General features: G+C 41.0%; 41 protein-coding genes and 1 pseudogene. 16 read left to right on the plus strand and 26 right to left on the minus strand.

All coding sequences use genetic code 11. From position 1 onward, the window contains the following. Positions 1 to 83: 83 nt before the first annotated feature. The 3 genes and pseudogenes from V7K41_RS17125 to V7K41_RS17135 form a co-directional block, all read right to left on the minus strand. Positions 84 to 215 (minus strand): annotated as a pseudogene (locus V7K41_RS17125) (ChaB family protein); the annotation flags it as partial. Between the two features lie 162 nt (positions 216 to 377). Next, positions 378 to 1,046, minus strand: a complete 669-nt coding sequence (locus tag V7K41_RS17130) for a DUF1345 domain-containing protein (RefSeq protein WP_334849987.1) — start codon at positions 1,044 to 1,046, stop codon at positions 378 to 380. A gap of 301 nt (positions 1,047 to 1,347) precedes the next feature. After that, a complete protein-coding gene (locus V7K41_RS17135) occupies positions 1,348 to 1,737 on the minus strand; it encodes a DUF1499 domain-containing protein (protein ID WP_334849988.1) in 390 nt (129 codons plus the stop codon). A gap of 188 nt (positions 1,738 to 1,925) precedes the next feature. On the opposite strand from V7K41_RS17135, the gene V7K41_RS17140 reads away from it, so the two are divergent. Both V7K41_RS17140 and V7K41_RS17145 read left to right on the plus strand, forming a co-directional pair. Further along, positions 1,926 to 3,074, plus strand: a complete 1,149-nt coding sequence (locus V7K41_RS17140) for an alanine--glyoxylate aminotransferase family protein (RefSeq protein WP_334849990.1) — start codon at positions 1,926 to 1,928, stop codon at positions 3,072 to 3,074. Between the two features lie 451 nt (positions 3,075 to 3,525). After that, positions 3,526 to 4,314, plus strand: a complete 789-nt coding sequence (locus tag V7K41_RS17145) for a DUF4198 domain-containing protein (protein ID WP_334849991.1) — start codon at positions 3,526 to 3,528, stop codon at positions 4,312 to 4,314. Positions 4,315 to 4,640: 326 nt separating this feature from the next. Here V7K41_RS17145 and V7K41_RS32920 read toward each other — a convergent pair whose 3' ends face one another. From V7K41_RS32920 to V7K41_RS17155, 3 genes are all read right to left on the minus strand, one after another. Further along, positions 4,641 to 4,793, minus strand: coding sequence for a PEP-CTERM sorting domain-containing protein (locus V7K41_RS32920; RefSeq protein ID WP_442943212.1), 153 nt, complete (start codon positions 4,791 to 4,793; stop codon positions 4,641 to 4,643). Positions 4,794 to 4,872: 79 nt separating this feature from the next. Beyond that, entirely contained in the window at positions 4,873 to 5,046 is a 174-nt protein-coding gene (locus tag V7K41_RS17150) for a hypothetical protein (RefSeq protein WP_334849993.1), read from the minus strand. Between the two features lie 398 nt (positions 5,047 to 5,444). Next, positions 5,445 to 6,872 carry a hypothetical protein gene (locus V7K41_RS17155; RefSeq protein ID WP_334849995.1) on the minus strand — a complete coding sequence of 476 codons (1,428 nt, stop codon included), beginning with the start codon at positions 6,870 to 6,872 and terminating at the stop codon, positions 5,445 to 5,447. 690 nt (positions 6,873 to 7,562) lie between these two features. Between V7K41_RS17155 and V7K41_RS17160 the strand changes: the two genes are divergently transcribed. Together V7K41_RS17160 and V7K41_RS17165 are read left to right on the plus strand one after the other, a co-directional pair. Further along, positions 7,563 to 7,736 (plus strand): hypothetical protein, encoded by a 174-nt coding sequence (locus V7K41_RS17160; protein WP_334849997.1) that lies wholly within the window; start codon positions 7,563 to 7,565, stop codon positions 7,734 to 7,736. A 90-nt stretch (positions 7,737 to 7,826) separates the two neighbouring features. Further along, positions 7,827 to 8,354: a hypothetical protein gene (locus V7K41_RS17165; RefSeq protein ID WP_334849999.1), complete on the plus strand. Its 528-nt coding sequence runs from the start codon at positions 7,827 to 7,829 to the stop codon at positions 8,352 to 8,354. Between the two features lie 153 nt (positions 8,355 to 8,507). On the opposite strand, the gene V7K41_RS17170 is transcribed toward V7K41_RS17165, so the two are convergent. Continuing rightward, entirely contained in the window at positions 8,508 to 8,831 is a 324-nt protein-coding gene (locus V7K41_RS17170; RefSeq protein ID WP_334850001.1) for a hypothetical protein, read from the minus strand. A gap of 532 nt (positions 8,832 to 9,363) precedes the next feature. Between V7K41_RS17170 and V7K41_RS17175 the strand changes: the two genes are divergently transcribed. After that, positions 9,364 to 10,137, plus strand: a complete 774-nt coding sequence (locus V7K41_RS17175) for an MlaE family lipid ABC transporter permease subunit (protein WP_334850003.1) — start codon at positions 9,364 to 9,366, stop codon at positions 10,135 to 10,137. A 145-nt stretch (positions 10,138 to 10,282) separates the two neighbouring features. On the opposite strand, the gene V7K41_RS17180 is transcribed toward V7K41_RS17175, so the two are convergent. Next, positions 10,283 to 10,729 carry a hypothetical protein gene (locus tag V7K41_RS17180; protein ID WP_334850005.1) on the minus strand — a complete coding sequence of 149 codons (447 nt, stop codon included), beginning with the start codon at positions 10,727 to 10,729 and terminating at the stop codon, positions 10,283 to 10,285. Between the two features lie 385 nt (positions 10,730 to 11,114). Here V7K41_RS17180 and cruF point away from each other — a divergent pair, with 385 nt between their 5' ends. Together cruF and cruG are read left to right on the plus strand one after the other, a co-directional pair. Further along, a complete protein-coding gene (gene cruF, locus V7K41_RS17185; protein ID WP_334850007.1) occupies positions 11,115 to 12,023 on the plus strand; it encodes a gamma-carotene 1'-hydroxylase CruF in 909 nt (302 codons plus the stop codon). A gap of 175 nt (positions 12,024 to 12,198) precedes the next feature. After that, positions 12,199 to 13,404, plus strand: coding sequence for a 2'-O-glycosyltransferase CruG (gene cruG / locus V7K41_RS17190; protein ID WP_334850008.1), 1,206 nt, complete (start codon positions 12,199 to 12,201; stop codon positions 13,402 to 13,404). Between the two features lie 180 nt (positions 13,405 to 13,584). Here cruG and rnhA read toward each other — a convergent pair whose 3' ends face one another. The 7 genes from rnhA to V7K41_RS17225 form a co-directional block, all read right to left on the minus strand. Beyond that, positions 13,585 to 14,493, minus strand: a complete 909-nt coding sequence (rnhA, locus tag V7K41_RS17195) for a ribonuclease HI (protein WP_334850010.1) — start codon at positions 14,491 to 14,493, stop codon at positions 13,585 to 13,587. A gap of 143 nt (positions 14,494 to 14,636) precedes the next feature. Further along, entirely contained in the window at positions 14,637 to 14,891 is a 255-nt protein-coding gene (locus V7K41_RS17200) for a hypothetical protein (protein ID WP_334850011.1), read from the minus strand. Positions 14,892 to 15,078: 187 nt separating this feature from the next. Next, positions 15,079 to 15,822 carry a M50 family metallopeptidase gene (locus V7K41_RS17205; RefSeq protein ID WP_334850013.1) on the minus strand — a complete coding sequence of 248 codons (744 nt, stop codon included), beginning with the start codon at positions 15,820 to 15,822 and terminating at the stop codon, positions 15,079 to 15,081. A 237-nt stretch (positions 15,823 to 16,059) separates the two neighbouring features. Next, the gene (locus V7K41_RS17210) at positions 16,060 to 16,899 is read right to left on the minus strand and encodes an FHA domain-containing protein (protein ID WP_334850015.1); all 840 of its coding nucleotides are present in this window, start codon (positions 16,897 to 16,899) and stop codon (positions 16,060 to 16,062) included. 322 nt (positions 16,900 to 17,221) lie between these two features. Next, entirely contained in the window at positions 17,222 to 17,944 is a 723-nt protein-coding gene (pgl, locus tag V7K41_RS17215; RefSeq protein ID WP_334850017.1) for a 6-phosphogluconolactonase, read from the minus strand. A 275-nt stretch (positions 17,945 to 18,219) separates the two neighbouring features. Beyond that, positions 18,220 to 18,963, minus strand: coding sequence for a ribonuclease PH (rph, locus tag V7K41_RS17220; protein WP_334850019.1), 744 nt, complete (start codon positions 18,961 to 18,963; stop codon positions 18,220 to 18,222). A 150-nt stretch (positions 18,964 to 19,113) separates the two neighbouring features. After that, positions 19,114 to 19,737, minus strand: a complete 624-nt coding sequence (locus tag V7K41_RS17225; protein WP_334850020.1) for an adenylate kinase family protein — start codon at positions 19,735 to 19,737, stop codon at positions 19,114 to 19,116. Positions 19,738 to 20,186: 449 nt separating this feature from the next. On the opposite strand from V7K41_RS17225, the gene V7K41_RS17230 reads away from it, so the two are divergent. Continuing rightward, entirely contained in the window at positions 20,187 to 20,723 is a 537-nt protein-coding gene (locus tag V7K41_RS17230; protein ID WP_334850022.1) for a P-loop NTPase family protein, read from the plus strand. A gap of 52 nt (positions 20,724 to 20,775) precedes the next feature. Here the strand turns inward: V7K41_RS17230 and V7K41_RS17235 are convergent, their stop codons facing one another. The 4 genes from V7K41_RS17235 to V7K41_RS17250 form a co-directional block, all read right to left on the minus strand. Further along, positions 20,776 to 21,348: a deoxycytidylate deaminase gene (locus V7K41_RS17235; RefSeq protein WP_334850024.1), complete on the minus strand. Its 573-nt coding sequence runs from the start codon at positions 21,346 to 21,348 to the stop codon at positions 20,776 to 20,778. A 48-nt stretch (positions 21,349 to 21,396) separates the two neighbouring features. Continuing rightward, positions 21,397 to 21,831 carry a nucleoside 2-deoxyribosyltransferase gene (locus tag V7K41_RS17240; RefSeq protein WP_334850026.1) on the minus strand — a complete coding sequence of 145 codons (435 nt, stop codon included), beginning with the start codon at positions 21,829 to 21,831 and terminating at the stop codon, positions 21,397 to 21,399. A 235-nt stretch (positions 21,832 to 22,066) separates the two neighbouring features. Then, positions 22,067 to 22,891: a hypothetical protein gene (locus V7K41_RS17245; protein ID WP_334850028.1), complete on the minus strand. Its 825-nt coding sequence runs from the start codon at positions 22,889 to 22,891 to the stop codon at positions 22,067 to 22,069. A gap of 243 nt (positions 22,892 to 23,134) precedes the next feature. Continuing rightward, positions 23,135 to 24,628, minus strand: a complete 1,494-nt coding sequence (locus tag V7K41_RS17250; protein WP_334850030.1) for a thymidylate synthase — start codon at positions 24,626 to 24,628, stop codon at positions 23,135 to 23,137. Positions 24,629 to 24,808: 180 nt separating this feature from the next. On the opposite strand from V7K41_RS17250, the gene V7K41_RS17255 reads away from it, so the two are divergent. Together V7K41_RS17255 and V7K41_RS17260 are read left to right on the plus strand one after the other, a co-directional pair. Then, positions 24,809 to 25,024, plus strand: coding sequence for a chlorophyll a/b-binding protein (locus V7K41_RS17255; protein ID WP_094348273.1), 216 nt, complete (start codon positions 24,809 to 24,811; stop codon positions 25,022 to 25,024). A gap of 146 nt (positions 25,025 to 25,170) precedes the next feature. Continuing rightward, positions 25,171 to 25,752 (plus strand): thioredoxin family protein, encoded by a 582-nt coding sequence (locus V7K41_RS17260; RefSeq protein WP_334850032.1) that lies wholly within the window; start codon positions 25,171 to 25,173, stop codon positions 25,750 to 25,752. A 73-nt stretch (positions 25,753 to 25,825) separates the two neighbouring features. Here V7K41_RS17260 and V7K41_RS17265 read toward each other — a convergent pair whose 3' ends face one another. Both V7K41_RS17265 and acsF read right to left on the minus strand, forming a co-directional pair. After that, positions 25,826 to 26,338 carry a hypothetical protein gene (locus V7K41_RS17265; RefSeq protein ID WP_094348271.1) on the minus strand — a complete coding sequence of 171 codons (513 nt, stop codon included), beginning with the start codon at positions 26,336 to 26,338 and terminating at the stop codon, positions 25,826 to 25,828. An 880-nt stretch (positions 26,339 to 27,218) separates the two neighbouring features. Further along, a complete protein-coding gene (acsF, locus tag V7K41_RS17270) occupies positions 27,219 to 28,295 on the minus strand; it encodes a magnesium-protoporphyrin IX monomethyl ester (oxidative) cyclase (protein WP_334850034.1) in 1,077 nt (358 codons plus the stop codon). Positions 28,296 to 29,049: 754 nt separating this feature from the next. Here acsF and V7K41_RS17275 point away from each other — a divergent pair. After that, the gene (locus V7K41_RS17275) at positions 29,050 to 29,547 is read left to right on the plus strand and encodes a TM2 domain-containing protein (protein ID WP_334850036.1); all 498 of its coding nucleotides are present in this window, start codon (positions 29,050 to 29,052) and stop codon (positions 29,545 to 29,547) included. Between the two features lie 73 nt (positions 29,548 to 29,620). On the opposite strand, the gene V7K41_RS17280 is transcribed toward V7K41_RS17275, so the two are convergent. Both V7K41_RS17280 and V7K41_RS17285 read right to left on the minus strand, forming a co-directional pair. Then, positions 29,621 to 30,313, minus strand: a complete 693-nt coding sequence (locus V7K41_RS17280) for a DUF2996 domain-containing protein (protein WP_334850038.1) — start codon at positions 30,311 to 30,313, stop codon at positions 29,621 to 29,623. Positions 30,314 to 30,702: 389 nt separating this feature from the next. Beyond that, positions 30,703 to 31,758: a DMT family transporter gene (locus V7K41_RS17285; protein WP_334850040.1), complete on the minus strand. Its 1,056-nt coding sequence runs from the start codon at positions 31,756 to 31,758 to the stop codon at positions 30,703 to 30,705. 256 nt (positions 31,759 to 32,014) lie between these two features. On the opposite strand from V7K41_RS17285, the gene V7K41_RS17290 reads away from it, so the two are divergent. Beyond that, the gene (locus tag V7K41_RS17290) at positions 32,015 to 32,377 is read left to right on the plus strand and encodes a hypothetical protein (protein WP_334850041.1); all 363 of its coding nucleotides are present in this window, start codon (positions 32,015 to 32,017) and stop codon (positions 32,375 to 32,377) included. Positions 32,378 to 33,480: 1,103 nt separating this feature from the next. Further along, entirely contained in the window at positions 33,481 to 34,449 is a 969-nt protein-coding gene (locus tag V7K41_RS17295) for a water stress protein WSP1 (RefSeq protein WP_334850043.1), read from the plus strand. Positions 34,450 to 34,652: 203 nt separating this feature from the next. Here the strand turns inward: V7K41_RS17295 and V7K41_RS17300 are convergent, their stop codons facing one another. Further along, a complete protein-coding gene (locus V7K41_RS17300) occupies positions 34,653 to 34,877 on the minus strand; it encodes a hypothetical protein (protein WP_334850045.1) in 225 nt (74 codons plus the stop codon). 63 nt (positions 34,878 to 34,940) lie between these two features. Next, complete coding sequence (locus tag V7K41_RS17305) at positions 34,941 to 35,813, minus strand: D-alanyl-D-alanine carboxypeptidase family protein (protein ID WP_334850047.1); 873 nt, start codon at positions 35,811 to 35,813, stop codon at positions 34,941 to 34,943. 387 nt (positions 35,814 to 36,200) lie between these two features. Here V7K41_RS17305 and mnmG point away from each other — a divergent pair, with 387 nt between their 5' ends. The 3 genes from mnmG (at position 36,201) to V7K41_RS17320 (ending at position 41,661) form a co-directional block, all read left to right on the plus strand. Continuing rightward, on the plus strand, positions 36,201 to 38,123 hold the full coding sequence (gene mnmG / locus V7K41_RS17310) for a tRNA uridine-5-carboxymethylaminomethyl(34) synthesis enzyme MnmG (protein ID WP_334850054.1): 1,923 nt from the start codon (positions 36,201 to 36,203) through the stop codon (positions 38,121 to 38,123). Between the two features lie 438 nt (positions 38,124 to 38,561). Beyond that, positions 38,562 to 39,920 (plus strand): hypothetical protein, encoded by a 1,359-nt coding sequence (locus V7K41_RS17315; protein WP_334850049.1) that lies wholly within the window; start codon positions 38,562 to 38,564, stop codon positions 39,918 to 39,920. Between the two features lie 763 nt (positions 39,921 to 40,683). Further along, the gene (locus tag V7K41_RS17320; RefSeq protein WP_334850051.1) at positions 40,684 to 41,661 is read left to right on the plus strand and encodes a bestrophin family protein; all 978 of its coding nucleotides are present in this window, start codon (positions 40,684 to 40,686) and stop codon (positions 41,659 to 41,661) included. A 372-nt stretch (positions 41,662 to 42,033) separates the two neighbouring features. Here V7K41_RS17320 and V7K41_RS17325 read toward each other — a convergent pair whose 3' ends face one another. Next, entirely contained in the window at positions 42,034 to 42,654 is a 621-nt protein-coding gene (locus V7K41_RS17325) for a hypothetical protein (protein ID WP_334850053.1), read from the minus strand. Positions 42,655 to 42,976 lie beyond the last annotated feature (322 nt).

Below are 42,976 nucleotides of genomic sequence, written 5' to 3' on the forward strand. Positions count from 1 at the left end.
TTACCTTTTGGGTAGGTTTACCTTGCGGCTAATCCTCCAAAACCCTTACTGGTCTTGGTTTCTAGCCAACGAATCGCACACAGCCCATCATTGCCTGGTTCGTATTCATTTTTTACACTATTCCAAGCAATATCACGCGCACCCTCTTCACTCAAACCATCACTTTGAGCAGCATTAAGTGCCGCAACGAAAATCTGTTGTGCGTGTTCAGGCAGTTGTCATTTGATTTCTTCAGATAATTGATCTGTTTTGTTATCAGACATAAACTCACTCCAATTATCTCAACTTAAGCTCATACTAAAAAACTGGTAATCTAATTTCCTCTTTCTCTAAGTAGAGAAACAAATAATCATACTTTTGGCTGAGTCAAGCAATTTTTAAATCAGCGATGCAATGATATTAATACTCATAGCTAAAATGGTGGTATTGAAAAAGAAGGATAATATGCCATGTAACAGAGTCAAGCGCCTCATGTCGGCTGATGTCGTCTGCACATCTGAAACTTGACTAGTCATGCCAACTACAAATGAATAATATAAAAATTCCCAGTAGTCTGGATAGTCGTTATGAGGAAAATCTAAACCTTTGGTGATTTCTTCACTATTACTATGATTAATATATTTGTAATAGCTGTGTGCATATTGCACTGCAAACATCGTATGCACTAGTAACCAAGAACCGACAATGGTCATAATTGAAAGTATGACATGTAGGGTAAGCAGAATTCTTGATAACTCTTTTTTATCACTTAATAAAAACCCAATGGCTAAAACACTGGCACAAGCCGCAGCAATCACCAGCATGAATATAGCCAAATGTCCTTCATATTCATTCTCAGCATAACGGCGAATTTTTTCTGGGTTAGCTTTAATCATTTTCCACCACGTTATCGCTAAGAAAAAGTCAATACCAGAGTTCCAAGCGCAGAGAATACGAGTTGGGAAGTGCAGCCAAGGCGGAAGGATTACTAAAACTAATACAGCAAGTCCGACAGCAATCATCAGTCGGGGTCGGGAGTCAAAGTTTTTAAATAAATTAAGTCTCACAAATTTTGCGATCGCAGAGTTTAACTAATTCGTAATTCATAGTTTTCGGTGAAACACCACATCACATTACCCAATCGTCATTCCAGATTTTACTGGGGTCTGAATCCACACAAGTAGATGGACAAAAATATTTACAACCATTGCAAACCAAAGTAAGCAATCCAATACTCTGAAATTGTTTCTCTGTTCTATAATAGGCTACACGAATGTCTCACTCGTAATGACATTGTGTAATTAATTTTGTCCAACGACTTCTTTATCTTCCCAGTCTTTAATCTCTAGTTCTTAGTTAAATTACAAATTACTTGAACTTGGCTCTAATCGTCTCTATTCGTTGACGATTAACACCCAAATCGCTCTGACCTAAACGTGAAGCTGAACGTACGTGGATAATATTGGCATTCCGGTCTAGGTAGAATTCTACATCATCCACAAATTTTAGTAAAGCACTTTTAAATTCTGCATATAAATAATCTTTACTTTCGGTAATTATTTTGGTTCTTGGTAAAGACTCAATAATCTGTTTAAGATTAGCGATCGCTTCTTCTGGAGTAGATGTAAAAGTCAGTGGTGCAATTTGGTGAGATGCATCTGTACTCTGACTAGAAACGCAATTGGGGGAATTAGGGCAAGATGCTAATTTACCGTTGCTAATACCTAAATTATTTGGCCGTTTGCCAGCAAAAATCATAATTATGTCTCCAGGTAAGTGAATAATATACTCTCACACATTTGTTTGAATCACTGTAATACTTTGCCGTAATCGCATCTTCTGGCAAATGACAGATTCACTAAAACATTGGTGATGCGTTCGCCTCTGGCGTTGGCGAAGCCATCGCTCTATGATCCGGTAAGTATCGTCTAAGCGAAGACAGATTTATGACGCAAACAATTTCAATCAACGACTCTGGCCGCTTGCAACTCACACCGCTAGAAATTCCACCCCGTTTGCTGTTGGGGCCAGGGCCATCTAATGCCCATCCCACAGTTCTGCAAGCGATGAATACTTCACCCGTTGGGCATCTTGACCCAGCTTTTCTCGCACTCATGGATGAAATTCAGTCGTTGCTACGCTACGTATGGCAAACAGAAAACTCACTTACCATTGCAGTCAGCGGTACGGGAACAGCTGCAATGGAAGCAACCATCGCCAATGCTGTAGAACCCGGTGATGTAGTTTTAATTGGTGTAGCTGGTTACTTTGGTAATCGCCTCGTGGATATGGCTGGACGTTATGGCGCTGATGTGCGAAGTATCACCAAACCTTGGGGACAAGTCTTTAACTTGGATGAACTCCAAACTGCCTTAAAAACTCATCGTCCAGCAATATTCGCTCTAGTTCATGCCGAAACTTCCACCGGCGCACGTCAACCGTTGGAAGGGGTCGCTGATTTGTGTCGTGAATTTGGCACTTTACTACTAGTGGATACGGTGACAAGTTTGGGCGGCGTCCCGTTATTTTTGGATGCTTGGGGAGTTGACTTAGCCTATAGTTGTAGCCAAAAAGGGTTAGGTTGCCCGCCTGGTGCTTCTCCCTTTACTATGAGTGCGCGTGCAGTTGAAAAATTGCAACAGCGGCAAACGAAAGTTGCAAACTGGTATTTAGATATGTTGTTGCTAGGCAAGTATTGGGGTGCTGAACGCACCTATCACCACACCGCACCGATTAATTTATACTATGCATTGCGGGAAGCACTGCGTTTGCTTGCAGAAGAGGGATTAGCAAATTCCTGGCAGCGGCATCAAAAAAACGTAGAATATCTCTGGGAAGGTTTAGAGAATTTAGGACTGAGTATGCACGTTGAGCAAGAGTATAGACTGCCAACGCTTACCACTGTCCGCATTCCAAGCGGGGTAGATGGGAAAGCGATCGCTCGGCAGTTACTCAACGAACATAATATTGAAATTGGCGGTGGTCTTGGCGAACTCGCTGGTAAAGTTTGGCGCGTGGGATTAATGGGCTTTAATAGTCGAAAGGAAAGTGTTGACCAACTTTTAGCAGCACTACGGCAGGTTTTGCCTAAGTAGTTTTGACGTAATTTGGTGCGTTACACTGCTGTTAACGCACCTGATACAAAAGGCGTAGGCGTAGCTCGCTGTAGGCATCGCGCTAACATTGTTTGATAATTAAAGCAAAGCTGATACTCCACACTTGTATTATGTCCGGTTAATCAACCTGAGTAAAATCGTAGTCAGGACTTCAGCCCTGATTTTGTTCGCCTCTGGTGTCGTAGAGATGACTAGAGTCCTCACTAAAAACCAATTCCAAGTAAGCAATATATAAAAAATATGTCTAAAAATCAGATATAAAACTTATTTTACTTTTCAGTGCTGAACTCTGCTTTCTGTTATTTAAATAATATTAAGAAAATCTAAATATTAAAAAACTATCCCTGTGAGGGGGATTGTTAAAAAGAAAAAAATGTGGTTTTCTAAACATATTAGTAATCAATTAAACTAAGTAATCAAGAGAGTTAAAATGCTTCTGCAAAAAATTAAAACACTGCTTATAGCAGCAGCTATTTTGCCATGCTTTATCCAACCAGCATCAGCACATGTTGTCTGGTTTGATTACAAAAGCGGTGAATATAATATTTTGTTTGGACATCCAGAAGAGGGGCCAGAATCTTATGAACCCTCTAGATTTAAAGAGGCAATAGTTTATGATAGTGACAAACAAATACTTCCTTTTAATCTCAATGGAAAACAAGATGCTTTATCTCTGACTGCTGGTAAAAATGTAGCAGCCATTCAAGGTTTTTTTGATAATGGCTATTTTGCCAGACTATCGAATGATGAATATATCCGCATCGCAGAATCAGAAATTAATAACTATGATAATGTTGGTCATTACCTGAAATACACTAAAGCTTTTTATGATTGGTCTGATGCTTTAGCCAAACCATTCAATTTGCCATTAGAAATTCTACCTTTAGAAAACCCTTTAGCTCTCACTCCAGGCGAAAGCTTACTAGTTCAGGTATTATCTGAAGGGCAACAAATTACTGATAATGTTACAGTAGAATATCTTGGTCAAGTAGTAGCAAAAAACCCAAATGGCACTTTTTCCATACCCATTGGTCGAAAAGGACTAGAGCAACCTATTGAAGCTAGCTACTCACTTCCATCTAACAGTAATCTGACTATTTCTTACGAAACTAGCTTGACAGCACAAAGCATCTCTGTCCCAGAACCTTCAGATTTATTAGGATTAGGTTTTCTTGGATTACTAATTTTATACAAAAAGAAGTTACTGCTGAATAAATAGCACAGTAATTCTATTATCATAAAAAGCAGGTATCTACAGCCTCTTTGTAAAGGCAGCACTATCCCAATAAAGTCCTGGCCCCGATATCATATCATGTCCGGGTAAAGACTTATCATTTAGACCGCAGTTCTTGCTGGGAGCAGGGGGCAGGGGGAAAGAGGCTTTTGGGATTTTTGCACAGATGCGGTAATCATAAGTGATTAACCGGACTTGATATCACCTACCAGCATGAAGTCATCGATAACTGGTGAGTTCCTTACAGGCAATAGGAAGGAAGAAGGTAGTCAGCCAGGGCATAATTTTAGCCATAGCTATTGACAACCTTTTTAATTATTACCAATCCTTTTAAAGGAAAATCTTTTCTTGAGTAACATACCACATAAGACAACCAAACTTCCCACAACCGTGCTAGGTTCTGGAACAGGCTCTACACTTACAGCAGTTTGCAACAAGCGTGAGGTACAAAACCGAGGACTCAAAAATTAAATTATTCTTCTCCCTCCTGCCTCCAGCATAGCTGCCTCCTGCCTCCTGCCTCAAAACTAGTGACTTTGTACTTCATCCAAACGAAAACTGCTGTACAAGCTTAAACACTGGCGATGACTGTGTTGTATCGCCCATTGTACCTGCAAAAGCACCAATGCCAATAAAACCTTGACTACCATCATAAGACCACAAAACGAATATATCTGTTGAGTATTTCTCACGAGTTTCACTGCGACAAAAAGCCAACAAACAGCAGAGGTAAGAGTATTAGGAGAGACACAATTAAAACTAGGGTTGCCGGCTCGATTTTAATGTGGTTATTCTGTGGATCGCGCATTTGGCACTCTCTCGAACAATAAATATATTAACTCAGCCTAAAGGATATTTACTTCTTTTTCCAAGCCCAATGAGGTTTAGAAGTGTAAACTTTTTAACTATTCCAGCCCATTCAATTTGCAGATTTTTGATTTTAGTAACTTTATCTCCCCATCAGGTTATTTCTTCCAAGGTAGTTTAGTCCCCATTTCAGTCAATGCAGAAAAGATGAGATAGAGTACGAGTAACCCAGCACCTGCAAAGAAAGCCAGTAAATCGTTATCCATAAATACTATTTGCTAAAACTTTGCTAATCATAACGGAATCACCTAATCTTTAGCATTTTTCTGAGTCTGCAATCTTTGATCTTCTCGGTGCAAACTGTACCAGCCATACCAGTGACGAACTGCAAGCCAAACTGCTGAAAGCAAACCCGCTAAACTAAGAGTTAGTCCGCTAAACGGTACCAATAATCCAAAAATCGGTAGCACTGCTCCAGCAATAGTAGCAACGATCGCAGCTAGGGAAGCACTGCGGCTAGCTCCCAATCCCCATGTTAAAATTAGTAAAACGATAGAAATTAAAGTCCAAGCCAACTGAGCATTAATAATGCGAGCTAGATAGGTCAAAGTCAACAGACAAGCAAAGAAAATACTACCAGCGATCGCAATATTTCTGAAACTCATTGGCAGTGACAAATATAACAACAATATCCACCACAAAAATATTGCCGGTGCTAGTAACAAAAGCCGGGGAATGATGCCAGTATGACGAATGGGGTCGGTGTTCGTAAACACTCCAAATGGATTTTTGACTGAAACATTATCGTCAAACTTCCAAGTAAACCGAGTACTACGTCCATCAACTTTAATCTCATTCGGTACAACACCACTGGCAAAATCAGCCGGAGCAAAGTTGGCAATTGCTGTGAGGCGAAAATTAGAAAGCAACTGTCCTGCGGCGCTATAAACCCAGCGAGGCCCGCCTTGAGCCTGATAGGTGACTCGAAAGGTAGTTTCTTCTCCTGGTTGCAGCTGGAAGGGAAAGCCATAGTCTCCGGGATTGGTTTGTTGTAACCTAGTACCATTACGCTCTACTTTGTAGCCAGCAAGCAGTGTGTAGCCGTTAGGTGGCGGTGCTTCAAAAAAGAAATTATTAATATCCTTGAGTTGGTTAACTACTTTATAATCAGCAGTGTATTCCACGCGATAAATTGAACTGCGACCTGGAACATCTACGTTTTGGTCTAGCTTGACTTGAATTTGCGAACCACCCAGCGTTAAGAAGCGGTTAATCTCTCGCGTATCATTGACTTTGACTATTTTGCCATTGGCTTGCGTAGTATAGGAATATGGCTCCTGGGTAGTGTAGCGCACTTGCGGGGCAGATTGTTCGAGCTTTTCACCTGCGACACTTTGGGCCACTTGAGCCACCCTTGTTTGTTCCCAGTGGTGATAACGATTGCTCAAAGTTGAACAGAGAAAAAATCCCGGTACTAACAGAATTAATATTAGAGTTAAATGCTGTAATCCCCGCAATAGTTGGGAATAACGGACAGCCCATTCGCCAATGAATATAAATTGTTCCGGGTGGCTGCGACGGAGAGAAAAACTTATCAGTGCGATCGCAACTCCCAAAGCTACGACCAAAAATATTAATAACAGTGAAGCTTTGAGCGCCTGGGTTCCAAATTGAACAAGCTCAATTGGATGCGTCAAATCGGGTAATCCGGGAATACCTTGAGCAGAAGATGACATTGGTTGATTTTTGCAGAATTTGGAGAACCAGACCAATAAAATCTCTTAAAAGTTTCTGGACAATAGTTTTATTTGATACGTAGACAGTTTAAAGAAGTGCTGCGTTGGCGTAGCCAGCCGTAGGTAAGCTGGTAAGCTGTTACGCAAAGAAAATTGCACATTAACTATAGCGGTTTGCAGTTGAGTCCAATACAGACCTAACCCCCAACCCCTTCCCTACTAGCGTTGGGGAGTAAGATTCAAAGCCTCTCTCTTCTTAGGAGAGAGGAATGGAAGTGAGGTCAAAACTGTACTGCACTTAAACGATAACCGCCATAGTGTTCGCGCAGCGTCTCCTTCAGGAGAGGGTTGTCCTTTATCCTTAGAAACACAAGTGACTAATGAGTAATGACCGTCTATACGGAAAATAGGGCAATATATAGGCGCATTAGCTTATCGCTCTGTCCCTGATTTGCTCGACTGTAACTTGGTATAAACACCAAAAACCCGGTCTTTATGACCGGGTTTTTGAGGGAAAACAATGGGGATATATTCCCCGAAGGTTAGTTATAGAGGTTCAGTATAATATCGATGCTCTGATATTTACTACTACGCCATTGTTACTCATTCCGGAAAATTAGCTAAGAATTTTTGACTAGTCTTCTTTGATATCCTAAAATACAGCAACCTACATCAATCTGCCAAGGGCTTGTGCTGTGTTTGCCTGGTTCATCCTCAGAGCAATTGCATCATGCTAAATATGGGTGCGATCGCACTCGTGACTTACTCGTAGTTCCTAAGTCTGCGGATAAGCTAAAAAACAAGCCACGACCGAATAATACACTCTCCTTAAAAACTCCAGGTTTCAAAATGGACGCGATTTAAGAGTTCCTTTTTTTTGTAACTTTCTGCACTGCTGCTTATTTCACCCCTAGTAGAAATATAATAAATGCTACAAATATTAAGGTTATCAGAATGAAAACTCGTAGAATTTCCATTTTGTTAGGGGCTTGCCTATTTGGGGTATTCCTCATTACGGTTTTTCCATACTTTGCTTCAGCCCATTCTCAAGAACAGTTATCCTCTTCAAGAAGATGTAGAAATTTCTTCGCGGGTAGCTATCTGACGACCATCGTTGGCGCAAAAGGTAAATTAGCATCTCGGGGAGTTATTACCTTCTCAGAAGACGGTAATCTTTTTGTTACTGACTCGAATCAAGGTGGTGTGCAAGGAGTCTTCAATCCTTTTGGTGATAATCAAGGCTCATATACTTGTACTAGTAACCGAGAAATTCGCGCTGTAGGCATAAACTTTGGTTTCTCAGGCCCCAACGGTGTCAATGATATAGCTCGCTCCGATATCCAAGCTACTTTGAATCAGCAGTCTATGGAATTACAAGGAATAATTACTGTTAGTTCCTTTGCCTTAGATGCCAATCCACTAAAAGGAGCAGGCTCAGTAGTAGGATCGTTCCAATTTACAGGACAGCGTATAACCCCCTAGCCGTTAATTCCCAGGGTAAGCGCATCTAAGTATAGGATTGATAAATATTAATTTCCCGGCTTTTGCTGATGAACAATGCATTTGGTAGCTGGCAAGAATGGCTAACAGTATTCATCTATCTAGGTTTTACCGTCTTCATTATCTGGCGCGTGTTTACCGTCGAGAAGAATTAAAAAAGCTGCATATCATCTCACCAGGGTCTTTTTGCTCAAAGGGCAAAATAGTTCCAGCTTGTTGAACCTTGACTCGTTCGCGACAATTGTAAACCTCTGTAGGTCTTTTTATGCCATCTACGCTAATAATTGCTTTGTATTCCCAATAATTTTTAGCACTTCGGCTGATACTGAGAATGCAAATCTGATGGCGTAGACCGTCGTAGACAGCGTAATTGCGGCATACAGATGCAAAAGCCGGATGTACCACGGAGAAAGATAGTATTAATAACAGCAAAAATATTACGTATTTAATCTTGCTCATAAAAAATTGTTTAACATTATTTGGAAATATGATTAAATTTTTCAACCCTTTGAGTTGATTCAATTACTTTTTCTAGTTTGACAGACTAGAGATTGCAATTCCATAGCACGCAAAGCATGAGAGCAGCAGCAAAAAAGCTCACAATGCTTTATGTGCTATTTTCCGCTAAAGTTTACTAAGCTAAATTGAACCATGCCCAAACACCTTCTCTACTTTGAGGGTAAACATCTAGTAGAACACGGCTGAAATAAACCCCCATTCCAAATCAATGAAACGCTTACACTGTATACCTGTTTGAATTTTGAATTTTGAATTTTGAATTTTGCCTTGCGGTACTGGTGCGTCTGTTCATGTACCATACCCTAATACCAATTCGCAATATCCTGCAATAAGCCGCACTTAGTGCGTCTATTTAATTAAGAAAGTCAGATTACATTTGGCTGGGTTTCCACCAATTGTATCTCTAGTCTTATTTTGGAGAATTGATATAACAACAAATGTGCAAAAAAAGTCAGTCGTAAGGACGATAAAATTGCAACCAAAAACAAATTTTGAGCAATCTGGGATTACACGCTGTTTTGCAGCAATACTGCTCTTTGGTCAAGTGTGGCTACATTTACTCCAAGGGAAAACGTACTATCGCAAGATTTTGCAACATCTTGTTACCGCTGGACCAAGTTCTATTTCTCCAGTTCTCCTTGTCAGCGGTTTTGCAGGAATGATTTTTACTATTCAGATAACGAGGGAATTAGCCCGATTTGGGGCTGTCGATGCAGTGGGAGGTGCTTTTGCCTTAGCTTTTTGTAGAGAATTAGCTCCAATTTTGACCGCTAGTATTATGGCGGGACAAGTAGGTTCTGCTTTTGCAGCAGAAATAGGTGCAATGCGAGTCACCGAGCAAATTGATGCACTTTATATGCTCAAAACCGATCCCATTGATTACCTAGTACTTCCTAGAGTAATTGCTTGTTGTTTGATGGTGCCTTTGATGACCATTTTGGCTTTAGTTACAGGCATCATTGGCGGAGTTTTTGCCGCATCAAAGTTCTACCAAATTATTCCCGAAACATTTTTAGAATCAGTCAGAAATTTTTTAGAACCGTCAGATTTGTTTATTATTTTGCTAAAAGGGTTTATTTTTGGAGTGGTGGTTGCTGTCATTGGCTGTAGTTGGGGTTTAACTACTAGAGGGGGAGCAAAGGAAGTAGGAGAATCGGCAACAAAAGCAGTTGTTACTAGTTGGGTATCCATTTTTATTATGGATTTTTTCTTATCTCTACTGCTGTTTGAACAGCCTGCATTTTAAACCCAAGTAAGTATTAAACAAAATTCCCGATTTTTTAAGAAGTTGGGAATTTGAGCTACAAAGGAAGTTGTAGGTAAATAATAGTGCTTCTAAAGCATTGGCGCAACCCAACCCAGGCATCGCTTGTTTTTTCGGATATACCTCATCACGTTAGCGGAATTTGGGAATATATGAACTTGTAGATTAGCGCACCCAAAGCTAAACCTCCCAATGAAAAGATAGAGGCAGTTGAAAAAGCTAGTCCTTCCCTAAGACCTGCTCTTTGAAAGTCTATCCTGACTAATATAGTCGCTGAAATTATAAGTAAAGTATCAAGAAATATCTGAAACCAGGCAATCATGATAAAGAATAAAAAAGCTGCTAAGACGGCAACGCCGAAAGCCCTGGTATTTGATTGAAGAAAAATACTGTAGTAAGATGTCATCTTCGACCAAGGAGCGGTCAACGTTATGATTAAAAGCAAAATAGCAACTACAGTTGCCACCCACACAAATATAGGAGCACGTGTTTCTGATATTACCCAGCCCAAAGTACTGTAACTCAGCAGTACTAGTGCTAGGGATACCCAAGGAACTCTTTTCAAAATTGACATGGGTTTATATTTCTAGTACAGGGTTAAGGTCTTATCGCATAAATAAGTGTAGTAACTCAAGACTTTATTTTGCTTGAGGATTTGCTCAGTTTATGATGATTGTCCTTCTTTAAGGATATCCCAGTATCAAAGGAGTTTTTTATGATACGGGTATCAGTGAGACAAGAAACCAGAAGTTCTTACAGATAAAATTATATAGATTTTGAATATATGGCTTAAACTAGTAATTTTAGCATCATATTTTTATAGCTTCAATCAATAGACTTTTATGCTATTCACAAGAAAGCCAAACAAGTTTGTCGAAAATTGCGGTACAAAGTAGTTAAAGATTTGTAAACTGTTAGCAGCCGAGTAGCCGCGTGTCACATCTTGTTAAGGAATTATCATGAGACAACTTATTATTGCTGAACGCGTATGCCTCATTGGTCATATCGCGTCAAAAGCCTTTGGACTAGTAGGGATGCTACTGGTAGTACCTAATGCCGAAATAATTTTCAACTTATCGCAGGTAGGAGAAACTGCCGTACAGTTAAGTATGGCTGGCGGCGGTGTAGTTGATATCATCTTAGGGACAGTAGCTGTCTCTATTTATGCCTACCGAGCGTTGGGATTAGGACTTTGGCTAGCATTTATGCTACCTGCTATGTTTATCTCTTTGGGAAGTGAACTACTGGGAACTAGTACAGGGTTTCCATTTGGTGATTATAGCTACTTGAGTGGCTTAGGTTATAAGATTGGAGGGCTAGTTCCTTTCACAATTCCTTTATCTTGGTTTTATGTTGGGCTGTCGTGTTACTTAATTGCGAGAGCTGGTTTGAAAGTGCCTCAAAAACCCAGTTGGGGACGCCATATTGCTGCGATAGCCGTTGGTGCTTTGCTCTTCACTTGCTGGGACTTTGCCCTTGAACCGGCTATGAGTCAAACTTCTCTGCCCTTTTGGTATTGGGAACAACCAGGAGCTTTCTTTGGAACACCTTACCAGAACTATATAGGTTGGTTTGGTACTAGCGCCCTGTTTATGAGTGTGGCAGGGTTATTGTGGAGAAATACCTCGATTAAATTAGAGCGATCGCAACTCAATCTGCCCTTAGTCGTTTATTTAACTAACTTTGCCTTCGCCGCCGGACTCAGCTTGGCCGCTGGATTCTCCATTCCTGTATTACTCGGCTTATTGCTAGGTGTGATTCCGGCTGTGGTGCTGTGGTCAAGGAGTTCAACCACACCTGCTCAAGTTACTGTTGAGCCAGTAACCAAAGAAGTATCAGTAGCAAAGGTTGAAGTTGCCTTGAAATAAGCGTTTTGGGGAATGGGGACTCACAGACAAGGAGAATAACCCATGCCCCATGACCAATCACCAATGACCAATGACAAATGACCAATGACCAATGACTAATGACCAATGACTAATGACAAATGACCAATGACTAATGACCAATGACTAATGACCAATGACTAATGACCAATGACTAATGACCAATGACAACACTTTGATAGTAGAAAGCGCCATTTCTCTTTTATTGCTACTTATCCAAGCACCAGCAACGGTGATTCTGTTTTCACGTTTGTTAAAGGGGCCAAGACGCCATCCTCCAATAGAACCCCAACAACCGATACCTGAGCTTTTAGGTAAGGTTAGCATCATTGTTCCCACACTGAACGAAGCGCTTCGCATTAGCCCTCTGTTGACTGGTTTAAGTCAGCAAAGCTATGAAGTTCGAGAAATTATGGTTGTAGACAGCAAGTCCAGTGATGGTACGCTAGATTTGGTAAAAGCTTCACAACAAAAAGATCCGCGCTTTCGCCTGATGACAGATGATCCCTTACCCTCTGGTTGGGTGGGGCGTCCTTGGGCATTGCATAACGGTTTTCTATATAGCTCAGAGGCTAGTCAGTGGTTCCTGGGGCTGGATGCTGATATCCAACCACATCCTGGTTTAGTTGCCGGTTTGGTAAAAACGGCCGAAGCACAAGGCTACGATTTGGTTTCTCTTTCACCCCAGTTCATCCTCAAATATCCTGGAGAGTGTTGGCTACAACCGGCTTTGTTGATGACTTTGCTTTACCGATTTGACCCAGCGGGGATCAATACAGAGCAACCAGAACGGGTAATGGCAAATGGGCAGTGTTTTTTGTGTCGTCGCTCCGTTTTAGCTGCTGTAGGTGGTTATAGTAGTGCAAGGAGTTCTTTTTGTGATGATGTCACCTTGGCACGCAATATTGCTATCCAAGGTTATAAGGTCGGCTTTTTAGATGGCGCAAAGGTATTAAAGGTACGAATGTATGAAGGGGCAATGGAGACGTGGAAAGAATGGGGGCGGAGTCTCGATCTCAAAGATGCAACTTCTCGCTCTCAGTTGTGGGGAGATTTATGGTTACTCGCATCTGTTCAAGGTCTACCCTTTTTAATTGTCTTGACTTTTTTGTTGATTTCTCCCACACTCTCATATTCACGCATTCCCCCACTTCTACTGCTGGGACTGAATTTATTTCTATTGGTGATTCGCTTTGCGATGCTAATAGCGATCGCACCTTCTTACGATCGCACAAACGCTAAAGGCAGCTGGTTATTCTGGCTTTCCCCTTTGGCCGATCCCTTAGCTGTGCTACGAATTTTCTTATCTGCATTCCGCACTCCGCGCGAGTGGCGAGGACGCAAGTATAGTGCTGAGTTGTGAGTGCTGACTGCTGAGTAAGGAGTTTAGAGTGAAGAGTAAGGAGTTTGGAGTGAAGAGTGAGGAGTTAAAAATTCACTACTCAGCACTCGGCACTCAGTAGTTCATACATTATTTCGTGTAATTATACCTGTGAGTTAAAAATTCACTACTCAGCACTCAGCACTCAGCACTCAGCACTCCTTACTCCTCTTCACCTCCTACTCGATCCCCGCGTTCCAATTCCCAAAGAATTTGATTTCCTTCACGGCGTACTCGTGACACTATCCAGTTTCGCCAGCGCCATTGATCTCCACGACTGGTGACAGCGCTAGCGTGGACATCCATCAAGTCTGCTAACTCAGAACTGGTGATTAAGTAGCCTTTTTCAGAAATTTCGTCAGCTATACGCAGAGTTTCGACCAAGCTGCGAAGTTGCGAAACCCTCATTTCTGGCGGTTTTTCATCGGTCACGGCCGCAGTTGGCCCAATTGATGGTTCCATAACGGTTATTTCTGGTGCAGAAGTACTGATTTCTTGCGGACTTTGGTTAGTTATTCGAGAGTTTTTTTCATAATCAGCTACTTTTGCTACATTTAATTCATTTTGGGAAGGTAAAGATTTATAAAAATCTGTGGAAGATAATTGTTGTAGCGAAGGGATTTTGCCACTAGCATAAGTGCGAGCGATCGCATCACAACGTTCGTTACCTATGTTACCAGAATGTCCCCGGACGTATTGCCATTTTACTTGTTGGGTATTGAGTTCATCTAAGATTTCTAAAAGGTCTTGGTTTTGGACGGGTTTACCATCTGACTTTTTCCAGCCTTTATTTTTCCAGCCTTTCACCCATTTAGTAACGCAGTTAATCAGGTATTCGCTATCGGTATGAAGGGTGATGGGTTGGGCTTGTTGAGATGTTTGCAGAAATTGCAGGGCAGCGATCGCAGCTTGCATCTCCATTTTATTATTAGTGGTATGAGGGGATGCATCGCCCATTTCGTGGATTGAGCCGTCGCTGAAGTAGACGACAACACCCCAACCGCCAGGGCCAGGATTACCGGTGCAAGCACCATCGGTGTATATGCTTTGAATTGTGGGTTGGGTGGACATGGTTAGAGTATCGAACCGCGAAGGACGCTAAGGATTCTAAGGAAAGAGTTATTAGCGGCGAATTTTTTTAACAAATATCCAGGCTATTATACTGATAAAATCTCTTGATTCTGACTCTTGAATTCTGACTTCTGAATTCTTCTCTAATCCTCATTATCTGGCAACTTTTCGATTTCTTCACTAATTAGCGTCTGAAAATCTTCGTCACAATGATTATGCAGATGAACTACACCAGCTAGGAGTTCTGCTAGAATTTCAGCTTGTTGGTTCGCAGTTAAATTAGTTAACTGTAACTGGTTAACTAATGCTTGTACTTTCAGGCATTCTATACCTAATTCAGCAATCAAGGTACTGAGGGTTGAATTGGTTATTGCAAGAGGGCGGTCGCTAATCTGCATATTTATTGTCCCAATCTTTTACGTGCTTGTTGGATTGCCTTATCAAAAGCACGAATCTCTTTTTGCCAATGCTTAATTAGACCTTCGTCAGCAAAACTCTTTTCTGATTCCAGTCTAATCTTTTCTTGATGTTCAGTAATTCATTGAGCTAAAGATTCAATTGCCTTTTGATGGTGCTTTTTACCCATTACTTAGAACGATAGGCAACGCGGAGACTTTGGATTAAAATCACCAGAGATGCGATCGCCATTAACCCGCCCCAAAACCAGTAAGGTAAAAGCAAATATCGCTGCATTTGCGCTGTATCAGAAATTCCAAGGGGCCCAGCAGAACTACTAAATAGATAATCAAGTTGATGGTACGTACTTATACAAGCTTGTACACCCAAAAATTGAATGACAAACCCTTGCAGCCAGCGAGGTGCTCTTAAGGCAATACCTAAGATTATTAACCCTAGTAAGGGAATTGCCACCAATCCAAACCAGGAACGCACCCAAATTAATGTGGACAACAGCAAAAAACTTCCTAAAATTTTCAAACAGAGGGTTGCTGCTGTAAAACTGCGGGAAGCCAGAATCAAAGCTGCACCAGCAAGAGGCGGCCCCATTGGCCCGGCTGCGGCGATTATTGCCGGGACAATTGGCCCCAACGACGACTGGATGCCATAAGTTGCGACACCAGAACCATTGCTAAAAATCTGCAACTTCTGAAACTGTCCCCCTAATAGCAGTGCCATTAAACCGTGACCCATTTCATGAAACCAAGTTGCCAAAATTGTAAATGGGTATAAGATATAATTCCCTCCTGGTACTTGCCACAATAAAGCAGTTGCGATCGCTGCTGCAACTAGCCAGGTTAGCCCCATACGTTCAACAACTGGCGGGGCTTCTTTGGCGAGCAAGGGTTCATAATTTTTACTTGGTTCCCTCATAGGTCACTCATTGGCAGTGTATTTCCATCCATCCTAGTGTAATTATTAAAGTAATGGAGTTGCCAGACAGTGCAACAATTCGCACCTTGAAGCGACGGCTGTCAACTATGGCGCTATCAAGAACAACATAGTTATCCGTCGCTTATCTGATGCAGTTCATTTGTTTCTCCTCCAAAATGGATGCCGGAGGATGGGCAGAAAATACTTAGACTGATGTCACAATCGATCGAGAATCAGTTAAGCAAGTTGAAAGAGGAATGTCATCAAGTCTCCTTTACCCAAGCTGATGCGATCGCCTGGTCGCAAGCGATGACGGTTCCCTGGTAAAAGTGGCAAATTATTGATGTAAGTGCCATTAGAACTTCCCACATCCTCTACATAATGAGCATCTCCCTCGACGCGAATATCTGCATGAATCCGCGAGACAATTTCGGAATTGGGAAATCCTGAAACATCTATATCTGGAGGAATCCGGTCATTGGGCTTGCCGATATGAATCACAGAGAAATTTTGCGGCAATTCAATTAAGCGATCGCTTTGAACGTGGATTAACCGTGCTGTAACCTGCTGCAATTGCGTTCTGGCAGCAGTTCCAGTTGGTGTTGGTTCCACAGGTGGTGGAGTTGGAATACTACTTTGTCCAGAGACTACGGGTTGAGCTACAACATTTGGCACTGGCTCTGGGGGGCTGCTTACTGTAACAGGTACCTGTGGCGCTGGTTCTGGGGGAACTGCCACCTCTGTTGGTGGTAAAGATGATTCGGGAGGACGGGAGTTAGTAGAACCGCTTATTCCCAAGGCATCTGGTTGTAAAAGTTCTAACAGTGGATCGGGTGGAACTAACGCTGGCACTTCCACAGGAATATCGGGAGTTACTGTTGCAGCTACTGCGGTATGAACGTGTGGAACACCTGCGGAGTGAAGGTTATAGCCACACTGACCGCAGAATGCAGCATCTGCCTGCACAGTTGCCCCACAACTGGGGCAATTAGTAGTCGCAGGTAACGGTGTATAACAAGCTTCACATTGGACAGCGCCGTCAGGGTTGGGATGATTGCAATTAGGGCAGACGATCATCGATATTTAGCCTTTGTTCAAGATCATCATAAATATAGTTAGGACTGGCAAGCGGAGGGCGGCCCTAGATTTAGATTCTAGCAATTACTGCTAATGGAACGATGAATTGGATACTCTTACACGGGGAAGGGGAGCAGGGGAGGCAGGGGAGGCAGGGGAGGCAGGGGAGGCAGGGGAGGCAGGGGAGGCAGGGGAGCAGGGAGCAGGGAGCAGGGAGCAGGGGGGAATTATTGAACAAGTCTCTCCCTTATCTCCCCCCTCTTCCTTGTCTACCTTGTCTCTTCTTAATGCCCTGTTTGGCCAATGCCCAATGCCCGATTGTTCAATGTTGAAGTTCCAAACCTGCTGCCGCATCCAGCAGCCACCAAAGTTCTCCTTGAGGCTGAATTAAGCGAGATGGGTAAGTAAAGTCATCAGCTACAGGTGCAAAGACTTGCGCTAAAGCTGGTCGTTTATTAGCACCAGCAACCAGAAAAATCACGCTACGAGCAGAGTTGATGAAGGGATATGTGAAACTTATCCTGGGGTTTCCGTCTTTGTTACCTACAGTGACGAGGCGATCGCGTACTTTAAGAGCCTCTGTGTGGGGAAACAAAGATGCGGTATGTGCATCATCACCCATTCCTAGTAATACTACATCCAAAGGGGGAAACTCGACACCAAAAGAATTAAAAAACTCTTTAAGATGTTGTTCGTACTTGGCAGCAGCCAGTTCTGGATTGGCTTCTAAAGTTGGTACGGTGTGAATGTTAGCCGCTGGGATATCAACGCGATCTAACCACGCACGACGCGTCATCAGTTCATTGCTATCGGGGTGATCTGGTGGTACGTAACGCTCATCCCCCCAGAATATATGAATTTTATCCCAAGGCAGTTTTTGAGTAGCGATTGCTTCGTATAACGGTTTAGGTGTACTGCCACCAGACAAGGCGATGGTAAACCGCCCCCGCTGCTCAATGGCAGTTTCTAACTTAGACAAGATTAATTCTAGCGCTCGTGCAACCAGCGCTGGCTGATCTGGTAGAACTTCAACGGTTTTGTTCATGGTTTCATCTTCATATTGCTGGCTTCTGGCAATACAATACCGAACTTATTACAATCCCCCTTTTTAACTTTTGAAACATTTAACATCGTGGATTAGGTCAGCTGGAAAAACGTAGACGCACCTCCGATCGCCTTTAACGGTAAATTGTCAGTAGTGAGTCGTACTAACTACTAGATACTTTCATGATTATTTTTATTTACATCCAGTTACTTGATACTTGGTTGATTAACGCCACAGAGGATACATTTATTAATTCTTATTAAAAGTTAATAAAACTAATTAATTACAAATAACGCTTCCCAGTCAGCGATCGCTTCACGTTGGGCAATTAACAATTCTTGAATTCCTTTTTGGGCGACATCTAGCAGTTGATCTAACTGGGTGCGGCTAAAGCTGCCTTCTTCGGCTGTTCCTTGGACTTCAATGATTCCCAGGTGTTGATTCATCACCACATTAAAATCTACTGTTGCAGCCACATCTTCAATATAATTTAGATCCAAAAATGGCTTTCCCTCCAGTAATCCTACGGAAACTGCTGCAACCTGTCCACACAAAGGCGATCGCTCCAACACGCCCTCTTGCAATAATTTAGAAATCGCATGAGCTAACGCCACAAACGAGCCTGTAATGGCTGTTGTCCGAGTTCCAGCATCTGCTTGCAACACATCAGCATCCACAGTCAGCGTGCGTTCTCCCAGTGCCTCAAAATCCACTGCTGCGCGTAAGCTGCGTCCAATTAAACGTTGAATTTCTTGGGTCCGTCCAGATAGTTTCAATAATTCTCTTTCTTGGCGTTTTTGGGTAGCAGATGGTAGCATCCGGTACTCAGCAGTTAGCCAGCCTTTACCAGTTCCTTCAAGAAACTTCGGAACTCCCTTATTAACGCTAACAGTACAAAGTACCTGAGTATCACCGCATCTTGCAAGAACAGAACCGGGGGCAAAGCGGGTGAAACTGGGGTGAAAACTGATCGGACGTAGTTCGTAGGGAATCCGACCGTCAGGACGCTGCCAAGCCATTGGAGTTGCCTCAAGTTTTACAATAAATACTGCCTTAAGATTACCTTAGTGTTGCAAATACATCATTTGAGGGCATTGGGCATTGGGCATTGGGAAGAATTCTTCCTAACTCCTAACTCCCCCACTCAGCACTCAGCACTCAGCACTCTTCTAAGGAACTGAAAGCAGAGTCAAAATATTTTGCTGCACTATCTCTGGTGATTGGTCGCCGTTGATGGTCAACAAGCAGCGACGACGGTCGTAATATTCTAGGATGGGAATGGTGCGATCGTAGAACAATTCTACACGGCGCTGCACGATTTCTGGTTGGTCATCTGGTAGTGATCGCCCCAAGGATCGACTAACCATCACTGCTTCCGGGACTTGGAGATAAATTGCCCAATCTAGCTTTTGCCCTAAATCATCCAATAAAAAATCTAATTCTTCAGCTTGGAACGCAGTACGGGGATAGCCTTCTAACACCCAATCGCAGTTAATGTCTGGTTGTCTGAGGCGTATTCGGATCAATTCAATAATCATTTCGTCTGGAACTAACTCCCCTTTTTGCATATAGGGCTGTGCGTGGTAGCCTAGTTCATTCAAGCTAGCGTAAACCGAAAGAGAAGTCCGGGGATCGGCTTCCAACCATCGAAATTCCGGCAGGGGCTGATTGCCAGATATTGCTAACCGTAAAATCTCACCTATAGAAATCAGAGGAATATCAAAGTATCTGCAAAGCCTTTGTGCTTGAGTGCTTTTCCCCGATCCTGAACCTCCCAGAATCACCAATCTCACAACAATTTACTCCTCATCCTCTCAAATTCCTTACTTGCTAAGTCTGTTTTGCCCAAACAACCGACAAATCTAACATTTAGCGATTTTCAGGCGTTCTGCCTAGCTTTTTTAAATAATTCGAGCTGTAACTCTGATGTTTTCATTTTTACAATTTATTTCAGAGAAAAGACGAAAATTTACAGCGGTTAGCGGTTTTATAAAATACATCTAGAGACGTTACATACAACGTTTCTACAAGCTTTCGGGTTTTGTCTATGTACTTCATTTACCTGAAATATGCCGTAAATCAAAATAACTCTTGACTTCAATACAAACCTAGTGTTTGACTAAGAATGCAATTTGCCAAATCCACCACACCTGTGAAAAACAGATTGATTATACAGGCAAATTTGTCAGTTTCACTGCTAGTAATAACCCTTTCCTTATTGTATTTTTTTGAACTTAACTTTATGGTTGCCCAACTAGAAACTCAAAGTATCAATTCAACCCTAACCCTACCATATACAGTTGAAGGACTAGTGCAAGTTTTCACTAGTTCCCATCGCAACTTTTTTACGAGCGTGATGGCTCAATCACTGAGAATAGCTGGACAAGGAACGCCAGTATTAATAGTGCAGTTTCTCAAAGGAGGTATTCGCCAAGGACAAGATCGACCTATACAATTAGGACAAAATTTAGATTGGATTCGCTGTGATTTGCCTCGTTGTATCGATACACCACATTTAGACGATACAGAAAACCAAGCTTTACAAAAGTTGTGGCAATATACACAACAAGTTGTGTGTGCGAGCAAGTATTCTCTCGTGGTGTTAGATGAGTTAAGTTTAGCGATTAACTTTGGTTTAATTTCGGAAACGGAAGTTTTAGCATTTTTGGCAAAACGCCCTCCCCACGTCGATATTATTCTCACAGGTCCAGAGATGCCCAAATCTCTTCTTGATGTAGCAGATCAAATTACAGAAATCCGTCGGAGTTATCGACCTTAAACAATTTCAGGATTTGAGATTTTGGATGTAATAATCTTCAATCAGAGGTGTGTTAAAGTTCGTGAACACACCTTACTGTTCTAGCTACAGATGTCGGATTGAGGAGAAATTGAGCAGCTTGGTGTGCCGTTACTTGAGATAAGTGAATCTGTTTAAGGGTAACTAGATTTTCATTCACAAAGGAATCTCTCACCAAGGCTTTCTCGCCGCTATTGAAAGAAGTTTCATAAAACACTTCCTTAATTCCTGCGGAGATAATTAATTTCAAACAAGACAGACAAGGTTCTAGAGTAACGTAAATACTTGCACCATCTGTAGAAGTCCCATGCTTTGCTGCTTGTGCGATCGCATTTGCTTCTGCGTGTACAGCCCTTGATGGTAAAGTTTTACTAGCATCACAGCTACTTAATCCCGGATAGCAGTATCCTTGAGCCGTACAATGGGCCGAACCCGATGGTGAGCCATTGTAACCTGTTGCTACGACCTGCTTGTTTTTCACAATCACAGCACCCACTGGAAAGGCTAAACACGTTGAGCGAGTTGCTGCAAGTTTAGCCAACATCAAAAAGTATTCATCCCATGTTGGTCTTTGATGAGGTTCATCGTTTAGGGAAATATTTTGCATAATCTATCAATTTCAAACTTTATTCTACTGCTTTGCTGACAACGGAAACTATGGATGTTCTGGGTTCCACTTATCCAAAATATTTTTAAGCTGATTCAAAGCATCTTCATGATTGTGAAACTGTATTTCAGCAATCACAGTGGGAATGCCGCGTGGAAATCTTGATATTTTTTTACCTGTTTCGTATAGAAGAATAATAGGAATGTTGTTTGTCTCTGCGAAAGCTAACTCCATTCCAACACCAAAGGATAGTGAACCAAGGTAAGCAATAACTAAGTCCGAATTGCTGACTTGATACTTATCTTGGTCAAAAACTTCACGAGGACTAATCTCAGGATTATTTACTGGATCAGTTTGTTTGTGTGGAACATAAGCTTGAAGACCAATTTCTTCGCAAAGGAAACCAATTTTTTCATAAAGTGCCTTAGACTCTGCTGGATTCTCTACATTAGTTAGCGCACCAGATACATATATTGTGTGCATATTTAATAGCTACCTTACATTAAAAATAAAATTACATTTTATTTTAAATTATTGATTAATGTTTTTCTCAAAAAGTATACTAATTTCTTCTGAAAATATAATCTATTTTATATTTTAAGTTAAATGTTATTATTCAATTATAATAGTATTATGGCTCTATTGTTTATTAAACAGACCTTTATCAATAATTACTATTAATTGTAAATAAAATATTTTTTAAAGCGAAGATATCTTATTACTTATTTAAAGGTGTATTTACTGTTTTGTTCGGTTCGGTTCGTGTCTCTGGAATGGGAGTTTTAACTCTTTGAAATAATGGAATTCCTGCAAATATTGCTGATAATAAGGTTCCTATTGCAGCAACTGCTGCCCATTTCGCTGATGTATCTTGTCCAAGAATACTTAGCAATGTTTCATGAACACTAATTTTAAGTTTTTTATACTCCTCTGACTCCAGCATAAGTTTCCTTAGTAAATCTGTATCGCCTGTCATCCAACTATGTTCTTTTCTATTGAAAAAATCATCAATTTCATTACGATTAGGCAAACCAATAAGAATATCAAGTCTTGCAGGTCTATCTGTATTGCGGTTACTTGATGACTTAGAACTTAATTTTTCAATAGCCAAATAGGCAATTGGCTGATTCACATCTCTTACATTAATTCTAAGCATTTCATCTGAAATGTTATGAAGGGCTATACAAAGAACACCTGACCAATAAGGATTTACTCGCGTACCAATGTGTCCCATACCTTTCGAGACTAGCCCAACCATTGAGTAAAGTGGGCCACGAAAGTAGCCACTGAGGTAAACAGCTTCATCAGTCCATACTAAGGCAGTATCTCTTGGAGGTATGTAGAAAAACTTCTGTTCCTCATCTGGCTTACTTGTCTTTAGTTCTGTTTGAATAGTCAAACGTTGCTTTTGTCCAATCGCGTATGCATATTCACTAGCAGTTAAACATAAATCACAAGCCCTTATACTATCTGGCTTGAGAGGATAAAAAAGTATACCTTTACTAAGTTCCCTAACAATATCCCGATCGCTCAAGACTGACATCCAAATACTCCCTAATTCCACAAACCAATAGAATTTTCCACAAAGACATCCGATGTAGTTATAAAGTCAAGCACATCGTGTCAGTAGCTAAATAGGACACTCTGACTGTCTTGAAGAAAAGGCTACTTTGATTACACGTATTTTAATTTATATTCTGGTGTGTTGCAAATTACTTTATATATTTAGCACGGAGATATCCACCTTAGTATTGCTGTTTATTTATATGAATTACAGTTTTTTCGCTTACTGATCCTGAATATAAGACTTGCAAGTTTTAATACAGTTACTAGCCTTTTGCAGTTCAATACCTAAATAACCAGTATGTTCAGGTTGAATTGCTGGAGAGGTAGCACAAATCTCTCTTAGTAGGCTGAGGGGGTTTTTTCCACGATAAGACTTAATCACCTCACCACTACCAGGGGTTGTGTGAGTAATGACTATCTCTTTGCCATCAACCTCAATTACGAAATTGCCAGAGGGGTCATAATAGTTACGCTGATTAAAAATTGCAGCGTATTGATTTGCAATTAGCCTTTCTGCATTGTCCCAGGTATCATCATATATATGAGCAGACTGACTAATAGTTATGAGTGGTCCCATTTTCAAGTCATACTCACAACGTTGAGCAATTTCATCCCTAATATGTTGTTGCAAAGCCCTCAATCCCATTGCATTTGCAGGCCAGGCGGCAAACATATCATTACTTCTAAAAGTTGCAGTTAGTGATAATTCATTATCAACCACTCTCAACCAAATATGATTAAGACAAGGGCTACCACCTTTTTCATGGTCTTTTACATCCCATAAGTTCATCACTGCACTAGCAGCATCAATTTCTCCAATTAACTTCTGAATCACCTGGTCAATTTGGTCACGCTCAAACCAGGAACGTAAACGTTGACCATATGTATATTTCAACCCTTCCCTAGAAGGTGCATCATCTAAAATCTGCGAAACGTATTCTTCAAGAAAAGGAGGGTCAATTGGCAAATAATTCGGCTCAGGAAAAAAAAAGTCAGCAGGTTCATCAGTAATAATTGCCATTAAATCAATTAATTCTTGCCATTGCCCATCATAGCCAGTTGGTCTAATTGTTCCTGTTGTTTTAATCCGATGAATGATTTTTACCCAAGTTTCTGCTATAGTCTTACCCTCAATTCTGTGACCGTATCTCGGTCCAGGTAAGATAGTTGGTTCAACAGTAGGCATAAGAAAATTTAAGCGCAAACCCCATGCAGCAAGCGCTTTCTGTTGGGCATATGACTTAACTAGACTAACGGCTTCAGAGATGGATTTGGTTTCGTGATACTTTATTGACTCCCGCAAGTCTTCTAAAGCACTAGCTTCCACTTGAAGATCAATATATCCAGGGATAGGGGAGCGAATTACCCAGCAACGCAACCCAGTATCACACACACCTTCTTCAAAGCCATCGCGGAAAAAGTCCAGCAAGCATTGACACGCACCTGCGTTATTGTCTTCTTTAGTAGCGTTTAGAACTACTAAATACCTAACGTGAGGATTATACAGTAAATTGCGAATTAGTAAGTTTATCCCACGGGTAGGCGAGTATAGTTGCCCAATTACAGCATACTCTTCGGGTTGCAGGTGTTTAGCGATCGCCTGCTTTACTGTCCATCCTGTGATCACTGCCGTCTGACCTAGGCCATAAATAAGCTGGTTGGGCTTGTGCAGTGCTTTGTACTCAAATTGGGTTGCCTTACCCGTTGCTGTCATGATTGGCTAAAAATAAAAAATTAACAATCTTTTATTTTATCACTAAATCTAAATTGGTACTAGTTTCCTAGAAAGTAGGCTTTGGAATTTTACTTAACATGATAAATTAATATGTTTGCTTTACAAATATTAATATCTTTGTTACAGTTATTTACATAAAGAGAAGACAGGGGAAAATCCATGCGTACAAGCACTGCTATCATTGACGACCAAGGCAAACTGAACAACTTTGCAATCGAGCCAAAAGTTTATATAGATGAGCAAGGCGATCGCACTGGTTTCACTCCCTATGCAGAAATGCTCAACGGTCGTTTAGCAATGATTGGTTTTGTCTCTCTGATAGCATTAGAAGTATTTACAGGACACGGTATTGTTGGTGTTTTGGCAAGTCTGTAAAAACTAATTTATTTAACATAACTCTCAAAAAATGATAGGAGACGGTAATTTTACCGTCTCTTAATTTATGGAAAACTTAGTGCTAGAGTGAAAATATACTGATAACAAAAGCCGTTAGTTGTCAGCGTAAAAATATTGGGTGAACTATGGCTTTAACTGCTTCAACTATGTTGCCGCTAGGCACTAAAGCACCAGATTTTAATCTACCGGAAGTAGTATCTGGAAAGGCAACTTCACTTTCTACCTTTGCAGATAAAAAAGCACTGTTGGTAATGTTTATTTGTCGGCATTGCCCGTTTGTAAAACACGTCCAAAAAGAATTAGTGCAGTTAGGAAGAGATTATTTTACAAGTGATTTAGCGATCGTTGCCATCAGTGCCAACGATGCAAAGAATTACCCAGATGATGCGCCAGAGTCGTTACAAGCATTTTCTACAGAACAAGGGTTAAATTTTACCTTATGCTACGACGAGAGCCAGGAAACGGCAAAAGCTTACACAGCAGCTTGCACGCCAGATTTTTTTGTATTTGATGGCGATCGCCAACTTGTTTATCGGGGACAATTAGATGATAGCCGCCCCAGTAATGGTAAACCCGTAACAGGTGCAGATTTACGCGCAGCCATTGAAGCAGTGCTAGCGGGTAAACCTGTTACAAGCGAGCAAAAGCCGAGTGTTGGTTGCAATATTAAATGGAAACCTGGAAACCAACCTAGTTATTTTGGTTAAGAAGGATTGGGCATTGGGCATGAGGCATTGTAAAAACTTTTCCCTACTCCCTACTCCCTACTGCCCACGACTATTAATGTTTAATTTCCAAATTCAGTATGTAGCATCCTAATTGGACTTTTTCTGCCCACAATTCATATTCCAGCCGCAAATTCTCTGGCAAGGGATGTCCGTTGAGAGTTAGGCTACGAGTAAAATTTCGTAAACGAATGGGATCGTTAGGTTGTAATGACTCAGTTGGCAACCAATAGCGACTAATGCCATAAACGCCCTGTTCCCAAAAATGACGGTAACTCACTTGAGCATTACCTTGCATAGTCATGATGACTCGGTAAGGGGATATCTCCAGCCACAAAATTCTGGGACTGTTAGGGGCGTAAGCTTTGCTCTTACTTTGGGGAAGTGTGTCTTCTGGACTTATGACACTCTCTACTTCGCAGCTAATTAAGGGTGGTGCGGTCATTAGTAAATGAAATCGATCAGTATCTTTTTGATACAATGTCGCGGCAGTTTCGACAACAGACCAGATTGGTAGGTCAGTAGAAATAAGTGATAAGCACACGGGCTTGCGGTGATGGGTCAGCATGGGAGCGATAAGGGCTAAAAGCTATTGAACAAAATGAAATGAACACTCTAGCTGTCTAATAGGTCGGGGTAGGAAACTAAATAGTAAAACAGGCTTAATATTAATGAATCCGCTGATTTGTTAATAAGCTACACAAATCTGGATGAAACAGGTAGAATGTCAGCTTACACAGCAAAAACGGTATTTTTATCTAGAGAAAGCTAATTCGTAAGTAAAGCTTGTAAATATTCTAAGGCTATAGCTTCAAAACAGTGGCAGTCGTTTTAGAGGGTAAGAAACCTTTTTGAGGGAGACTTACCGTAGATTGGAGTAAGTTTCATACAGCCAAAAGCGATAGGATACTAAGCAGGAAGTCACCAGAAGCGACAAACTAAGTCGCTGATGAACTTCCGGTGTATTCAAATGCCAGTGTATCCTAATGTCGGCTTCTGTTATAACCGTAGAAACTCACGAAAACCTTTCTCACCAAAATATTGCTGAGTAAAAAGTAAAATTCATTGACTCAGCAATACTTTGGTCTGCCCATTGCGCGTCTGGCAGAGAAGAAAGAGGAAAGTTGGAGAAACGTGATAAATCGCCGTCTCTACAGAAAATTTATTCGTCAATTATTTCTTGACAGACTACTAGTACCCCAAGGCGGAATTCAAAATTCAAAATTCAAAATTAATACAGCGCAAGCGTTTCATTGATTTTGAATGGGTGGTTTATTTACGCCGAACTGTACTAGTTTGTCGATCAGATCCGATTTTTGCCTGCTAACAAATTAGCGATCGCAGTACTAATTGGTTGACATCTCGGTAATCATTGGCTTGGAAAAAGGACAAAAAAAGTGGCTCTACAATCAGCAGAACCACCAAAGCTTTTGCAAATCTGTTATAAATTAACGAACTGCCCCTTGAGCAGAAACAGTATCAATCGGTTTCATCAGGTACAGCCGCAATAACTGCCAGCCATTGGAGATGTAAAGTGGCAGTTTTTGGAAGAATTGCAGGAATTTGGGAGTGTTGGAGTTAGCGATCGCACCCAGCTTTTGGTTATTGCTTATACAAGTATCCAAGCGCTGATAAAACTCTGGATTCTCTACATCCAGCATCAATGGGAATACCCGACCTGCATTTTCGTTGGTCTTCTGAATTACATGGATATCGTATTCTCGTGCATCCAATCCGAGGGTGGCATAAAAGTCCTTGCGTTGGATGTCATTGAGATACATTGTCGCAAATACCGACAACAGGAAGAACCGACTCCACAGCCGTGCTTTCCAATCATCCAACATTTGCGGCTGAGATTTCATGACCGCATCAAAGAAATCGCCGTGACGGTTTTCATCTTGACACCAGTTTTCAAAGAACCGGAAGATTGGATAAACCCGGTCTTCGGGATGTGCTTCTAAATGGCGATAAATGGTGATGTAGCGCCAATAACCAATTTTCTCAGAAAGATAAGTAGCGTAGAAGATGAATTTCGGTTTAAAGAAGGTATAACTGCGACTCTTAGTCAAAAACCCTAAATCTAGGGACAGATTAAAGTCCGACAAAGCTTTGTTCAAAAAGCCAGCGTGACGCGCTTCATCCCGTGACATCAGGTTAAAACACTCAGCCAAAACAGGGTTTTTGCCTTTCAAGCGACGACCAAGTTCTTTATACAGCAAAAAGCCGGAAAACTCTGCCGTACAGGAACGTTCTAGAAATTCAACGAACAATCGACGAGTTTCCCCGTCAATATGATCCCAGGATTGTTCAAACTCGGCATCCCGAACAAAGTGGTGGCGGTTGTAGTCAGTGCGGAACTCTTCAAGAATGGCTCTTAACTCATCTTCGTTGACGGAGATATCCATCCGTGCCATTTCATCAAAATCGGTAGTATAAAACCGAGGTGTTAACAGGGTTTCTTTTGCCGGGACTTTAATCCCTGGCCGGATTTCTTCAAAGCCTGGTTTTTTGAGGGAATCTACCATGTCTTGATTTCTCTTTCGTCTTTATTATCTTAAGTAGACCTTTCGGGTGACGCTCCTACGTCTCTACCGCCACGGTAACGGCAGTTCCTCATAAAGGAAACCACGCCAGTTGCTTCAAGTCGGCAGAGCCGCCCAACGCACTGGCTCCCGTTGGCGCTAGCCTCTCCCTTTAGGAAAAGACCCGACTGCCTGACCAGAAATGCTCTGGCAAACCGCAACAGCCCACAATAATCGAATTGTATAAAGTTCAGTCTACCAAGGTGCGGGTGAGAAATTTGTAAGCAAAACATTAAGAGTTGCAACAATCATTCAATATTTGCGGAATCAAAAATCGCAGATTGGTAGTCAAATAAATGTAGTTGAATGAGCAGCATTATTTTGATCGAGTGGAGTAGCACTTACCTCTTGATTCTCAAAGCACTACTATCTCAGTAATTTTCTGTGGTTGTTACTAAAATAAATTCATAGGGTTCTATTAATACGTTGAGCAGCTTAAAATTAACAATCCATGATTAGCATAATTACTGAAAAATCATAAGTGCTTTAGTGATATCTTACACTCTTATTAATAACTAGAGATTGGACAATGCGCACAACTTCAAATCAGAGTTGCAGCGAACAGTAGTGGACACTACGAAAATTGCTAGCAAGCAACTTATGCACGATCTAAATATGGCTATTAGTACTTAGTATAAAAAATAGATTGGCAAACCTATTTTAAACAACAAGAGTAAATCCAAAGGTTGAAAACAAGATGAATCTTGAAAACAATCAGCAGCAAAAAGACCGACTTCTTGTCTCTTATATCTTGTGTGCAGTCGGATTTATGGGGGTGGGAGGATTGCACCGTTTCTACAATGGCAAGATCGGAACTGGTTTGTTATGGCTGTTGACTGGTGGCGTGTTTGGTATAGGGCAATTTGTGGATTTGTTCTTTATCCCTAACATAGTTGACGAATACGAATACAATTTGAGATTAAAAGCGGGTGTCTCTCCCTTTGGTGTGCCGTTGAATCAAGCAGTGGTTGCTTCTCAAATCTACCGTCCAACAGGCAACCAACTCATGGTGAAACTGATTGAAGCGGCGGAAAACAAGGGTGGTATTTTAACTGTCACTCAAGGCGTAAAGTTCACGGGAGCTAGCTTTGCTGAAGTGGAAGCTACACTCAAAGAGATGTATAAATCAGGTTATGTAAAAATTGATAACGACCCCAATACTGGAGCCGTTACCTACCATTTCCACGAACTTTAATTGTCATTTGTCATTTGTCATTTGTCATTTGTCATTTGTCCTTTGTTAAAAACTAATGACCAATGACCAATGACTAATTTCTACCTAACCACTTTTGACCGTCCAAGCGCTGAACTAAGCCATATACCAATAAATCAAGGGTAATTTTGCGTTCATCGATTAGGAATGACTCAAGAGTGCTGGGTTTTTTGCCTTCATTACAAGAAAATCCCTTTTTCCCTTGAATATCTTCTTCGGGGAAATACAGGTTAAACTGACGCTTACCAATTTCTGACCAACTGCCGATAATTTGCCAGCATTCTTCGGCGGATTCAAAGCCAGTAATTGGCATCTTCTGCTTGGCAAAAGACACCTGTAAATCTTGTACGCCTTTTTGAGCGATCGCTTTTTGTAAAGCTGGCAAGTAGTCTTGCTCAATGAACTCTACAAATGGCTTATCTTCAACAGCTGGGGCTTTTTCCTTTTTAGGGGCTTTAGCTGCGGCGGGTTTTTCTCCTGTTGCGTCGGCGGCGGGTTTTTCTCCTGTTGCGGCTTTAGCTGCGGCGGCGGGTTTTTCTCGCTTGGGTGATGCAGGAGCTGGTTTAGCAGCATTGGGATTATCTTCGGGGTTTGCGGCTTTAGGATCTGGCGCGTTGGCAGTAGGAATGTCTGTGGCTTCGGGCGAGTCTGTACTAGGAGCGTGTTCTTCAGCCACACTGGGAGCTTGCTTGTCAACAGTGCTGGGAGCTACTTCTCCCGCTTGATTGTGATTGGTTGGGTCTGCCATTGCTCAGGTCAATCCTTTAATCTAGCTTTGGGAGCGATCGCTCACCTTGATGTATCGGGTATTTTTATTTTGACATACTAGTACTGCAAGGCGGAATTCGGAATTCGGAATTCTTATATTGTAAGGATTTCATTTATTTAGGATGGGTGGTTTACTTCAGCCATGCTGTACCAATGCAACACAGCAAAAATAACTGTAAGTAAGTCGGCACAATAAAACCAAACTATGTGAAGAAAGATTAACTAGGCTAAAACTCTCTTCCCTCCTGCCTCCTGCCCTCTGCCTTCTGCCTTCTGCCTTATCTCAACGATAAATTTTCCCACCCACCTACTTACAGTTAGAAATAATGCAAAGGCTTAGGATATAAGCTTTTTTACCCACCGCCTCCTTCAAATCCCTTTGAATCCCATACCAGTTTCTACCTGTTGCTGTGCTGGAGTAGAACTCACTTTGTCAGATGCAATGCTAGAAGTCTGACGCCTGCTACCAACTTGGCTCAAGAATATGCCTACTAAAATCAAGCTACCACCAATATATTGAGGTCGGGTAGGGGCTTCACCCAAAATTAAATAGGCTGCTATAATTCCCACAATTGGGCCAAATGAGCTAACCAAGGAAGCCATAGAAGCAGTAGAAGTTTTCAAGCCTTTAATCCAAAAAGACTGGCCTAGCACCACAATCAACCCGCCATAAAGAAACATCCACTGCCACAAGAATGGTGAGAGGACACCAGCGAAATGATCCCTACCATAGAGGATTAAAGCAAAAAAGAAAAAGATTACAGTTCCTAGTGCAGTCCGAAAAATGCTATAGATTCCCAAAGGAATCTGCGAAAGGTGTTTCTTGCTAATAATCGTAGAAGCGGCTATAGCCACAGATGCGGCTGCGGCCAAAAGTTCCCCTATGCCTAAACCGAAACCTCCCATGTTCATCATGGTTTCTGTTGGAGGCTGAAGGATAATAGTTAGGATAACACCAACAAAAGCTGCGATCGCACCAAAAAATTCCCAAATATTTACCCGTTCTCTCAATAACCAGACTGATAAAGCCAGAGTTAGAGGCGGTTCCAAGCGTCCCACTAAGATGACATTGTTCACCCCTGTAAGTGCCAGTGCCTGGAAAATTAAGCCAGGGGCTAACGCTCCTAATAAAATAGCTACTGCCGTTAGACTGACCCAATCTTTGCTTGAAAGTTGCTTCAAAGTAGCTTTGTTCCACTGCCGCCCATAGATGAGGATCAGAAGTATCAAGGCGCAAAGGTTTCCGACGAATAAAACATTACACAAAGAAATCGGATTGCGATTACCGATCAGATGTTGAGCACCAATTTCTGTTAGCTTCCGAGTAACGGCGCTAGATGCTCCAAAAATTAGCATTGCTAGCCAGAGATATGTTTGTCCCGAAATTCTATGGATTTGGCGATGTGGTCTTTTGGGTCTAGTCACAATAACATCACTGCAATGAAAGCATTGCTCATCATATTAAGTTACTTTCACGCACTTCAAAATGAGGTTTTGTTGAGAAAATACTTAAATTATCCTGTGACTTTGAGGAACCATAATTACCTGAGAAAATGCTGAGAATTCACTAAATTTTCTCAAGGGATAAATTCATGAAAATAGTGGCTTAGTTTCAATCAGCTCTCACTGGCAACTGAGATGCTTGGGATGTTCAGGATAAAACAAAGAAGAGAAGTAACAAATGAAACTCGCACCCTTTCTTACAAGTGTAGCTTTGGTTGGTTTTTTCACAGTTTGGGACGTACCATTAAAGGCGATCAATCCGTCATTAGTGCAGGCATCAGCAGCTGAAGAAATGTCTGTAGCACAAAAACTAGACTTGCTTACTAAGAGTAAGGGTCAAATTGGTAGTGGCGATCAACTGCGTCGTTTCTTTTTTGGTGACTTGGAACCAATCGGTATCCAGGTAGGTGGTGCAGGTCATGTAGTTAATCTTTATAATAAAGCTAATGATGTCACATTCGCTTACTGTTCGCATTACGATGTGATTGTTGCCATTAAAAAAGGTAAGGTAACTAAATTTGAACCCAGCGAAGTTAAGTAATAATAAATCCACTTTCTAATTAATATTTTGCTGAAACTAGAGGAGCAATTTGATTGCATCTAGGTTGCAATATATGGAGAAAAGCCCGGAGTAGCGGAAACGTCTCCGGCTTTATGCTGTGCGTTTACACTTTAGTAAAAGTCTGATTTATTCTTCTTCAAAAAGTTATTAAGTTTCTAGAATACTCAGGTTAAAGGAAAACAGTAATATATGAAAAACTATTTTTAATTTTACTATTGAACTTTTATTTAATTATTCTTGCCCCAATTATTTTAAAGTGAGTAGACTAAAAGCGATCGCCTGCGAAGATAAATTATTTAATAGCTATTAAATTAGTCAACTTCTGCCTGTACTAATACCTTTGTCAAATGTATTAATTAACTGTGGTATTTTATCTAGTAAAATTCTCTTTCTTTGTGAAACTCTACAAAATCAGATTTGGCAAGACAAAAGGATTGAGTAAATTGCTCCATGCAACTTAGAAGTAATCGGTAGCGGTTTCACAAGGAGAAAGCCTACTTATATATTACTTTACCCCAATGTGCTTTTTTTGTTGAAACAATGGAAGAAGTATATCAGCGAGTGAAAACACTCAGCAACTATTAAACCTTAACCAAGATGTTATTAAACCTTAACATTAGTCAAATATAGTGCTGTTAAGATAACTTCAAATACAATTTACAACTTTAAGTTTTGACTTTTAATGGGCAAATTAAAGATGCTTAACTCTCGGATCATTGTAATCTAGTTTGGGAATAATGGGTTCCAAAAACATATCTGGAAGTGTAATTTGATGTAGGTTTGAGATTTATACTCCCGACATCAAGTTCTCACATATCCTACTTTCAGAAATTGAGTAAATAGTAATTACAAAAATCTTGAGTTAAGTTGTCTTAGCTTGTTTAAAGTCAAAAGTTTAGTAGTATTTCAGTTTTGCAAATTTCTCTGCTATATAAGCAAAGTAAGATAACGCAGACTAATCTTAAATCTCAACCTGGGAAGGTTAGTTTTGTTTGTGTCGTACAAGCTTTTAGTCAGATAGCAATACGCTGTGTTTGAAGTGTTCTCAAAAGTTTTACAGTTTGAATAAGGGGAAAATTCTTATGGCTCTTTACGGCTATACCATTGGAGAGGATCGTGACTCAAACGCTAGTAATGGCAAGCAACTTGATGTTTACCGCTTTTTGATCCCTTCTGCACCTACAGGTTCTATTACTCCTACAAAAGTAGGTACAATCGATATTGCAGGTACTGTTACTAACGCAGATCTAGAAGGTTTGGCAACTAACCCTACTACCGGAAACGTAATTGCAGTTAACGAAGCACGGGCCACTAATCCTCCAAATCCAATTGATCCAGTTGTTATTGTCGCTAATGTAGATCAGAAGTCCATAACCTCACCAACACATACACCATCTGACTTACATCGTTTTGGATTTGAGTCAGGTGCTGACTTTAGTAAGCAACAAAATGCTCTGTACAACATTTCAGGAAATAAAACTGCTAATCTTGGTGGAGAACCAGTAGGAAGCTCACTTTATAAAATTACTACAGGTAACCCTGGAACTATTAGCCTTGTAGACGGCTTTGGCCCAGCTACTACTGCTGCACAAAGACAAGGAACTCAACCTACCAACCCTGGAAAATTTGCCGATGGATTAGCTATCGACAATCTTAATCCTGGTAAGACTCGCGCTTTTGCTAGCGATTTCCATACCTCTGATGGAAATGGGAACAATCTTTACAAAGTTGATCTGCTCACTGGTGAGCTATCTGCGCCGATTGCTCTGAGAACTCCTTCAGGGCAACCTCTGAATGTCAACGCAGATTCTGATTTGTCATTTACTAACTTCGGTTCTCAAAGATTGATCGGTTGGTTGGAAACTGGCGCTGTCTATGAGATCACAGGTTACCAAGATGAACTTGCTGCATCAGGTTTAACTTTAGGTAGTGCCACAGGTTCTAATGGCGCTGGCTTTGCAACCGCCACCTTACTTGGTAACGTTACTTTACCAAATGCTTTGGCAACAACACCTGTTCAGTATGAAGGCTTTACGATTGCTAATAAATAACAGTCGTTAAGATGCTCTTTCTTCAACTCTTGTAAAAACTACTTTTACAAGAGTTGAAGAACGGATCTAAAGATAAAAAATTTTATTTGCCAAACTACCTGTACTTTTTGTCAAGACTAACTGGATTTTTATTTTGAAATTTATCAAAACAGAATACATACGTCAGTTTTAATAACAAGTTCAATTTGGCACTTATAAACTAGTTAATACTTGTAAAGAAAATTAAGTTTGAGTGATGGTTGTGCGTAGCGCAACCGTACATCTTGTTGTGGGCGATCGCTTACCCATTTCCGCAATATGAAAGCTAAATTATCATTGAGTTTACTTAAGTTATGTTGCAGAATTGGATATACTTCCTGATTTTGATAAGTCGCTCTTAATAAATCAATTAGGAAGTCTTGCTCTTGGTTAGCAGCTTCGTTTGGCATAGCTAAATCCCTGACAATATATCTTTTAGGTTAGTATTCCCAAGTTTTCATGCTATCTAACAATTAAAGTGGCGTGATCCAATAGGTAGTACCTCGAATAGCTTGTTTTTTAAAACCAAATAAAGGTAAATTCTCTTCAGATAAACCTACATAAGTCCAATGTGGAACATCGTTTTCTACAGTTTGAAACCAACCATTTTGATTAAGAGCTTTTCTCTGTTCTTTATTACCTATGCGTAAATCAATTGCTAATCCCCAAAGATGTTGTGAAGTTCCGGGAGGTGCAACTAAACCGAGAATTTTTGTTTCTTTACCTTGTTGAACTTTTGCTAAAACTTGATTATTAGCATATTTATTCCAAAATTTTAAATTAGTGTTGAAAGTACGAGTACAATCACCAGAGCCATAACCAGATTTTAACGGAATCTGTTGCTGAGTTCGTGCTTTATTTAAAGCATCAGCCGCAGGTTTTTGTAAAAAACAGTCGTTAGTACCATCAATATGACCCATTGTTAAAGTAGCTTGAAACTCTTGGGTTTCTTGTTCATTAGCAAAGATATCTTTTTGCGGCAATTTAATCCCAACATCTGGATTTACGAATACTGCGCCATAGCTTCGCAGCAAAGTATATTCATAAGTACCAGGCTGGGGAATTGTGGGTAATTTTCTAGCGATCGCAGATAAAAAACGCTGTTGAGCATTTAATTTTGGATCTGGAAGAAATGGTTCTGATATTGTATTTTTAGAGATATCTATACAAGGTAATGAATCATTACTCAAGCATCTTTGTAATGGTTGAGCAGTCATAGCAACTTTATGGTGGGTAATCTCATTGCTAGCTACTAATACAAAAATCATCAATATAACTATACTGATGAAACTTGTCTTTCTAATAAATCTAGTAATATTTTTTTGATTTCTGAGGGTGAGTTTCATTTTAAATAATTGCTGAATAATTCCAGAATAAAATTAAGAAAATTTTGAAAAATATCTATCATTGGTGACTTAAAATTGCAGATTATTTATCGCTGTTAAACTATAGGTTTATCCAAATAGTAGAAAATGTCTCACATATACTAATTATGAATTCATTTGTACTAATTGCTAACGATATGAACAATAGCTGCAATCGACAAACCGGAACCTTGTCACAAATTTTAAAAAAGATGAGATTTTTTACTTCCTACTAAAGTTAAAAAATAGAACCTTGCCTTTAATTGAGTACTAGTAAGTTTGATAACTTGTTTATCAGAAAGTTACATCCATGAAACCACTGGAACAGTTAAAATTGAAAAGAACTCTAAGCTTGCCGATCCTGTAAGTATGACCATGCACAATTCCGTTGAATTCCAAGACGCTTTTGATGTCATAGTCGTCGGTGCAGGTCACTCCGGTTGCGAAGCAGCTCTCGCCTCTGCACGCCTCGGTTGTCGTACCCTGCTATTGACGCTCAACTTGGATAAAATCGCTTGGCAACCTTGTAACCCAGCAGTAGGTGGCCCGGCGAAATCTCAGTTGACTCATGAGGTAGATGCACTCGGCGGCGAAATTGGTAAAGTGGCAGACCGTACCTACCTGCAAAAACGTATCCTCAACTCTTCACGGGGGCCTGCTGTTTGGGCATTACGTGCCCAGACTGATAAGCGCGAATATGCAGCTGTGATGAAAAATATTGTCGAGAACCAAGAAAACTTGACAATCCGCGAAAGTATGGCAACAGATTTGGTGCTGGGCGCTAACGGTGAAGTCATTGGCGTTGAAACTTATTTTGGTGTGGGGTTCCAATGTAAAGCAGTCATCTTAACAACTGGCACCTTCCTGGGAGGCAAAATTTGGGTTGGTAACAAATCAATGCCAGCTGGACGGGCTGGAGAATTTGCAGCTGAAGGATTGACACAAACCCTAAATCGCCTGGGATTTGAAACCGGCAGACTTAAAACTGGAACTCCAGCACGGGTAGACAAGCGATCGGTAGATTATAGTAAAATGCTCATCCAGCCAGGGGATGAAGATGTGCGCTGGTTTAGCTTTGACCCAGATGCGTGGGTAGAACGGGAACAGATGCCTTGCTACATCACCCGCACAACTGCTGAAACCCATCGCCTGATTCAGGAAAATTTACACCTGTCGCCAGTTTATGGTGGTTGGGTGGAAGCCAAAGGGCCGCGCTATTGTCCCAGTATTGAAGATAAGATTGTCCGCTTTGCCGATAAGGAAAGCCATCAAATCTTTATTGAACCGGAAGGAAGAGATATACCCGAACTTTATATCCAAGGGTTTTCTACAGGATTGCCAGAAAATTTGCAACTGCAAATGTTGCGGACTCTCCCCGGTTTGGAAAAATGTGTGATGCTACGTCCAGCTTATGCTGTGGAATATGACTATTTACCAGCAACTCAGTGTTACCCCACACTAATGACTAAGAAAATTGCGGGGCTGTTTTGTGCTGGGCAAATTAACGGCACCACAGGTTATGAAGAAGCTGCTGCTCAAGGGCTGGTGGCAGGAATTAACGCCGCTCGATTTGTTCGTTCTCAAGAAATGATTGTGTTTGCCCGCGAGCAAAGTTACATTGGAACGCTAGTTGATGATCTGTGTACAAAAGACCTGCGAGAACCTTACCGAATGCTTACTAGTAGGTCAGAGTACCGATTGCTATTGCGTTCTGACAATGCCGACCAACGCCTGACACCCTTGGGACGAGAGATTGGTTTAATCGACGATCGCCGCTGGGATATGTTTACCAAAAAACAGGGTAATATCACCACAGAAAAACAAAGATTGCAAACCACACGAGTTAAAGAACATGATGAAATTGGAATAGCGATCGCATCTGATACCCAACAAGCAATTAAAGGTTCAATTACCCTCAATGACTTATTGCGCCGTCCGGGATTGCATTACGTTGACCTCGACAGGTTTGGACTGGGAAACCCCAACCTCAACCGGGCCGAGAAAGAAGGCGCAGAAATTGACATCAAGTATTCTGGCTATCTTGCTAGGCAACAAAATCAGATTGACCAAATTGCCCGCCAAGCGCACCGCCAGTTACCTGGGGATTTAGACTACACAACAATTGATACTCTTTCTAAAGAGGCACGGGAAAAGCTGACCCACGTAAAACCACTTACCCTTGGTCAAGCTGCACGTATAGGTGGTGTAAACCCAGCGGATATTAACGCCTTATTATTATATCTAGAATTGCGTAGAACCAAGAGCCAGTCAGAGTTTCCAGCGTTAGCTTAATACAAGCTTGATAAAGACTGAGTATAGTAGTAGGGAGAGAGATTGGTATGATAGATGACATAAAGATTAGTAGTGGCATCATCAACAATCCCCAGATGAAAGTTGGGTTTAATACCAACACTCAATCAACTTATCTCAATTAAGATGGAGGATTGGATGTTTCATTATTCAGGAGGCAGGAGGCAGGAGTAACCCATGCGTAACTGCATAGGATTGGAGCAAGACCGGAGGCAAAGCGGCTCCACGTTTTGTATCTCGCTCAACACGTCTCAATACAATTTCTCTTTTTCAACCGGGTAATCACTCAGGACTGAAGTTTTTATTCATACTTCTTTCCTTCAGTAAGAACTGCCCTCTACCTGCTGCCTCCTCTGATAATCCTAATTTCCAGGCAGTAGGGGTGGCGTTTCCTCGTCCAAGCAACAACCCAGAACGTCTATGTTACAAGAAGCCAGCACCCGTCTCATAGTACCAGAACCATCAGAAGATTTAATCACCAACGAGCCTTGGTCGATAGAAAACTATGCTGATGGCCTAATGGATGAACTCTTTGCCGATATCGACTACATTCTGGATGCTAGTGGTAATCTGCCTTCTCAAACTGTTAGGGACAGTAGTCAGAACAGATCGAGCCACTCTGTTGCTGGAGTTTCCGCCCAAGCTCAACGCCAATCGCCTCCAGAATCCGTGCTGCAAACAGTTACCATACCACAGATTATCTTACCAAACACACTGAACCAAGCAGTACAGTCAGTTGCTCAAGATAACCACAAGCAATTGAGTACCGTTATATTTGATCCCGCTACTGTTAAACCAGTTAGTAGAAAGCGTCAGAAAACTAGTCCGGTTTTGGGCAAACTGCTGATTGTAGCAACAACTTTAGGCGTGGCGATCGCTAGTACGATCTACTTGGTGCAGTCTGGAGTCGTATATCTTTTAAATACCAAATTGCCCGAATCAGCGCTAATAGTGCCGCAACCGCAGTCACAGTTGCCCGTAAAACCAGAAATTGAAGCAGAATTAGTTGACTATATGCTCCAAGCACTGGCTGTTATAGATAAGCAAGGAGCAAAAAGCAATCAAAAATCTTTCAATCCAGGATTCTCCAGTCAGGCAAATACTAACCAAATATCCCTTGGCCGCGAGCAAGCAACTGCTAATCTACCAGCACTTCCACTTCTAGCAAACAATACACCACCAGCCCCCAACCGTTCTGGAAGTGTTGTTGAGCGCATCTATGTCCCTGTTTATCAAGCGCCATCGCCAATGCGCTACGCCCTTCCAGCCATTCCTGGGACTCCCACACTTTTACCACAAGTTGCCAGTGTATTGCAGCGATCTCAACCTAATGTTGTGAAAACTGCCCTGAATACAGTGCGACAAGCTGCCAAACCTGTAACTGTTAATATGTTAGCTGCCGCTGTCCGATCCGAACTCAAACCTGTGGCAGCCAAAACTGCACCCATTACGGTGCGCCAAACACCCAAGCCTCTGCCTGCATTACCAGTAGTTCCATTACGCGCTGCACTCGCCCCAGAGTCAGAACCAACTATTACCCAGGAACAAGTATATCCGCCAACTGCGATCGCAGAAGCTCCGAGTAATACCTTAGAGGGATTGCTAGAGTTGGGCAACAAATCTGCCGCTCTGTTTAAAATTGATGGCGTGACTCGCCGCATCAATATGGGTGAAGGTATCGGCTCCAGTGGTTGGACACTAGTAGATGTCAGTAATGGCGAAGCAGTCATCCGACGTAATGGCGAAGTGCGATCGATTTATGCAGGACAGAAACTATAAATGTTTTAACCCTCTGCCTGGTTGAGGAGAGTTTAGAGATTAAATTTATCTATCACCATTAATAGTACTGCGACCAGCAATAATTATTGATTGAAATAATTTGATTACGTCAAATATTCCTTTATCTCTGTCTTATATCAAGTCCGGTTAATCACTTATGATTACCGGACCTGTGCAAAAATCGGAAAAGTCTCTTTCCCCCTGCTCCCTGCTCCCTGCTCCCTGTTACGCATTCGCCTACACTCTTATTAACCAAAATGCGTAGGCGTAGCCCGTCGTAGACATCACTATGTCAATAAAAAAGTAAGTATCTACTGTAAATCTAGCGGTTTGCAGTTGAGTCCAATACAGACCTAACCCCCAACCCCTTCCCTACTAGTGTTGGGGAGTAAGATTCAAAGCCTTTCTCCTAAGAGGAGAGAGGAATGGAAGTGAGGTCAAAACTGTACTGCACTCAAACGAGAACCGCCATAGCGGGAGATTTTGTCTAATTATCTCATAAAGCAGTGGAAATACCACACAGTTTCATCAAAAGTAGAAAATCAGGTTGATGGTGAAGAGTTGGAAGATAGTATTGAATTTCCCTATCTAAAGATGGTTCACAGAAATAAATTTCAATGTTAAAACTATAATTTGTGTTTATTATAGTTGCGCTACGGTGACTATTTGCAAACCTACATCTTGCCCATATCTTGCTTCAGCAAGATATATTTAGCTAAAAAAGTTAGTTTGCTAATTGATGTAATCCTTAAACTTTACCAATATGAAACAACCTAACTATTTTAAAAATAATTCTAAAAATTCTTTAAGAGAAAAATATCATCTTTACAAAGGTGAAAAGCTGAACTGGCTTCAAGTAACTCTTCGGCTTGAAAGGTCAATTATCTCTATCATTCTTCCTTGGGTAATTTTTTGTACTATATATGGTACTTTCATATCATTTTTAGCGCATTTAGGATTACCAATAGCATTTTCAGATTCCAGCAATATTCTTACCAATGCTGTTTTAAGTTTTAATATTGGCTTTACATTACTATTAGTGTTTCGGACGAATACAGCCCATGATAGATTTTGGGAAGGTCGTCAATTATGGGGAGCTTTAGTTAATACATCGCGTAACTTAACTCGTGGAATTTCGATAATCGTTAAAGAGAAGACACCACAAGATAAATTAGAAAAAGAGGCAATGCTTCGATTAGTAACTGCTTTTGCAGTTGCAATGAAGTTACATCTCAGATCAGTGCCTTTAGACACTCAGTTGGCATCATTAATGTCTGAAAAACAATATTTACAACTCCAAGAGACTAACCATCCTGCACTACAAATTGCTTATTGGCTAGGAGATTATTTGCAGCATCAGCATGACCGAAATTGTCTAAATGTCTATCAACTAACTACTCTGCATAACTGTGTAGATGATTTAGTAGATATTTTAGGTGGTTGCGAACGCATTTTAAAAACGCCGCTGCCTTTAATATATACTATTAAACTCAGACAACTGTTATTAATTTTTTGTCTTATATTACCTTTAGAAATTGTGAGCTTTTTAAATTGGTGGACTGGTATAGTAATGGCTTTTGTAAGTTTTACATTATTAAGTATTGAACAAATTGGCTCAGAAATTGAAGAACCTTTTGGGTTTGATCCTAATGACTTACCTTTAAATACTATTTGCAATACAATCTCAAACAATGTAGAAGAATTAATCAGTCTTGCTTCTAACAATGTTCGTTATTATTAAATCTATAAACCAATACGCTTGGGTTAGCGCCAAAAACTTTAAACTGCGTAGGTTGGGGAGCCACTGCGCCCTTGCGGTTTCCCGACTTGTACCCCTCCGGGGAAGCAAGCTACGCGCAGCGTCTCTGACAGGAGAAGCAAGTGGCGGTTGAGGAACGTAGCTTGCTTCTTGAAGGGTAAACCAACATTTTCGGTGGTTTCTTGGGTTTCACTTCCCTACGGGACGCTACGCGAACGTTCAACCCAACCTACGGTTATCCTGAACCCAAGCGTATTGATCTATAAACAAGTTGTACCAAATAAATTTCTGATCAGAACGAGAGATTTTTCCTTTATTAAACATAGAAAATACTTGGCTGAAAAATGCAATCGCTTAATAAATAGTTCGCCAAGCTTTTACTGTCTCTTTACCAATTTCGCTATCAACAGTTTGACCTCCTTCTAAGACTAGTCTGATATCTAAGTTCTCATTTGGAGCATTTTTCAAAGCAGTGGCTAATTCTTTACTGACAGCAAATGTGCCAGTTGAACCGTCTAATTGAAAAACTTTTTTTTTGACCTTGAGCAAAAGCTTATCGACTTTTTTTGTCGTGACAAATCTAAAATAGTCAGGTCTGGGATACACACGACCTGCTGTGTAGAAAGAAGACCTTGCTTGATCCGAATTTACTGTTACGAGTACTCGAATGCTCGAAGGAGTCCACAAACTAATAACTTGCTTTGAACCCTCACGGTACAAGTGACCACCTAAAGAATTGCGATCGAAAACTCCAACAAACTCCCCTTCAAAGGGGTCAACAATTCTTACGGCTTTCGACCAAGGCACATCCATATCGGGGGACAGTCCAGCTGATTTGACCATTGGCAAATCGCTTGATGCTTGGGCAAGGCTACCTATCTCTTGAACAGTGAAAGCAGTACAAAGTTGAGGGGAAATTACAGCCAAGCTAGCCCCAAAAAGAAGAACTGGAATCGTTTGCGATAACTTGATCATAAGTCAGGGGTATAATCTTCAAATGGTTCTTACTGCAAAATGGTTTGCCTTACTTCAACTGGTTCACCCGTCAAACTAAAAGGAAGTTAATAACACAATAGCAATGCTTTTAGCCTAAACTTTAACTTTAATGCTCAATAAATGCTCAAGTGAGCCATTTTAAGTAACTATACATTAATTTTGAGTATAAAACAATACTCAAAATTAATGCTCAATATATGCTCACACATCCATTATCTCTCAAATACTCCAATAACTTGTCTAATAACAAATCGCTCCTTACTGTACAAGCATTCCAACTATTTTTGTCTTTACGGCATCT

It is taken from the genome of Nostoc sp., assembly GCF_036917415.1.
Classification (GTDB): Bacteria; Cyanobacteriota; Cyanobacteriia; order Cyanobacteriales; family Nostocaceae; genus Nostoc.

Excerpts from the sequence above, each read along its gene's own strand:
- V7K41_RS17135 (WP_334849988.1), bottom strand. The coding sequence starts at position 1,737 with ATGATTTTTGCTGGCAAACGGCCAAATAATTTAGGTATTAGCAACGGT.
- V7K41_RS17140 (WP_334849990.1), top strand. The coding sequence starts at position 1,926 with ATGACGCAAACAATTTCAATCAACGACTCTGGCCGCTTGCAACTCACA.
- V7K41_RS17145 (WP_334849991.1), top strand. The coding sequence starts at position 3,526 with ATGCTTCTGCAAAAAATTAAAACACTGCTTATAGCAGCAGCTATTTTG.
- V7K41_RS17155 (WP_334849995.1), bottom strand. The coding sequence starts at position 6,872 with ATGTCATCTTCTGCTCAAGGTATTCCCGGATTACCCGATTTGACGCAT.
- V7K41_RS17165 (WP_334849999.1), top strand. The coding sequence starts at position 7,827 with ATGAAAACTCGTAGAATTTCCATTTTGTTAGGGGCTTGCCTATTTGGG.
- V7K41_RS17170 (WP_334850001.1), bottom strand. The coding sequence starts at position 8,831 with ATGAGCAAGATTAAATACGTAATATTTTTGCTGTTATTAATACTATCT.
- V7K41_RS17180 (WP_334850005.1), bottom strand. The coding sequence starts at position 10,729 with ATGTCAATTTTGAAAAGAGTTCCTTGGGTATCCCTAGCACTAGTACTG.
- cruF (WP_334850007.1), top strand. The coding sequence starts at position 11,115 with ATGAGACAACTTATTATTGCTGAACGCGTATGCCTCATTGGTCATATC.
- cruG (WP_334850008.1), top strand. The coding sequence starts at position 12,199 with ATGACCAATGACAACACTTTGATAGTAGAAAGCGCCATTTCTCTTTTA.
- rnhA (WP_334850010.1), bottom strand. The coding sequence starts at position 14,493 with ATGTCCACCCAACCCACAATTCAAAGCATATACACCGATGGTGCTTGC.
- V7K41_RS17200 (WP_334850011.1), bottom strand. The coding sequence starts at position 14,891 with ATGCAGATTAGCGACCGCCCTCTTGCAATAACCAATTCAACCCTCAGT.
- V7K41_RS17205 (WP_334850013.1), bottom strand. The coding sequence starts at position 15,822 with ATGAGGGAACCAAGTAAAAATTATGAACCCTTGCTCGCCAAAGAAGCC.
- V7K41_RS17210 (WP_334850015.1), bottom strand. The coding sequence starts at position 16,899 with ATGATCGTCTGCCCTAATTGCAATCATCCCAACCCTGACGGCGCTGTC.
- pgl (WP_334850017.1), bottom strand. The coding sequence starts at position 17,944 with ATGAACAAAACCGTTGAAGTTCTACCAGATCAGCCAGCGCTGGTTGCA.
- rph (WP_334850019.1), bottom strand. The coding sequence starts at position 18,963 with ATGGCTTGGCAGCGTCCTGACGGTCGGATTCCCTACGAACTACGTCCG.
- V7K41_RS17230 (WP_334850022.1), top strand. The coding sequence starts at position 20,187 with ATGGTTGCCCAACTAGAAACTCAAAGTATCAATTCAACCCTAACCCTA.
- V7K41_RS17235 (WP_334850024.1), bottom strand. The coding sequence starts at position 21,348 with ATGCAAAATATTTCCCTAAACGATGAACCTCATCAAAGACCAACATGG.
- V7K41_RS17240 (WP_334850026.1), bottom strand. The coding sequence starts at position 21,831 with ATGCACACAATATATGTATCTGGTGCGCTAACTAATGTAGAGAATCCA.
- V7K41_RS17245 (WP_334850028.1), bottom strand. The coding sequence starts at position 22,891 with ATGTCAGTCTTGAGCGATCGGGATATTGTTAGGGAACTTAGTAAAGGT.
- V7K41_RS17250 (WP_334850030.1), bottom strand. The coding sequence starts at position 24,628 with ATGACAGCAACGGGTAAGGCAACCCAATTTGAGTACAAAGCACTGCAC.
- V7K41_RS17255 (WP_094348273.1), top strand. The coding sequence starts at position 24,809 with ATGCGTACAAGCACTGCTATCATTGACGACCAAGGCAAACTGAACAAC.
- V7K41_RS17260 (WP_334850032.1), top strand. The coding sequence starts at position 25,171 with ATGGCTTTAACTGCTTCAACTATGTTGCCGCTAGGCACTAAAGCACCA.
- V7K41_RS17265 (WP_094348271.1), bottom strand. The coding sequence starts at position 26,338 with ATGCTGACCCATCACCGCAAGCCCGTGTGCTTATCACTTATTTCTACT.
- acsF (WP_334850034.1), bottom strand. The coding sequence starts at position 28,295 with ATGGTAGATTCCCTCAAAAAACCAGGCTTTGAAGAAATCCGGCCAGGG.
- V7K41_RS17275 (WP_334850036.1), top strand. The coding sequence starts at position 29,050 with ATGAATCTTGAAAACAATCAGCAGCAAAAAGACCGACTTCTTGTCTCT.
- V7K41_RS17280 (WP_334850038.1), bottom strand. The coding sequence starts at position 30,313 with ATGGCAGACCCAACCAATCACAATCAAGCGGGAGAAGTAGCTCCCAGC.
- V7K41_RS17290 (WP_334850041.1), top strand. The coding sequence starts at position 32,015 with ATGAAACTCGCACCCTTTCTTACAAGTGTAGCTTTGGTTGGTTTTTTC.
- V7K41_RS17295 (WP_334850043.1), top strand. The coding sequence starts at position 33,481 with ATGGCTCTTTACGGCTATACCATTGGAGAGGATCGTGACTCAAACGCT.
- V7K41_RS17300 (WP_334850045.1), bottom strand. The coding sequence starts at position 34,877 with ATGCCAAACGAAGCTGCTAACCAAGAGCAAGACTTCCTAATTGATTTA.
- V7K41_RS17305 (WP_334850047.1), bottom strand. The coding sequence starts at position 35,813 with ATGAAACTCACCCTCAGAAATCAAAAAAATATTACTAGATTTATTAGA.
- mnmG (WP_334850054.1), top strand. The coding sequence starts at position 36,201 with ATGACCATGCACAATTCCGTTGAATTCCAAGACGCTTTTGATGTCATA.
- V7K41_RS17315 (WP_334850049.1), top strand. The coding sequence starts at position 38,562 with ATGTTACAAGAAGCCAGCACCCGTCTCATAGTACCAGAACCATCAGAA.
- V7K41_RS17320 (WP_334850051.1), top strand. The coding sequence starts at position 40,684 with ATGAAACAACCTAACTATTTTAAAAATAATTCTAAAAATTCTTTAAGA.
- V7K41_RS17325 (WP_334850053.1), bottom strand. The coding sequence starts at position 42,654 with ATGATCAAGTTATCGCAAACGATTCCAGTTCTTCTTTTTGGGGCTAGC.